51 protein-coding genes (1 of these 51 only partly in view) are annotated in these 57,188 nt (G+C 67.6%); 36 read left to right on the forward strand and 15 right to left on the reverse strand.

What is annotated here, in order from left to right; genetic code table 11:
- The first annotated feature begins 38 nt into the window (after positions 1 to 38).
- The 9 genes from DPV79_RS01740 (at position 39) to DPV79_RS01780 (ending at position 11,024) form a co-directional block, all read left to right on the forward strand.
- Positions 39 to 1,130, forward strand: a complete 1,092-nt coding sequence (locus tag DPV79_RS01740) for a triacylglycerol lipase (protein ID WP_021156595.1) — start codon at positions 39 to 41, stop codon at positions 1,128 to 1,130.
- Positions 1,131 to 1,773: 643 nt separating this feature from the next.
- A complete protein-coding gene (locus tag DPV79_RS01745; RefSeq protein ID WP_113044606.1) occupies positions 1,774 to 3,267 on the forward strand; it encodes an MFS transporter in 1,494 nt (497 codons plus the stop codon).
- Between the two features lie 9 nt (positions 3,268 to 3,276).
- Positions 3,277 to 3,864: a hydrolase gene (locus tag DPV79_RS01750; RefSeq protein ID WP_060088822.1), complete on the forward strand. Its 588-nt coding sequence runs from the start codon at positions 3,277 to 3,279 to the stop codon at positions 3,862 to 3,864.
- Positions 3,865 to 3,922: 58 nt separating this feature from the next.
- Positions 3,923 to 5,086, forward strand: a complete 1,164-nt coding sequence (locus tag DPV79_RS01755; RefSeq protein ID WP_027792762.1) for a quinone oxidoreductase family protein — start codon at positions 3,923 to 3,925, stop codon at positions 5,084 to 5,086.
- 102 nt (positions 5,087 to 5,188) lie between these two features.
- Positions 5,189 to 6,427, forward strand: coding sequence for a CaiB/BaiF CoA transferase family protein (locus DPV79_RS01760; RefSeq protein ID WP_113044607.1), 1,239 nt, complete (start codon positions 5,189 to 5,191; stop codon positions 6,425 to 6,427).
- The gene (locus DPV79_RS01765; RefSeq protein ID WP_113044608.1) at positions 6,424 to 7,296 is read left to right on the forward strand and encodes an HpcH/HpaI aldolase/citrate lyase family protein; all 873 of its coding nucleotides are present in this window, start codon (positions 6,424 to 6,426) and stop codon (positions 7,294 to 7,296) included. Before DPV79_RS01760 ends, DPV79_RS01765 begins: the two co-directional genes overlap by 4 nt.
- Positions 7,293 to 8,786, forward strand: a complete 1,494-nt coding sequence (locus DPV79_RS01770; RefSeq protein ID WP_113044609.1) for an MmgE/PrpD family protein — start codon at positions 7,293 to 7,295, stop codon at positions 8,784 to 8,786. The genes DPV79_RS01765 and DPV79_RS01770 overlap by 4 nt, the downstream gene beginning before the upstream one ends.
- On the forward strand, positions 8,783 to 9,802 hold the full coding sequence (locus DPV79_RS01775; RefSeq protein WP_059621316.1) for a cyclase family protein: 1,020 nt from the start codon (positions 8,783 to 8,785) through the stop codon (positions 9,800 to 9,802). The genes DPV79_RS01770 and DPV79_RS01775 overlap by 4 nt, the downstream gene beginning before the upstream one ends.
- A gap of 292 nt (positions 9,803 to 10,094) precedes the next feature.
- On the forward strand, positions 10,095 to 11,024 hold the full coding sequence (locus DPV79_RS01780; protein WP_048027736.1) for a LysR family transcriptional regulator: 930 nt from the start codon (positions 10,095 to 10,097) through the stop codon (positions 11,022 to 11,024).
- Positions 11,025 to 11,040: 16 nt separating this feature from the next.
- Here the strand turns inward: DPV79_RS01780 and DPV79_RS01785 are convergent, their stop codons facing one another.
- The 3 genes from DPV79_RS01785 to DPV79_RS01795 form a co-directional block, all read right to left on the reverse strand.
- Complete coding sequence (locus DPV79_RS01785) at positions 11,041 to 12,507, reverse strand: MmgE/PrpD family protein (RefSeq protein ID WP_113044610.1); 1,467 nt, start codon at positions 12,505 to 12,507, stop codon at positions 11,041 to 11,043.
- A 44-nt stretch (positions 12,508 to 12,551) separates the two neighbouring features.
- On the reverse strand, positions 12,552 to 13,634 hold the full coding sequence (locus DPV79_RS01790; protein WP_113044611.1) for a porin: 1,083 nt from the start codon (positions 13,632 to 13,634) through the stop codon (positions 12,552 to 12,554).
- Positions 13,635 to 13,818: 184 nt separating this feature from the next.
- Entirely contained in the window at positions 13,819 to 14,721 is a 903-nt protein-coding gene (locus DPV79_RS01795; RefSeq protein WP_059485604.1) for an HpcH/HpaI aldolase/citrate lyase family protein, read from the reverse strand.
- A gap of 242 nt (positions 14,722 to 14,963) precedes the next feature.
- Here DPV79_RS01795 and DPV79_RS01800 point away from each other — a divergent pair, with 242 nt between their 5' ends.
- The 8 genes from DPV79_RS01800 to DPV79_RS41910 all read left to right on the forward strand — a co-directional run bounded on the left by DPV79_RS01800 (position 14,964) and on the right by DPV79_RS41910 (position 24,536).
- Positions 14,964 to 15,728 carry an IclR family transcriptional regulator gene (locus DPV79_RS01800; RefSeq protein WP_048027293.1) on the forward strand — a complete coding sequence of 255 codons (765 nt, stop codon included), beginning with the start codon at positions 14,964 to 14,966 and terminating at the stop codon, positions 15,726 to 15,728.
- A gap of 92 nt (positions 15,729 to 15,820) precedes the next feature.
- Positions 15,821 to 17,101: a CaiB/BaiF CoA transferase family protein gene (locus DPV79_RS01805; protein ID WP_048027291.1), complete on the forward strand. Its 1,281-nt coding sequence runs from the start codon at positions 15,821 to 15,823 to the stop codon at positions 17,099 to 17,101.
- Positions 17,102 to 17,174: 73 nt separating this feature from the next.
- Positions 17,175 to 18,194, forward strand: coding sequence for a cyclase family protein (locus DPV79_RS01810; RefSeq protein WP_059648676.1), 1,020 nt, complete (start codon positions 17,175 to 17,177; stop codon positions 18,192 to 18,194).
- Positions 18,195 to 18,293: 99 nt separating this feature from the next.
- Positions 18,294 to 19,766, forward strand: coding sequence for an MFS transporter (locus DPV79_RS01815; protein WP_113044612.1), 1,473 nt, complete (start codon positions 18,294 to 18,296; stop codon positions 19,764 to 19,766).
- A gap of 362 nt (positions 19,767 to 20,128) precedes the next feature.
- A complete protein-coding gene (locus DPV79_RS01825) occupies positions 20,129 to 20,641 on the forward strand; it encodes a chloramphenicol phosphotransferase CPT family protein (protein WP_113044614.1) in 513 nt (170 codons plus the stop codon).
- A gap of 583 nt (positions 20,642 to 21,224) precedes the next feature.
- Complete coding sequence (locus DPV79_RS01830) at positions 21,225 to 22,817, forward strand: Re/Si-specific NAD(P)(+) transhydrogenase subunit alpha (RefSeq protein WP_113044615.1); 1,593 nt, start codon at positions 21,225 to 21,227, stop codon at positions 22,815 to 22,817.
- 13 nt (positions 22,818 to 22,830) lie between these two features.
- Positions 22,831 to 24,243 carry a Re/Si-specific NAD(P)(+) transhydrogenase subunit beta gene (gene pntB, locus DPV79_RS01835; protein ID WP_027792749.1) on the forward strand — a complete coding sequence of 471 codons (1,413 nt, stop codon included), beginning with the start codon at positions 22,831 to 22,833 and terminating at the stop codon, positions 24,241 to 24,243.
- Between the two features lie 86 nt (positions 24,244 to 24,329).
- Positions 24,330 to 24,536 carry a hypothetical protein gene (locus DPV79_RS41910; RefSeq protein WP_133295602.1) on the forward strand — a complete coding sequence of 69 codons (207 nt, stop codon included), beginning with the start codon at positions 24,330 to 24,332 and terminating at the stop codon, positions 24,534 to 24,536.
- A 158-nt stretch (positions 24,537 to 24,694) separates the two neighbouring features.
- On the opposite strand, the gene DPV79_RS01840 is transcribed toward DPV79_RS41910, so the two are convergent.
- A complete protein-coding gene (locus DPV79_RS01840; RefSeq protein WP_059688242.1) occupies positions 24,695 to 25,318 on the reverse strand; it encodes an ABC transporter ATP-binding protein in 624 nt (207 codons plus the stop codon).
- Between the two features lie 11 nt (positions 25,319 to 25,329).
- Positions 25,330 to 26,649, reverse strand: a complete 1,320-nt coding sequence (locus DPV79_RS01845) for a hypothetical protein (protein WP_133295603.1) — start codon at positions 26,647 to 26,649, stop codon at positions 25,330 to 25,332.
- A 197-nt stretch (positions 26,650 to 26,846) separates the two neighbouring features.
- On the opposite strand from DPV79_RS01845, the gene DPV79_RS01850 reads away from it, so the two are divergent.
- The 4 genes from DPV79_RS01850 (at position 26,847) to DPV79_RS01865 (ending at position 31,404) form a co-directional block, all read left to right on the forward strand.
- Complete coding sequence (locus DPV79_RS01850; protein WP_226233671.1) at positions 26,847 to 27,386, forward strand: tetratricopeptide repeat protein; 540 nt, start codon at positions 26,847 to 26,849, stop codon at positions 27,384 to 27,386.
- A 119-nt stretch (positions 27,387 to 27,505) separates the two neighbouring features.
- Positions 27,506 to 27,955, forward strand: a complete 450-nt coding sequence (locus tag DPV79_RS01855) for a GNAT family N-acetyltransferase (protein ID WP_059648670.1) — start codon at positions 27,506 to 27,508, stop codon at positions 27,953 to 27,955.
- 137 nt (positions 27,956 to 28,092) lie between these two features.
- A complete protein-coding gene (nosR, locus tag DPV79_RS01860) occupies positions 28,093 to 29,511 on the forward strand; it encodes a response regulator c-di-GMP phosphodiesterase, NosR family (protein ID WP_113044617.1) in 1,419 nt (472 codons plus the stop codon).
- Positions 29,512 to 29,589: 78 nt separating this feature from the next.
- Positions 29,590 to 31,404 carry a histidine kinase gene (locus tag DPV79_RS01865; protein ID WP_059492834.1) on the forward strand — a complete coding sequence of 605 codons (1,815 nt, stop codon included), beginning with the start codon at positions 29,590 to 29,592 and terminating at the stop codon, positions 31,402 to 31,404.
- On the opposite strand, the gene DPV79_RS01870 is transcribed toward DPV79_RS01865, so the two are convergent.
- Both DPV79_RS01870 and DPV79_RS01875 read right to left on the reverse strand, forming a co-directional pair.
- Positions 31,367 to 33,070, reverse strand: coding sequence for a cobaltochelatase CobT-related protein (locus tag DPV79_RS01870; RefSeq protein ID WP_113044618.1), 1,704 nt, complete (start codon positions 33,068 to 33,070; stop codon positions 31,367 to 31,369). The genes DPV79_RS01865 and DPV79_RS01870 overlap by 38 nt on opposite strands.
- Before the next feature lie 4 nt (positions 33,071 to 33,074).
- Positions 33,075 to 34,277, reverse strand: coding sequence for an ATP-binding protein (locus DPV79_RS01875; protein ID WP_059813305.1), 1,203 nt, complete (start codon positions 34,275 to 34,277; stop codon positions 33,075 to 33,077).
- A 595-nt stretch (positions 34,278 to 34,872) separates the two neighbouring features.
- Here DPV79_RS01875 and DPV79_RS01885 point away from each other — a divergent pair.
- Positions 34,873 to 35,397, forward strand: coding sequence for a GNAT family N-acetyltransferase (locus DPV79_RS01885; protein ID WP_113044717.1), 525 nt, complete (start codon positions 34,873 to 34,875; stop codon positions 35,395 to 35,397).
- A 68-nt stretch (positions 35,398 to 35,465) separates the two neighbouring features.
- Here DPV79_RS01885 and DPV79_RS01890 read toward each other — a convergent pair whose 3' ends face one another.
- Positions 35,466 to 36,410 (reverse strand): hypothetical protein, encoded by a 945-nt coding sequence (locus DPV79_RS01890; protein ID WP_113044620.1) that lies wholly within the window; start codon positions 36,408 to 36,410, stop codon positions 35,466 to 35,468.
- 166 nt (positions 36,411 to 36,576) lie between these two features.
- Here DPV79_RS01890 and DPV79_RS01895 point away from each other — a divergent pair, with 166 nt between their 5' ends.
- Positions 36,577 to 37,452 (forward strand): LysR family transcriptional regulator, encoded by an 876-nt coding sequence (locus tag DPV79_RS01895; RefSeq protein WP_113044621.1) that lies wholly within the window; start codon positions 36,577 to 36,579, stop codon positions 37,450 to 37,452.
- A 209-nt stretch (positions 37,453 to 37,661) separates the two neighbouring features.
- Here DPV79_RS01895 and DPV79_RS01900 read toward each other — a convergent pair whose 3' ends face one another.
- The 7 genes from DPV79_RS01900 to DPV79_RS01935 all read right to left on the reverse strand — a co-directional run bounded on the left by DPV79_RS01900 (position 37,662) and on the right by DPV79_RS01935 (position 45,599).
- Positions 37,662 to 39,095 carry an MFS transporter gene (locus DPV79_RS01900; RefSeq protein WP_113044622.1) on the reverse strand — a complete coding sequence of 478 codons (1,434 nt, stop codon included), beginning with the start codon at positions 39,093 to 39,095 and terminating at the stop codon, positions 37,662 to 37,664.
- Between the two features lie 663 nt (positions 39,096 to 39,758).
- The gene (locus tag DPV79_RS01910; protein ID WP_113044623.1) at positions 39,759 to 40,649 is read right to left on the reverse strand and encodes an AidA/PixA family protein; all 891 of its coding nucleotides are present in this window, start codon (positions 40,647 to 40,649) and stop codon (positions 39,759 to 39,761) included.
- A 65-nt stretch (positions 40,650 to 40,714) separates the two neighbouring features.
- Complete coding sequence (locus DPV79_RS01915; protein ID WP_027792733.1) at positions 40,715 to 41,218, reverse strand: inclusion body family protein; 504 nt, start codon at positions 41,216 to 41,218, stop codon at positions 40,715 to 40,717.
- Between the two features lie 296 nt (positions 41,219 to 41,514).
- Complete coding sequence (locus tag DPV79_RS01920; RefSeq protein WP_059648660.1) at positions 41,515 to 41,898, reverse strand: GtrA family protein; 384 nt, start codon at positions 41,896 to 41,898, stop codon at positions 41,515 to 41,517.
- A 15-nt stretch (positions 41,899 to 41,913) separates the two neighbouring features.
- Positions 41,914 to 42,957, reverse strand: a complete 1,044-nt coding sequence (locus tag DPV79_RS01925; RefSeq protein WP_021156627.1) for a glycosyltransferase family 2 protein — start codon at positions 42,955 to 42,957, stop codon at positions 41,914 to 41,916.
- 24 nt (positions 42,958 to 42,981) lie between these two features.
- A complete protein-coding gene (locus tag DPV79_RS01930) occupies positions 42,982 to 44,361 on the reverse strand; it encodes a glycosyltransferase family 87 protein (protein ID WP_021156628.1) in 1,380 nt (459 codons plus the stop codon).
- Positions 44,358 to 45,599, reverse strand: a complete 1,242-nt coding sequence (locus DPV79_RS01935) for a glycosyltransferase family 87 protein (protein WP_113044624.1) — start codon at positions 45,597 to 45,599, stop codon at positions 44,358 to 44,360. Before DPV79_RS01935 ends, DPV79_RS01930 begins: the two co-directional genes overlap by 4 nt.
- A 1,062-nt stretch (positions 45,600 to 46,661) precedes the next feature.
- Between DPV79_RS01935 and DPV79_RS01940 the strand changes: the two genes are divergently transcribed.
- The 13 genes from DPV79_RS01940 to DPV79_RS02000 all read left to right on the forward strand — a co-directional run.
- A complete protein-coding gene (locus tag DPV79_RS01940) occupies positions 46,662 to 46,853 on the forward strand; it encodes a Flp family type IVb pilin (protein ID WP_113044625.1) in 192 nt (63 codons plus the stop codon).
- A gap of 140 nt (positions 46,854 to 46,993) precedes the next feature.
- Positions 46,994 to 47,176, forward strand: a complete 183-nt coding sequence (locus DPV79_RS01945; protein ID WP_021156632.1) for a Flp family type IVb pilin — start codon at positions 46,994 to 46,996, stop codon at positions 47,174 to 47,176.
- A gap of 91 nt (positions 47,177 to 47,267) precedes the next feature.
- Positions 47,268 to 47,474, forward strand: a complete 207-nt coding sequence (locus DPV79_RS01950) for a hypothetical protein (RefSeq protein WP_048027263.1) — start codon at positions 47,268 to 47,270, stop codon at positions 47,472 to 47,474.
- A gap of 28 nt (positions 47,475 to 47,502) precedes the next feature.
- A complete protein-coding gene (locus DPV79_RS01955; RefSeq protein WP_048027262.1) occupies positions 47,503 to 48,042 on the forward strand; it encodes an A24 family peptidase in 540 nt (179 codons plus the stop codon).
- Between the two features lie 32 nt (positions 48,043 to 48,074).
- Complete coding sequence (locus tag DPV79_RS01960) at positions 48,075 to 49,475, forward strand: P-loop NTPase family protein (protein WP_021156635.1); 1,401 nt, start codon at positions 48,075 to 48,077, stop codon at positions 49,473 to 49,475.
- Positions 49,476 to 49,510: 35 nt separating this feature from the next.
- Positions 49,511 to 50,350 (forward strand): Flp pilus assembly protein CpaB, encoded by an 840-nt coding sequence (cpaB, locus tag DPV79_RS01965; RefSeq protein ID WP_042972805.1) that lies wholly within the window; start codon positions 49,511 to 49,513, stop codon positions 50,348 to 50,350.
- A 97-nt stretch (positions 50,351 to 50,447) separates the two neighbouring features.
- Positions 50,448 to 52,421 carry a type II and III secretion system protein family protein gene (locus tag DPV79_RS01970; RefSeq protein ID WP_113044626.1) on the forward strand — a complete coding sequence of 658 codons (1,974 nt, stop codon included), beginning with the start codon at positions 50,448 to 50,450 and terminating at the stop codon, positions 52,419 to 52,421.
- Between the two features lie 20 nt (positions 52,422 to 52,441).
- On the forward strand, positions 52,442 to 52,738 hold the full coding sequence (locus DPV79_RS01975; protein WP_021158151.1) for a hypothetical protein: 297 nt from the start codon (positions 52,442 to 52,444) through the stop codon (positions 52,736 to 52,738).
- Positions 52,739 to 52,764: 26 nt separating this feature from the next.
- Positions 52,765 to 54,030, forward strand: a complete 1,266-nt coding sequence (locus DPV79_RS01980) for a pilus assembly protein TadG-related protein (RefSeq protein WP_048027257.1) — start codon at positions 52,765 to 52,767, stop codon at positions 54,028 to 54,030.
- Positions 54,031 to 54,042: 12 nt separating this feature from the next.
- Positions 54,043 to 54,576: a TadE/TadG family type IV pilus assembly protein gene (locus DPV79_RS01985; protein WP_048027255.1), complete on the forward strand. Its 534-nt coding sequence runs from the start codon at positions 54,043 to 54,045 to the stop codon at positions 54,574 to 54,576.
- Positions 54,573 to 55,016 carry a TadE/TadG family type IV pilus assembly protein gene (locus tag DPV79_RS01990; RefSeq protein ID WP_059699376.1) on the forward strand — a complete coding sequence of 148 codons (444 nt, stop codon included), beginning with the start codon at positions 54,573 to 54,575 and terminating at the stop codon, positions 55,014 to 55,016. Before DPV79_RS01985 ends, DPV79_RS01990 begins: the two co-directional genes overlap by 4 nt.
- Positions 55,017 to 55,038: 22 nt before the next feature.
- On the forward strand, positions 55,039 to 56,247 hold the full coding sequence (locus DPV79_RS01995; protein ID WP_048027251.1) for a CpaE/TadZ family protein: 1,209 nt from the start codon (positions 55,039 to 55,041) through the stop codon (positions 56,245 to 56,247).
- An 18-nt stretch (positions 56,248 to 56,265) separates the two neighbouring features.
- Positions 56,266 to 57,188 carry the 5' portion of a TadA family conjugal transfer-associated ATPase gene (locus DPV79_RS02000; protein ID WP_021158146.1) on the forward strand. The gene runs 445 nt beyond the window's last position, so 923 of the gene's 1,368 nt are visible here — the first part of the coding sequence; the start codon lies at positions 56,266 to 56,268; its stop codon lies beyond the right edge, outside the window.

Genomic DNA, 57,188 nt, shown 5'->3' on the forward strand with positions numbered 1-57,188 from the left:
TCGAGCAACTGACATGTACGTAAAAAATGGAGAGCAAGATGAGCAGATCGATACGAGCGAAGGCAGTGGCGACCGTGGTGGCGATCGCCATGAACGCGGCCCCGGCCGCGAGTGTTGGAACCGTTCTGTCGCTGGCCGGCGCACAGGCCGCTTCCGCCGCGACGACCGCCGTTGACGACTACGCGGCGACCCGGTACCCGATCATTCTCGTGCACGGGCTGACCGGCACCGACAAGTACGGTGGCGTCGTCGAGTACTGGTATCGCATTCCGGAGGACCTGCGGGCGCACGGCGCGGCGGTATACGTTGCCAACCTGTCCGGCTTCCAGAGCGACGATGGCCCGAACGGGCGTGGCGAGCAATTGCTTGCATTCGTGAAGCAGGTGCTCGCGGCGACGGGCGCGCAGAAGGTGAATCTGATCGGCCATAGCCAGGGCGGCCTGACATCGCGTTATGTTGCGTCCGTTGCACCGGAACTGGTCGCATCGGTGACGACGATCAGTACGCCGCACTGGGGCTCGCAATTCGCGGACTTCGTCCAGCAACTGTTGCAGACGGACCCGACCGGCCTGTCGTCGACCGTGCTCGGCGCATTCGCGAATGCGCTCGGCACGTTGACGAGCAGCAACTTCAATACGAACCAGAATGCGATTCAGGCGTTGTCGGTGCTGACGACGGCAAAGGCCGCCGCATACAACCAGAAATTCCCGAGCGCCGGTCTCGGTGCGCCGGGCTCGTGTCAAACCGGCGCGCCAACGGAGACTGTCGGCGGCAATACGCATCTGCTTTATTCGTGGGGCGGCACGGCGATCCAGCCGACAGCGACGGTGGCCGGCGTGACAGGGGCCGTCGATACGAGCGTGAGCGGGGTCACCGATCCGGCGAACGCGCTCGATCCGTCAACGCTGGCACTCCTCGGCAGCGGCACGGTGATGATCAATCGCAGCGCCGGTCCGAACGATGGCGTCGTGTCGCAATGCAGCGCGCGGTTTGGCCAGGTGCTCGGCACGTATCACTGGAATCACACCGATGCGATCAACCAGATCCTCGGCGTGCTCGGCGCGAATGTGGAGGATCCGGTTGCGGTAATCCGCACGCACGCGAACCGGTTGAAGAATCAAGGCGTGTAATCGATGACAGGAAGCAAGCGCGGCATCGCGCGACGCCGGCATGTCCGGCGTCGCGCCTGCCGTGATCGGGCGGATCGTCGTGTATCGAGCGATTTCTTTGGCGCGTCGTCGATAACGGTCACCTGCGCATGGCTTATCCGTGCCTCAGCGCGGTCGATACGCGCATCATCGTGGAACCGTTCCAGAGGCGTCGGCGCGCTGTCGTGACGGCGATCGGCCATGCTGCCGCGTCGGTCTCGAACGCGTCAGGATCTCAACCCTGCGGGCGCAGGGCGCAACGACATCGATTACCCCGCACTCCCGGGTGTGGTGCCGGTCTAGAGCCATCGCTCTGAATTCCCGTTGCACCGCCGCATAAAACGATCATCAGTCGTTGGAAGTGCACGAAAAAAATCGCTTCGTACTCCAACGTAAAAATTCATCTCGACCCGAGAGTATGACCGTCCAGAAAGGAATACAGGGCGTTTGACGATGTCATTCCCGGCTCGCCGGAGACACGCTCGATCATCGCGGTTCGCGATCCGCATTCAAGCGACGAATGTGTGCATCGCAACAATCCATTTCATTCACGGCAATCGTAACGGTAAGGTGAACGCACGTTCGAATTTGATCGAGCGACGCGAAACCACCCTGTGACGATGCCATGACAACGAACCGCGATCGACCTGCCAAAGTGTCAGCCCCGACTTCCGGTGTCACACCGGCAGGCGGCAATGCGCGTGCGGCGGGCCCGCGCCTGCCGGCCAGGCTGGTGGGCCCGATCGTGCTTGGCACGCTGCTCAACGCGCTGAACTCGTCGATGATCGCGGTCGCGCTCGTCAGCATCCAGCAGGCGTTCAACCCGCACGGGCATGAACGCATCGACACCCTGTGGCTCGTGTCGGGCCTTTATCTCGCGACGGCCGTCGGCCAGCCGACGATGGGGCGGCTGGCCGACCGGTTCGGCGCGAAGCGGATCTTCTGCATCGGCCTCGCGATCGTATTGATCGCATCCGCGCTCGCGCCGTTCGCACCGTCGCTCGGGTGGCTGATCGCGTCGCGCGTCGCGCTCGGCATCGGCACGTCGGCCGCGTATCCGGCCGGCATGGCGATGATCCGCACGTGGTCGCAGCGGCACGCGAACGGCGCGACGCCGACGGGCGGACTCGGCGCGATCTCGGTGGCGGCACAGGTGGCCGTCGCGTTCGGGCCGCCGCTCGGCGGCGCGCTCGTGCAGTTCGCCGGCTGGCGCGCGATCTTCTGGATCAACGTGCCGATCGTGCTGCTCGCGTTCGTGCTGGCGTGGCTGTGGATTCCGGCCGACGTCGTCCCGCGCGGCGCGCAGCAACGCCGCACGCTGCGGGGCACGCTGAAGGAACTGGACCTGCCGGGCGTCGTGCTGTTCGTCCTGACGCTCGCGAGCCTGCTGCTGTTCCTGCAATCGGTCACGCACGATCCCGACTGGCTGCTGCTCGTCGCGACGCTGGTGCTGTGCCCGGTGCTGGTCGGGCACGAGCGGCGGGCCGCGACGCCGCTGATCGACATCCGCATGCTCGGCGACAACCGTGCGCTCACGAGTACGTACCTGCGTTGCGTCGGCACCTACGCGGTGTTCTACGCGATCTTCTATGCGCTGCCGATGTGGCTGCAGGAGGCCAAGCGCCTGTCCGCCGCCGACGCCGGCCTCGTGATGCTGCCGGTCGCCGGGATCGGCACCGTGGCGACGATGCTCGCGACCCGCCTCGCACACCGTCACGGCTCGCGGCCGGTGCTGATCATCGGCTCCGCGATGCTGTGCGTCGGCAGCGTCGTGATGAGCCTGCTCACCAGCGCGATGCCGATCTGGTCGATCGTAGTGCTATCGATCGTGTTCGGCGTGCCGAACGGCTTCAACAATCTCGGCAACCAGGCCGCGCTCTACCAGAGTGCGCCGCACGACCGGATCGGCACGGCCTCGGGGCTGTACCGCACTGCGCAGTATGTCGGCGGCAGCCTGTCGTTTGCGCTCGTCGGGCTGGCGCTCGGCCATCCGGCGAGCGATCGCGGCCTGCGCGAGCTGGCCATCGTCCTGGCGGTCATCAGCGTGCTGCTGCTGCTCAACGCAGCGTCGAGCCGGCACCTGGATACCGCCGCTTCTTCCATCCCCCAACAGAAGTGAGGTTTTGACATGTCCACTCCGACGCTCAATCGCACGGTCGCCCTGGTCGCCATCGATCTGCAGAACGGCATCGTGTCGCTGCCGGTCGTGCCCTACACCGGCGCGCAGGTCGTGGCGAAGACGGTCGAGCTCGCGACCGCGTTCCGCGCGTTGAAGCTCCCCGTGATCTACGTGCACACGAGCTACCAGCCGGACGGCGGTGTCGCGCTGAAGGTCAGGACGGATGCGCCGTCGGCGCCGCCGAATCTCGACCCCGAATGGAGCGCGTTTGCGCCGGCGCTCGGCGTCGGGCCGTCCGACATCGTCGTGACGAAGCACCAGTGGGGCGCGTTCACCGGCACCGACCTCGACGTGCAGCTGCGTCGTCGCGGCATCACGGACATCGTGCTGACCGGGATCGCAACCAACATCGGCGTCGAATCGACGGCGCGCCAGGCATACGAGAACAACTACAACGTCGTCGTCGTCAGCGACGCAGTCAGCACGTCGTCCGCCGACGCGCAGACCTTCGCGCTGACGCAGATCTTCCCGAAGCTCGGGCAGGTCGCCGCGACGGCCGACGTGGAGGCGGCACTGAAGCAGGCGTATTCGCGCTGAACGAAGCGGCGTGTTCGGCGTGCACCATTCAAACAGAGTCATTTACCGAGGCATGACGATGATCAAGACCGATGCATGGGTTCTCTACGCAGGACCGGAACCGAGCAGGAAGCAGGCGCCCGTGGCGGGCGAGCTGCGTCGCGAGACCTTCGAATTCTCCGATCTGGAAGCCGACGAGGTGCTGGTCGAGCCGCTGTACGGATCGTGGGAAGCGAACCTCGACCACGCGCTGTCGCGCAATCCGGTCGACATCTGCCGGCAGCGCCGCGAGGACAAGATCGTGCTCGGCAACGGTGCGCTGGTGCGCATCGTCGAGCGCGGCAGCGGCGTGAAGACGCTGAAGGAAGGCGAGATCTGCATGGTGATGCCGTTCGGCAAGCGCGACGAATACGGGTTCGCCGAGCTCGTCTACGCATACGACGCGCCGGGCACGATCGGCGTGATGGCGCAGCGGACCAAGATGCGCGCCGACAACCTCGTGGCGGTGCCGACGGACAGCCGGCATTCGCTGCTGCAATGGGCGACGTACGGCCGCTACTTCACCGCGTGGGACAACTGGAAGGTGGCGTCGACGTGCTGGCGCTCGCAGCTGCCGGACGTCGATCCGGCCGACTACCTGGTATTCGGCTGGGGCGGCGGCACGACGCTCGCCGAACTGCAGCTCGCGAAGCGCGAGGGTTTTCGCGTCGCGATGACGGCGAGCAACGACCGGCGCCTCGAGGAGCTCGCGAAGCTCGGCATCACGCCGGTCGATCGCCGCAAGTTCCCGAACCTCGCGTATGACGACGAGCGCTACAAGACCGATCCGGAGTACCAGGCGAGCTATCGCGAGTCGGAGCGCGTGTTCGCGGAGACGATCGCGGAGCTGAGCGGCGGCCGCGGCGTCGCGATCTTCCTCGACAACCTCGGCGGCGCACTGTATCGCGCGACGATGCGCGTGGTCGGCCGCACCGGTATCGTCACGACGGTCGGCTGGAAGACCGGGATGCGCCTGTGGAACCTGCGCGCGACGGAATGCATCAACCGCCGCCTGCACATCCACACGCACGCGTGGCGCTACGACGACAGCATCACGATCCGCGATTTCCAGGAAACGAGCGGCTGGATCGGCGAGGAGCCGACCGAGATCTTCGATTTCGACGAGGTGCCGAAGCTCGCGTCCGACTACCTGAACGGGAAGATCCAGACGTATTTCCCGATCTACCGGATCAACGCCGTCTGAGCGGCAGGTCGCGCGCCGCGCCCGCATCGCTGCAGGACGATTAGTCATGCAGATGATGTCGGTGTGCGGCGCGCCGTGCAATCCATCTGACTGGAGAACGGCATGGCCACTGTGGAAATGGGGGGCGTCGACACCGGTGCGGCGTCGAGCGCGTCCAAACCGGCGCCGCTCGACGGCATTCGCGTGATCGACGCCGCGACGTTGTTCGCGGGCCCGCTCGCGGCGACGATGCTGGCGGACTACGGCGCCGACGTGATCAAGGTCGAGCATCCGGACGGCGATCCGGCGCGCAAGTACGGCGCACGTCGCGACGACGTGCCGTTGTGGTGGAAGGTGCTCGCGCGCAACAAGCGGGCCGTCACGCTGAATCTCGGCACAGCCGACGGCCAGCGGATCTTCCGCGAGATGGCGGCGCAGGCGGACGTGGTCGTCGAGAATTTCCGGCCCGGCACGCTCGAACGCTGGGGGCTCGGTTACGACGTGCTGTCCGCGATCAACCCGCGGCTCGTGCTCGTGCGGGTGACGGGCTTCGGGCAGTTCGGCCCGTATGCGAGCCGCCCCGGCTTCGGCACGCTGGCCGAGGCGATGAGCGGGCTCGCGTCGGTCACCGGCGAGGCCGACGGGCCGCCGCTGCTGCCGTCGTTCCCGCTCGCCGACACCGTCGCCGGGCTGAACGCCGCGTTCGCGATCATGACGGCGCTGAAGGCGCGCGAGCACACCGGGCGCGGCCAGGTCGTCGATCTGGCGATCATCGAGACGATGCTCGCCGCGATGGGCGCGCAGGTCGCGAGCTACGACCAGACGGGCCGGGTGCCCGAGCGTACCGGCAATCGTTCGCCGAACAATTCGCCGCGCGGGGTGTACCGCACGTCGGACGGCAAGTGGGTCGCGCTGTCGACGTCGGCGCACAGCATCGCGGAGCGCGTGATGCGCCTCGTCGGCCGTGCGGACCTGATCGACGAACCCTGGTTCGCGAACGGCGCCGAGCGCGCGAAGCATGCGGACGAACTGGATGCGGCGGTCGGCGGCTGGATCGGGCAGCGCTCGCGCGACGACGTGATCGCCGAGTTCGAGCGCGCGCAGGCGGCGGTCGCACCGATCTACGACGTCGCCGACGTGCTCCGCGATCCGCAGTACGCGGCGCTCGGCTCGGTCGTGTCGGTGCCCGATGCGGAGCTCGGGGCGTTCCGCACGCACAACGTGCCGTTCCGGCTGTCCGACACGCCCGGCGCGATCCGCTGGGGCGGGCCGGCGCGCGGCACGCACAACGACGAAGTATTCGGCGCATTGGGGCTGGAGCGGCACGAGATCGCCGATTTGACCGAACGGGGCATTGTATGAAAACCAGCGCAACCTACCGCAGTTACCTCTACGTGCCCGCGCACAAGGCGCAGGTGGTGGGCAAGGCGTATGCAAGCGAGGCCGATGCCATCGTGCTCGACCTCGAGGATGCCGTGCCGGCCAGCCACAAGGCCGAAGCGCGCGAGGCGGCCGCCGCGATTCTCGCGGAAGGTCCGCCGAAGCCGACCTACGTGCGGATCAACCCGATCGGCAGCCCGTGGTGTCGCGACGACGTCGACGCGATCGCGCAGCCGGCGCTCCAGGCGCTGCGCCTGCCGAAATGCGACCTGCCGCAGCATATCCAGGAAGTGGCGGGCTGGCTCGACGCGCTCGGCAGCGAGGCGGGCATCCAGATCCTGATCGAGTCGGCGTACGGTGTCGAGACGGCTTACCAGCTCGCGACCGCGTCGCCGCGGCTCGAACGGATCGGGCTCGGCGAGAGCGACCTGCGCGCGGACCTGCAGATCGGCGTCGACAACTTCACGCTCGAGGTGTGCCGCGCGCGCTGCGTCGTGGTGTCCCGCGCGGCGGGGCTCGCCGGGCCGATCCAGACCGTCTATCACACGCTGCCCGATCTCGACGGGCTGAGGGAATCGACGTTGCGCGCCAAGTCGATGGGGTTCCTCGGCCGCTTCGCGATTCATCCGTCGCAGCTCGCGGTGATCAACGAGGTGTTCACGCCGTCGGACGACGAGATCCGCGCGGCCGAGCGAGTGCTCGAGGCGGTCGATGCGGCAGCGGGCAAGGCTTCGGCGTCGTCGGTCTTCGTGCTGCCGGACGGCCGCGTGGTCGCGCCGCCGCTGATCGCCAACGCGCGCGTGACGCTCGCGCTCGCGAACAATCTTCGACTCAGTGGAGCAATGGCATGAGCACACCCGAGACGCTTTCCGCTCCGGCGGCCGGCGCCGATCCGGTCGCACCGGCCCGGCCCGCGCCACCCGACGGCATCGTCGGCGCGCTCGGCCGCTTCGCGGCGGAGGTGCGCGCCGGAGGGCTGGAATACCGGCTGCGCGTCGAGGCCGCCGCGCGCGTGCTCGACGTGGTCGGCAACAGCCTGATCGCGCACGACGAACCGGTCGTGCAGTCGGTGCTGCAGGTCGCACGGCGCTGGGCGGGCACCGGCCCGGCGAGCGTGATCGGCGCGCCCGATCGGCTGCCGGCCGCGAGTGCCGCGCTCGTCAACGGCACGCTCGCGCATGCGATGGACTTCGACGATTCGCACATGCTGTCGGTGCTGCATCCGAGCGCGTCGGTGATTCCGGCCGCGCTCGCCGCCGCGCAGGCGAGCGGCGCGTCGGGCGCGGCGCTGCTCGATGCGATCACGGTCGGCACCGAGGTGTGCATCCGGCTGGGCATCGCCGCCTACAACGAGCGGCTCGGCAATTCGGTGTTTTTCGAGCGCGGCCAGCACGCGACGTCGATCTGCGGCACGGTCGGCGCGGCGGCGGCCGCGGCGATGCTGCTCGGGCTCGACGCCGCGCAGATCGCGGCGGCGCTCGGCATTGCCGCGAGCATGGGCGCGGGCCTGCTCGAAGCGAACCGCACCGGCGGCTCGGTGAAGCGGATCCACTGCGGCTGGGCGGCGCATGCGGGCGTGAGCGCGGCGGAACTGGCGGGCGCGGGCGTCACCGCGCCGCCGACCGCGCTCGAAGGCCGCTTCGGCTTCTTCCACGCATGGTGCGGCGACCTCGCCGACGTCGACGCGGTACTGCGCGACCTGGGCGACGAATGGGAGACGAGCCGGATCATCTTCAAGCCGTATCCGTGCAACCACTTCACGCATCCGGGCATCGACGCGGCGCTGCAACTGAAGGCCCAAGGCGTGACGGCGGACGACGTGGTGTCGGCCGAGCTGCGGGTCGCGACGTCGACACTGCGCACGATCGGCGAGCCGGCCGAGTTGAAGGCGAATCCGCCGAACGGTTATGCGGCGGCGTTCTCGGGGCCGTACACGGTCGCGGCGGCGCTGCTCGGCGGCGGCGGGCTCGGCGTCTGGTTCGACGATTTCGACGATGCGCTCGCGCGGGACCCCGCACGGCGCGCCCTGGCCGCGAAGGTGCGCTGCGTGGCCGATCCGTGGTGCGATGCGCGCTTCCCGCATTTCCTGCCGGCCGTGCTGCGCGTCGAGCTGCGCGACGGGCAAGTGCGCGAGGCGTGGATCGAGTCGAGCAAGGGCACGAATTCGCGGCCGCTGACCGAGCAGGAACTCACCGCGAAATTCGTGCTGGCGGCGAGTTCGGCGCTCGGCATGGAGCGCGCGCTCGCGCTGCGCGACGCGGTACGGTCGCTCGCCGACGATGCGCCGCTCGATGCGCTCGCGGCGCTGACGTCAGGCATTGAAGGAGGACACCGATCTTGAATGCACCCCGCTGGAAAAAGCGGCCGCCCGGCTCGAACTGGGGCGACTTCGGTCCCGACGATCAGAAGGGGCGGCTGAACTGGCTGACGCCGGACAAGGTGCGGCAGGGCGCGGCTGAAGTGCGGGAAGGGCTGTCGTTCTCCCTGAGCCTGCCGCTCGACGTGCCGCGCGGCGGCGGGCTGAACGCGCGGCGGCGGCCACCCGCGATCATGCCGGCGCTGCTCGGCGACAAGCCGTATTTCGGTTATCGCGCGGACGAACAGGTTGCGAACGCAACCGATGTGGTCTGCGACGATTCGTTCTGCATGCACTCGCAGTTCTCGACGCAATGGGACGGCCTGTCGCACGTGGGCGGCGTGTTCGACGCGGACGACGACGGCGTGCCTGAAATCGTGTTCTACAACGGCTTCCGGATGGGCGAGCATCTGCGGGTGCCGCAAGAGGGCGACGCGACGGGCGGCGCGCACGCGCTCGGCATCGAGGTGATGGCGCAAACGGGCGTGCAGGGGCGCGGCGTGCTGATCGACCTGCGGCGTCATTTCGGCGACGCGCGCACGAAGGTCGGCTTCGCGCAACTGATGCAGGTGATGGAGGCGGACCGCGTGCAGGTCGAGCGCGGCGACATCGTCTGCATTCACACCGGCTTTGCGGATCTGCTGCTGAACGACGACGGTGGATCGCCGGCGACGGTCGCGAGCGCGTGCGTGCTGGACAGCGGCGATGCGCGGCTGCTGCAATGGATCGACGAATCGGGGCTGGCCGCGCTCGTGGCCGACAACCATGCGATCGAGGAACGTCCGCAACATGCGCAGCCGCTCGCGCAACCGGGCGCGCTGATGCCGCTTCATGAACTGTGCCTGTTCAAGCTCGGCATTCACCTCGGCGAGCTGTGGCACCTGACGCCGCTCGCGAACTGGCTGCATGCACACGGCCGGAACCGGTTTCTGCTGACCGCGCCGCCGCTGCATATCCGCGGCCTGGTCGGCGCACCGGCGAATCCGGTCGCGACCGTTTGAGCTTGCGGGCGGCCGCCGGGGCGGCGCTCGCCCGCATTTTTTTGCAATGCGACCTTTTTTCAAAAATCGCGAATCAAATGGCCGATTGGCACGGTATCCGGAAGAATCGATGCGAAACGGACCAACTAATTTAAAAAATTAACCAATACCGCTCGATACCTAAAAATATAGATACGTCAAGATTGGACTATTCTTGTGCATTGCACTAAATATCAGGGGATTGCTCCGATTGCGGAATTTCGAAATCGCAATCGGAGGCGGTGTTTAACCTGTTTAGTGGATGGTCGCAAACATGAATCTACGTTCAATCGATCTGAACCTGCTGGTCATACTCGATGCGCTATTGACGGAGAAACAGGTCACCCGGGCCGGCCAGAAGGTCGGCCTCACGCAGCCGGCCGTCAGCAACGCGCTGGCGCGGCTGCGGTTCCTGTTCAAGGACGAGATCCTGGCGCGCACCGCGGTCGGCATGGAGTTGACGCCGCGCGCACAGGCACTGGCGATGCCGATTCGACAGATCATGCAACAAATCGAGGAATTATTTGAATCGGATTATCAATTCAATCCTTTTACGTCCGAGCGCCATTTCACGTTGCGCATGTCGGATCTCACCGAATTGCTTTTGCTGCCGGCTCTGCTGCGCTGCATGCGCTTGACCAGCCCGAATATCGGCATGGACGTCGTGCACATGAGTGCCGCCAAGACCGCCGACGCACTCGAATCGGGGCTGCTCGACCTGGCGATCAGCGCCGGCCTCGAACATTCGGGCGCGCTGTCGTCGCAAATCGTGTTTCATGACCGGATGGTCTGCGTGATGAGCCGCAGCCATCCGGAAGCGGGCATGCCGCTGACGCTCGAACGGTTCCTCGCGCTCGACTTCCTCAACGTGACGATCAATCCGGTCGACCACAGCCTGGTCGACAACCTGCTTGCGAACATGAACTGCACGCGGCGCATCGCGCTCAACGTGCCGCACTGGCTCGTCGTGCCGAACATGCTGGATGCGCTGCCGTATGCGGTGATCATGTCGGAGCGGCATGCGCTGAGCCTCGACGATGCGCGGCTCGTGATCCGCGACCTGCCGCTCGCGATGGAGCCCGTCGCGTGGTCGCTGTACTGGCACCGGCGCTACGACGGCAGCAACGCGCACGCGTGGTTGCGCAGCCGCATCGTCGAGGTCGCGGAAGCGCTCGAACGGCACGGCGTCGCGGCGGAAGCTTAGGGTTCGTTCACGTCGGTCAGCCGACGACGAGCAGCGGCGGCAGCGTCGCGATGTCGGGCTGCTCGTCGAGCCGCCACAGGTAATCGAGCGCCGCGCGGATCTGCGCCGGGCCCCAGTGCCGCCGGCAGTTCTTCGTGAACTTAGCATCGTAGTCGTCGCGCCGCATCGGCCGCGTCGGCGAGCCGGGCAGGTCGTCCACCTGCTTCGTGCAGGTCGACCCGTCTTCGCACACGGCCGTCACCCGGTTCGGCGCGTGTGCGGGATAGCGGGCGGTCAGCGCCGGGTCCTCGCGCACCGTGATCCGCTCGATCAATGCGCGCAGCGCCGGATCGTGCAGCGCGTCGGGCCGGTAGCTCTCGGTCGTGATGTCGCCGTCGAGCATCGCGCGCGCGACGATGTACGGCAGGCTGTGATCGGCGGTCTCGTGCGTCGACGGCGCCCATTTTTCGCGGTCGCGGCCGGCCGTCACATAACCGACTTCGGTCGTGTCGATCTCGATGCGCCGGATGCGGCGCAGGTCGCCGACCTGCGCGGCGACGTCGAGCGCGGCAGGAATCGCGGTTTGCGTGAGCCCTTGCGCGGGATAGAACTTCACGAAGCACTTGCAGATCCGGAACGCGCCGCCGCGCCCGCCGAATTCGCGCGTGTCGACGGCGAACGGCCCGGACACCTGCGGAAAGAATCCCGCCATGCCTTCGAAGATCGGCGCGGGGCCGGTCAGCCCGGCGCGCGCGAGCTGCGTCGAGAACACCGCGTTGCGCGCCGCGTCCGCATCGGCGAGCGCCTTCCAGTTCGACAATTCCTGGACGCGCGTCTGGTTCAGCGCGAGATGGCTGTTGATCGACAGGTTCACCGCCTGCACCAGCTGCGGCGCGGGCATGCGCATCAGCTTGCCCGCGGCGAGCGCGACGGCGGGGAGGCTGTAGCACGTGTGGTCCCAGCCGCGCGGGCTGATCGCGGCGGCGTCCATCAGCCGGCACGCGATCTCGTAGGCGATCGCGATCGACAGGATCAGGTCGCGGCCGTTCGCATGCTGCGCTTCGGCGACCGCGAGGCACGCGGACATGTTGTCGCTCGGATGGCCGGTCTCCTTGCCGGCGTACGCGTCGTTGAAATCGTAGTAGCGCAGTGCGGTGCCGGTCGCGAACGCGGCGAGATCGGGGCTCGTGCGCTGGTTCGTGCCGACGATCGTCGACACGCCGCCCGGCGATGCGAGCGCCGCGTCGCGCGCGATCCGCACCGGACGTTCGTCGTGCGCGGCGATCGCGCAGCCGAGCGCGTCGATCAGGTGCGCCTTGATCGTCTCGATCGTCGCGGCGTCGAGGTCGCGATACTGCAGCCCGGCCGCGTAGTCGGCGAGCTGCTGCGCGAGATCGGGGCGGCCGGGCGCGGCGGCGGCCGGCGGCACGCCCGCGCGGGCGTGGGCGAACGGCAGCGCGAGCGCCGCGCCGGTCAGCGTGGAAAGGAAGTGGCGGCGGTTCATTGTGCGAAGACTCCGAAGGTTCCTGAAACTGGGGAGAGGCGAGGTCAGAACAGCTTGCGCAGGCCGAGTGCCACGCCCGCGCTGCTGGCGCGGTCGCCGGCCAGCGTGTAGTGGAGGAAGTTGTAGTTGTAGTTGTCGAAATCGAGCGCGGCGCGGCGCGCGTAGCCGCCCGCCAGGTACAGCGTGACGGCTTTCGACAGGAAGTAGTTCAGCTGCAGCGTGACCTGCTGCGGGTTGGCCGGGTGCGGCGTGGGTGTCTGCGCGTTCGGCGCATTCTGCGCACGGATGTCCTCGTAATAAAGCGCGCCGACCGCCTGCAGGTAAGGGGTGATCGCGTAGCGCACGCCGGCCCACCAGAACGTGTAGCGCGTCACGACCGACGGCGCGGCGACGCCGCTCTGGCCGTACGTGACGCCGGCCAGCAGCTGCGCACGTCCGACGGACGCGATCGCGGCGGCGGCGTAGCGGCGGAAATGCGCGAAGCCGCCCGGCTGCGGGGTGTTGACGTTGTCGAACGCGGCGGCGAGCGAGAATGCGCCGCCGGCATAGTCGAAGCCGGCGCCATAAGCGGCGTTCGACTGGAACGCGCCGGGCGTGCCGCCGAACGAATAGTGCGTTTCGAGCGTCAGCGGGCCGATCTTCGCCAGGTACTTGGCGACGTTGTTCTCGCGGAAGTTGACGCCGACGATCGCGCCGGCCGGCTCGTACAGCGTCGAGTACGCGCCCGTCGGCGAATAGCGCTCCATCACGTCGAACAGCGTCGTGTACTGGTGGCCGAGCCGCAGTGCGCCCCAGCGCTCGTGCTGCAGCCCGACCCATGCGGAGCGGTCGAAGCCGCCCGCGCCGGTGCCGGTACCGTTGTTCAGGTTGATGCCGCTTTCGAGCCGGAACGCGGCCTGCCAGCCGCCGCCGAGGTCCTCGACGCCCTTCAGGCCCCAGCGCGAGCCGCTCTTGCCGCCCGACGCCATTCGCACGAGCGATGCCGACGACTTGTCGCCGGGCGCGGCCTGATGGGTGAGGAATTCCGTATAGATGTCGGCCACGCCATACAGCGTGATCGTGCTCTGCGCGCAGGCGCCGGCCGATACGAGGCCCAGTCCGCACAGTGCGGACATCCGCTTGCCCATGGTTTGTCTCCTTCCAGGGTTTGTTCTTTGTTTGAGTTCGGCGCCGCGCCGGTCGAGCGGTGCGGCGGTACTGCGGGGCGACGCTATCCGGGCCGGGTGGCGAACGCACGGCATCGTGACGGGACGCGTGCGCGCACCGCGCGACGCGCGCACGGACGCGCGGCGATGAAGGGCGGTGCCCGCATTACCGGGGCACGCCGTCGGCGCGCGCCTGTACCGCCGCGTGACGCGCGAGCACGCGCTTCGCGCGGGCGACGCCGGGCGCGTCGACCATCCGGCCGTCGACGCGCAGCGCGCCGCGCCCGTTCGCGCGTGCGTCGTCGTAGGCGGCCAGCACCGCGTGTGCGTCGCGCACCGCGGCGTCGTCGGGCCGGAACGCACGGTTGAGCGCGCCGACCTGCAGCGGGTGGATGCAGGTCGCGCCTGCATAACCGAGCTCCGCGGACGCGCGCGCGATGCGCTCGAACGCGTCGAGATCGCGCAGTTCGTCGAGGCCGCCGATGAGGCCGAGCGGCAGGATGCCGGCGGCGCGCGCGGCGATGATCAGCAACTGTTTCGGCACGCGCAGCACATCGGCGCTCGCGCCGCTTTCGCAGTTCAGCGCGAAGTCGCCGCCGCCCAGCATCATCGCGACGACGCGCGGCGACGCCTGCGCGATCCGGTCCATTGCCTGGAACGCGCGCGGCGTTTCGACGATCGCGACGATCCGCGTGCGGCCGGGCAGCGCGCCGGCTTCTTCTTCGAGCGCGGCCAGCAGTTCGTCGATCGCCTCGATGTGCGAGCCGCCGCGCACCTTCGGCAGCACGACGCCGTCCACGCCGGCCCGGACGGCCGCGCGCAGGTCGGGCACGAGCTGGTCGAGCGGGCCGTTGGCGCGCACCAGCAGGTCGCGGCCCGGCGCGCGCAGCGCCGGCACGGCGTCGGCCAGCCCGTCGCGGGCGGCCGCCTTGCATGCGGGCGGGACGCTGTCCTCGAGATCGAGGATCAGCGCATCGGCGTCGCTCGCGGCGGCCGATGCGACGAAACGGGGGACGTGCGCGGGGACGTACAGCAGCGAGCGCCAGACGGGTTGTGACGATGAATTCATCTACGGTCTCATAAAATGAAAGTCACTTTCATTTTTGTGGTGGATGACCGCATTCGTCAAGATTATCGTTAACGCCTAGTATCAAGGAACATTGCAGGATGATGACCGAACGAAGCTGTGCGGATTCATGTTGATGTCATCGACGATCTGCGTATAATGAAAGCGACTTTCATTTTTTGATGCCGGCCGCCGTAACGTGGCACCGACCTGACACGAACAGCCCGGCATCGCACGAGGTGGACATGAACAAGGTGGAGACAAGCAGTCCGGCAGAGGGCGGCGTGGCCGCGGTCAACCGCGCGCTGACCGCGCTGCTGGCATTCGGCAACGCGCCCGGCGGGCTGATGCTCGCGCAGGTGAGCGAGGAGACGGGGCTCAACATGAGCACGCTGTTGCGGATGTTCGAGTCGCTCGAGCAGTTCCGCTTCATCAAGCGCCTGCCGGACGGGCGCTATGTGCTGGGGCCCGCCGTGTTCCAGCTCGGGATGATGTATCGCGAGTCGTTCCAGCTGCGCGAGTACGTGATGCCGATCCTGTCGAGACTGTCGGCGGAAACCGGCGAGACGGCCGCGTTCTACGTGCGTGAAGGCGACCAGCGTGTGTGCCTGTTCCGCATCCAGGCGCAGCGCTCGGTGCGCACGCACCTGCGCGAGGGCGACCGCTTCCCGCTCGACGTCGGCGCGGCCGGGCGCGTGCTGCTTGCGTTCAGCGGCACGCGCGGCGGCGACTACGAGAAGACGGCCGAGCAGGGCTACGCGGTATCGATCGCCGAGCGCGATCCGGAAAGCGCGGCGATCGCGTGCCCGGCATTCGGCGTCGGCCGCGTGCTCAGCGGCGCGATCTCGCTCGGCGTGCCGCGTTACCGCTTCAACAAGAAGGTGCTGGCCGACTACCTGCCGCGCGTGCAGGCGGCCGCCGCCGAGCTGACGCATGCGCTCGGCGGCGATCTGCCCGCTGCCGGCGCGGCATTTCGCGCGGCCGACCAGCTCGGCGCGCTGCTCGAGTAGCGCCGCGCGCGGCTGAGCGCGCCTCGAAGGCCGCCTCGAAGTCCGCTTTGCAGTCCGCCTCGCACGACGCATACACCAACCAGGAGACAAGCATGTTCGTTACCGACCCGCAGGCCGCTCACGCGGCCGGCGCGCACCGTCGCGCGTCCACCGGCCCGATTCATCCGAAACCGTTCGACGCCGGCGCGCAGGGGCCGCTTGCGGGCGTGCGCGTCGTCGACCTGTCGCGCCTGATGGCCGGCAACATGCTGAGCGTGCAGCTCGCCGATTTCGGCGCGGACGTCGTGAAGGTCGAGAGCGAGCGCGGCGATACGCTGCGCGCGGTCGGCGCGGGCGGGATCAGCACGAACTGGAAGGTATACGGGCGCAACAAGCGCAGCGTGTGCGTCGACCTGCGCGCGCCCGAGGGCATCGACATCGTCCGCCGGCTGGTGCGCGACGCGGACGTGTTCGTCGAAAGCTTCAAGCCCGGCGTCGCCGAGAAGATGGGGCTCGGCCCGGACGACCTGCTCGCGATCCGTCCCGAGCTGGTGATCGCGCGGATCTCCGGCTGGGGGCAGACCGGGCCGTACCGCCACAAGCCGGGCTTCGGCACGCTCGCGGAAGGCTATGCGGGGTTCGCGGCGATCAACGGCTTCGCCGATCGCGAGCCGGTGCTGCCGCCGATGTTCCTCGGCGACATGACGGCCGGGCTGTCCGGCGCGATCGCCGTGCTGGTCGCGCTGCATGCGCGCGACGCGCACGGCGCGGCGGGGCAGGTGATCGACGTGTCGCTGTTCGAGCCGCTGCTGTCGATCCTCGGCCCGGCCGCCGCGAACTACGTGATGACCGGCAAGATCAAGGAACGCACCGGCAGCCGCTCGTCGAACACCGCGCCGCGCAACGCGTATCGGGCCCGCGACGGCAAATGGCTGTGCCTGTCGAGCTCGACGCAGGCGATGGCCGAGCGGCTGTTCCGCGCGATCGGCCGCGCGGAGCTGATCGACGATCCGCGCTACGCGACCAACGTGCAGCGCGTGCAGCACGCGGAAGCACTCGATGCGATCGTCGGCGAATTCATCGCCGCGCGCGATCTCGCTGACAATCTCGCGTTCTTCGAAGAAGCGGGCGTGACGGTCGGGCCGATCCAGGATATCGCGCAGATCGTTCAGGATCACTACGTGATCGAGCGCGAGGCGCTCGTCGAGCTGCCGGACGACGACGTCGGCAGCCTGCCGATGCACAACATCACGCCGCGCCTGTCGGCCACGCCCGGCACGTTTCGCCGGCCCGCGCCCGCGCTCGGCGAGAACAATCGCGAGATCCTGCTGCCGCTGCTCGGCGAACGCGAATACGAGCGGCTCGCGGGGCTGGGCGTGATCCGCACGCGGTAGGCGCGACGTGCGACGTGCGATGCGGCCGCGAAGGACGGCCGCCGCACCCTGGACATTGCATGGAGGAGACACCATGGAACCACGCTGGACCCATCGGCCGCCCGGCTCGAACTGGGGAGATTTCGGCCCGGACGATCAGAAAGGGCGCCTGAACTGGCTGACCGCCGACGCGGTGCTGCGCGGCGTCGCGGAGGTGCGCGAAGGCCGCGTGTTTTCGCTGAGCCTGCCGCTCGACGTGCCGCGCGGCGGCGGGTTGAACGCACGGCGCCGGCCGCCGGCGATCATGCCGGCGCTGCTGGGCGACAAGCCGTATTTCGGCTATCGGGCGGATGAACAGGTTGCGAACGCAACCGATGTGGTCTGCGACGATTCGTTCTGCATGCATTCGCAGTTCTCGACGCAGTGGGATGCGCTGTCGCACGTCGGCTCGCTGTTCGATCCGGCAGGTGACGGCGAGCGGGCCCGCGTGTTCTACAACGGCTACCGGATGGACGAGCACATCCAGGTGCCTGAAGCGGGTGCGCCGCGCGGCGGCGCGCGTGCGCTCGGCATCGAGGTGATGGCGCAGACGGGCGTGCAGGGGCGCGGCGTGCTCGTCGACCTGCGACGCCACTTCGGCGACGAGCGGCGCAAGATCGGCTACGCGGAGTGGATGGCGGTGCTGCGCGCGGACGACGTGATCGTCGAGCGCGGCGACATCGTGTGCGTGCATACGGGCTTCGCCGATCGCCTGCTCGATGCCGACGCGCGCGGCGAACCCACTGCGCCGGACATGTGCTGCGTGCTCGACGGCAACGACCCGCGCCTGCTCGAATGGATCGACGCGTCGGGGCTCGCCGCGCTCGCGGCGGACAACCACGCGGTCGAGGAGCGGCCGCGCGATGCGCGGGCGCGCGAGCGGCCCGGCGCGCTGATGCCGCTGCACGAGCTGTGCCTGTTCAAGCTCGGCATTCACCTCGGCGAGCTATGGCACCTGACGCCGCTCGCCGACTGGCTGCACGCGCACCGGCGCAACCGCTTCCTGCTGACCGCGCCGCCGCTGCACCTGCGCGGGCTCGTCGGGTCGCCGGTCAATCCGGTCGCCACTGTATGAACGCCGGCGCCGCGCGCATGCCGCGCCGGCGCCGGGTGTGCCGCTTCGCCGCTTCGCCGCTTCGCGCAGGCCGCGCGGGCGGATCATCGAGGAATCGCCATGTCTCATTCCCATGCGGCGTCGATCGCCGCCCGCATCGACCGCCTGCCCGCGACGGCCAGCATCTGGACGCTCGTGCTGTTCCTGAGCGTCGGCGGGTTTTTCGAGGTCTACGACCTGTTCCAGATGACCTACCTGCCGCCCGGGCTGATCCGCGACGGCATCTTTCACGCGGGCTCGCACGGCGTGCTCGGCATGTCGGACCAGGGCGCGCTCGGCGCGGCGACGTTCGCCGGGCTGTTCGTCGGCGAGATGTTCGTGTCGCGCCTCGCGGACCGCTTCGGGCGGCGCGCGCTGTTCACCGGCGCGCTGCTGCTCTACACGGCGGCGAGCCTGGCGATGTGCGTGCAGACGCATGCGCTCGGCATCCTCGTGTGTCGTTTCATCGCGGGCTGCGGCATCGGCGCGGAGCTGATCACGATCGGCGCGTTCCTGACCGAGCTGGTGCCGAAGGCGGTGCGCGGCCGCGCGTTCGCGCTGTGCTTCGCGGTCGGCTATCTCGCGATGCCCGTGCTGGCGCTGGTGTCGTGGTTATGGGTGCCGCACGATCCGCTCGGCATGTCCGGATGGCGCTGGGTCGTGCTGCTCGGCGGCAGCGGCGCGGTTTTCGTCTGGTGGCTGCAGTCGCGGTTGCCGGAGTCGCCGCGCTGGCTCGCCCACACGGGCCGCGAGGCCGAGGCCGAAGCCGTGCTGCAGCGGCTCGAGCAGGCCGTCGAGCGGGAATCCGGCCGGCCGCTGCCCGCAGTCCCGACGCCGGTCGCGGCGGCCACGGCCACTGCCACTGCCGCACAGCGCGCGCCGTCGATGTGGGATGCGCGGCATCGCGGCCGCACGACGATGCTGATCGCGTTCAATGCCTTCCTGAGCATCGGTTTCTTCGGTTTCAGCCAGTGGCTGCCGACGCTGCTCGCCGCGCAGGGCGCAAGCGTCACGAAGAGCCTCTGGTATGCGTTCGTGATCGCGTTCGCGTATCCGGTGTCGCCGTTCGTCGCCGGCCTGCTCGCCGACCGGGTCGAGCGCAAATGGCTGATCGTCGCGTCGGCGTTCGGCGTTGCGCTGTTCGGCACCGCGTTCGCGATGTCGGCGCAGGCGCCGTTCGTGATCGCGTTCGGCTTGCTCGTCACGCTGTCCAACACGGTGCTCGCGAGCAACGGCACCGCGTACCAGTCGGAAGTGTTTCCGACCGAGATCCGCGGGCGCGCGCTCGGCTTCGTGCATTCGATCGGCCGCCTGACGGGGATCGCGAGCAGTTTCATCGTCGCGCTGCTGCTCGAACGCGCCGGGGTGTCGGCCGTGTTCGTGCTGATCGGCGGCAGCATGCTGATCGTGATGGTGTCGATCGGCGTGTTCGGGCCGCGCACCAACAACCGGGCACTGGACGAGATCGCGGACGGCGCCGGGAACGCGGCGGCGTTGCGCGGGCTCGCCGAAGCGCCGGCCGGGCATGTCGATGGGCGGCGAAAATTGGGCTAGGGCCTGTTCACGCTAATAACGGGCTTGCGAACGTGCCTTTCCGCTCGCAGTGCAAGGAGTAAGGAGCGCCGTTTGGCCGTGCCAAACAAGCGACGCACGACGCCGCAATGTGGGCGGAAAGGCACGTTCCCCTGTTTAGAAAAATTCGTTCGTGGGGCTGGCCCCCAGAAGGGCCGATCGCCGCGTCATGCTCCTCGCGAATACGTCGAGTATTCGCTTCGTCCCACGGGGACTTCCGTTGGTCGTCGCAATCCTTGCGCTCGGCCCTTCTGGGGGCCAGCGCAAGCCCGTTATTAGCGTGAACAGGCCCTAGCATCCTGATTCATCGCGGCAACCGGGCACCTCGCCCATCGACCATCGCCATGAAACCCGTTGCCGTCGTATTGCACGGCCCGACCAGCGCAGGGAAGAGCAGCCTGGCCAGGGCGCTCCAGCAAGGGTCGGACGTGCCGACGTTTCACGTCTCGCTCGACGCGTTCGTCGAGATGTCGCGCCGACGTGACATGCGATCGGACGAGGAGCTGAATCAGGCGCTGAGACTCCATCAGCTCAACCTGCAGTCGACGCTCGCACGGATCGCGGCCAGCCATTTCGAGATCGTGCTGGATCTCGTGCTCCGGGATCCGGCCGCGCTCGACGCATGCCTTGCCGCGCTGTCGCCGCGTCAGACCTTTGTCGTCGGCGTGACGTGCCCGCTGGACATCCTCGAACAGCGCGAACGCGCGAGGCCCGATCGCGGCGAGGGCATGGCCCGCTCCCAGTTCGGGCATCCGGCTTATTCGCGGCCTTACGCGCTGCGCATCGACACGTCGACATGCACGCCGGAAGAGGGCGCGCGCCGCATCCGTGCCCACGTCGACGCGCAGCGCGAGTGATCGTCGTCGCGCTTGATCCTGACAGGCTGCGTTCTCCCTTAAACTCGCCGGCACCGAATGTCATCGGCCACGCGGATGATGTCGTTCGCGCGCGACAAATTGCATGGTGCGGAGAAACGGGACATTTGCGATGAAACCGATTCCGAAACATTTGTGCCGATAACCGGTTTTTCGCGTTTTGAACGGATTGAATGCGGATTTCAAGCGAATTCACGCGCTGACGGGCCGTGCGGAGCGGTTCCTGCGGGTAAACGCGACGTTGCCGGCCCGTCGTGTCCAGACAGGGGATTCATGGATTGAATGCGCGCCGATTCAAAATATAAATTTCGGAAAGACTTTGGCACGGGATATGCTTCGCAGTTCTTATCCGAATGGAACATGCGCCGGCTATTCGTCGGAAAAATCAGGCTGGAGCATGAACCGCCCGGATCTGACAAGCCGATTGTTTAGAGGATGAACAGTTTGTGAATTCGGCGCGGCAGTGCGAAGCTGCCCGCGGAACAGCGTCGTACACGGATTGAGTTGGGTGACTTGAAACGCAGGCCGTAACTCCTAGCGACGGCCACTACTGACAGTTCAGGATATGACATTACTGATTGGGGTCCCTCTGGAGACGGCCAACGAGGAACGGCGCGTAGCGACGGTTCCCGACGTGGTCGAAAAGCTGATCAAGCTCGGGTTCTCGGTGGCCGTGCAAAGCGGTGCCGGCACCGGCGCGAACTTCAGCGACGACGACTACCGCACGGCCGGGGCCGAAGTCGTGGCGACGGCCGCCGATCTGTGGGGCCGCAGCGATATCGTCCTCAAGGTGCGCCCGCCGAGCAGCGAGGAAGTCGCGCTGTTGCGTGACGGCAGCACGCTGGTCGGCTTCGTCTGGCCGGCGCAGAACCCCGAACTGATGCAGCAGCTGGCCGCGAAGCGGGCCACGGTGCTGGCGATCGATTCCCTGCCGCGCACGCTGTCGCGCGCGCAGAAGATGGATGCGCTCACGTCGATGGCCGGCGTGAGCGGCTACCGCGCCGTCATCGAGGCGGCCCATGCGTTCGGCCGTTACTTCAACGGGCAGATCACGGCCGCGGGCAAGGTGCCGCCGGCCAAGGTGTTCGTCGCCGGCGCGGGCGTCGCCGGCCTCGCGGCCATCGGCACGGCCGCCGGCCTCGGCGCGATCGTGCGCGCCAACGACACGCGCGCGGAAGTGGCCGACCAGGTCAAGTCGCTCGGCGGCGAATTCGTCAAGGTCGACTACGAGGAAGAGGGCTCGGGCGGCGGCGGTTACGCGAAGGTGATGAGCGAAGGCTTCCAGCAGGCACAGCGCGCGATGTACGCGCAGCAGGCCAAGGACGCGGACATCATCATCACCACCGCGCTGATTCCGGGCAAGCCGGCACCGAAGCTCATCACGGCCGAGATGGTGCAGTCGATGAAGCCGGGCAGCGTGATCGTCGACATGGCCGGCGAGCAGGGCGGCAACTGCGAGCTGACGGTGCCGGGCGAGGCGGTGGTCCGCCACGGCGTGACGATCGTCGGCTACACGGATCTCGCGTCGCGCCTGGCGCGACAGTCGTCGACGCTGTATGCGACCAACCTGCTGCGCGTGATCGAGGAGCTGTGCAAGGCGAAGGACGGCACGATCAACGTCGACTTCAATGACGACGCAATCCGCGGCCTCACGGTCATCAAGGAAGGCAACGTGACCTGGCCGCCGCCGCCGATCCAGCAGCCGGTCGCGGCACCGAAACCCGCCACGCCGCCGGTCGCGGCAGCTGCGTCCAAGGGGCACGGGCACGGCAGCGGCGCGCCGATGTCGGCGAAGTCGCTCGCCATCACGTTCGCCGTCGGCGCACTGGCGTTCCTGCTGGTCGGCCAGTTCGCGCCGGCCACGTTCCTGTCGCACTTCACGGTGTTCGTGCTCGCCTGTTTCGTCGGCTACATGGTGATCTGGAACGTCACGCCGTCGCTGCATACGCCGCTGATGAGCGTCACCAACGCGATCTCGTCGATCATCGCGATCGGCGCGCTGGTGCAGGTCGCGCCGCCGCTGGGCGAGGCCGCGGCGGAGGGCCGTCCTTCGGGGCTGATCCTCGGCCTGGCGGTGGGTGCGCTGACGCTCACGGCCGTCAACATGTTCGGCGGCTTCGCGGTGACGCGCCGCATGCTGGCGATGTTCCGCAAGTAAGGAGACGACAACAATGACTTCCAACCTGACTACCGTCTCCTATATCGGCGCGGCCATCCTCTTCATCCTCAGCCTGGGCGGGCTGGCGAACCCCGAGACCGCGCGCCGCGGCAACCTGCTCGGCATGATCGGCATGCTGATCGCCGTGCTCGCCACCGTGCTCGGCCCGCGCGTGTCGGCCGAAGGCATTCCTTATATCGTGGCTGCACTGGTCGTCGGCGGTGCCGTCGGCCTCGTCGCCGCGAAGAAGGTGCAGATGACGCAGATGCCCGAACTGGTTGCGCTGATGCACAGCCTGGTCGGTCTGGCGGCGTGCCTGGTGGGTTTCGCGAGCTACATCGATACGTCGGTTCAGTTCACGGGTGCCGAGCACGCGATCCACGAAGTGGAAATCTACGTAGGCATCCTGATCGGTGCGGTGACCTTCGCGGGCTCGGTCATCGCGTTCGGCAAGCTCTCCGGCAAGATCGGCGGCAAGCCGCTGCTGCTGCCGGCACGGCACTGGCTCAACCTCGCCGCGCTGCTGATCGTGATCTATTACGGTCGTGCGTTCCTGCATGCGGAGACGATCCAGGACGGCATGACGCCGCTCATCGTGATGACGGTGGTGTCGCTGCTGTTCGGCGTGCACATGGTGATGGCGATCGGCGGCGCGGACATGCCCGTCGTGGTGTCGATGCTCAACAGCTACTCGGGCTGGGCGGCGGCGGCCACCGGCTTCATGCTCGGCAACGACCTGCTGATCGTGATCGGCGCGCTGGTGGGCTCGTCGGGTGCGATCCTGTCGTACATCATGTGCCGCGCGATGAACCGCAACTTCATCAGCGTGATCGCAGGCGGCTTCGGTACCGGCAGCGGTGCGCCCGCGGCGGCCGGCGCCGGCGCGCAGCCGGCCGGCGAAGTGGTGGCGGTGAGCGCGCTGGAGACGGCCGAGCTGCTGCGCGATGCCAAGAGCGTGATCATCGTGCCCGGGTACGGGATGGCGGTGGCGCAGGCCCAGCACACGGTGCATGAGCTCACGAAGGTGCTGCGCGAGAAGGGCGTCGACGTGCGTTTCGCGATCCATCCGGTGGCCGGCCGCATGCCGGGGCACATGAACGTGCTGCTCGCCGAGGCGAAGGTGCCTTACGACATCGTGATGGAGATGGACGAGATCAACGGCGATTTCCCGGAAGCCGACGTGTCGATGGTGATCGGCGCGAACGACATCGTGAACCCGGCCGCGCAGGAAGATCCGGCCAGCCCGATCGCCGGCATGCCGGTGCTCGAGGTGTGGAAGGCGAAGACCTCGATCGTGATGAAGCGCAGCATGGCGTCAGGCTACGCGGGCGTCGACAATCCGCTGTTCTACAAGGACAACAACCGGATGCTGTTCGGCGATGCCAAGAAGATGCTGGACGAAGTCTTCGGGGCGTTGAAGGCCTGACGATCGGGGCGCACGGACGTGTGGGTGCGCAGGGTCAGCGGCCGTGGTGTCGAACGGCGGGTTGATCGGGGCCCGGCACGCCCGCCATGCGTATCGGGAAGGTCACGGAAGTGCGAGACGGAATCGGGTGTTTCGCACTTCCGGGAAAAAAGCGCGATCGATCGTCGGTGCGCGGATCGAAGAACTACGCCAATGATGCCGTTGGAGCGGGCGGCGGCTCCATCATCGGCATGACGATTGCCGGAGCCTGGCCGGCCTCCGGAATGGTGCTGGTCGACCGCAGTCCCGTGTGAAGGTGCTATCGCGCGTAACCGCACGAATCAGGCACCAGATCCTTGCCAGCCGCCGATACCGCAGCTTGCCGCGAACGGTACCGGCGCCTCTCCTCCACGTTCCTCATGTCACGCAGCCGCGCCGGTTTTTTCCACGCGACTGCGCGTGACGAGGTTGCCTATCCAGCCGCTCCCAGTTCCGCGAAACTGGTGATCCTTGCGTCGCATGCGCGCGCCAGCGCCAGGTCGTGGCTCGAAAAAAAGACGGCACGGTCCGCGGCCAACGTCCTGAACAGGTCGACGAGCACCGCGCGCGACGCGGCGTCGAGCCCGTTGCCCGGTTCGTCTGCGATCACGACGGTGGGCGCGCCGAGTGTCGTCGCCGTCAGGAACAGTTTCTTGCGCGTGCCGAGCGACATCTGCTCGAAGCGCTTGTCCATATGCGGGGCGAGCCCGAATCGATCGGCCAGCTCGAGCGTGCGGGTGTCGACGACGGTTTTCTTGGCGGCCGCCACGAGATCGAGAAACGCGCGACCGGTCTGGAACGGATACGTCAGGCAATCGTCGGGTACATACGCCAGCGCGGATTTCGCCGCGAGCGGCGCGGTGCGCAGCGAATGGCCGCCGAGCCAGACCTCGCCTTCGTCCGCGTCGATCGTGCCCGCGAGAATGCCGAGCAACGTCGATTTGCCGCTGCCGTTTTCGTCGCACAGCGCCACGCACCCGGCGCCGGATGCGAAGTTGAGCCCTTGGAAGATGACGCGCTTGTCGAAGCGCTTGCCGAGATTGTCGAAGCGGAGCATGGATCGGGTAATCAAACGAAAACTTGCCAGGCCAGCGTGACCCAGACCACGGTCAACGCGATGCCCAGCAACACGGATTGTCGGGACGCGTAGCGTTGCGGCAGATAGTGTAATGCGACGAGCGGTGCGCCCGAACACACGAGCGCCGCCGCCATCCGCGATGACAGCACGCCGTGCGTCACCAGCAACAGCGGGGCGACGGCGGCGAACGGCAGCGCCAGCGCGGCAACGGTCAGCCAGTCGGCCCGGCGCTTCGCAAAGGTCGACAGCGGCAGCGATCGCATGAAGTGCGACGCATGCAGGTGCGCCGCTCCCAAATCGCGATAGGTCGTCGCCGCGATCAGCATGATGACGGCCTGCGCGATCAGCGTCAGCGGAACGGCGCGCTGGTCGAACCCCCATAGCGCAAGCAGGAAGCATGTCGAAGCGGTGACCGCACCCATCATCAGGCAGTGCCCGGCGGTGCTCGCGGCGCGGTCCCGCAGGATGCCGATCTGCAGCCTCGCGATGGGCGGCAGCCCGTTCCGGACACGGACGCGGATCGCTTCCGCGATGCGACGCGAGAACGCCCCCGGCATTTCCGAACGGGCGGCCCGCGCAGGGGCCGTATGCGCAATCGTGAAAGCGGCGAGCAACAATGCCACGGTCAGCCACGCGGGACGTAATGCGCCCTCGGCGTGAAAGCCGCCGATCAGGAAGACGTTGGCAACGATCAACGCGATTGCATTGCGCAGGTTGCGCGACAGCGCGGTCAATTGCCATCCGAGCGTGATCAGGAACAGGTCGAGAACGAACAGATAGTTGATCGCCTTTTGCGGCAGGAAGGCGAGCGCGATGGCGGCGGCAAGCACGGGCAGCAGCAGCGGCGTACTCGCGACGATCACGACGATCGTGTCGATGGCGCGACGGCGGCCGCTGGAGACGGGCAAGGACGCGAGGAAGGTGGCGAACGGCCCCCCGGTGATGGCACGACGCTGCGCCAGCACCCACAGGATGCCCACGGCTTCGAGCAGATGCACCCACGCGAACCGCCATTCGATGCCATGCGACGGTGCCAGCGCCGCGAGTACCGGCGCGCCCAGAATTCGCGTCTGCGAAAACACCGGCATCGCCGGCAGCAACAGCATGGCCAGCAGGAGCAGCGCCTGCCAATGCCTGCGCAGCAGGTTTGACGTCGCGAGTGCGTACCACCTGAGTCGGCAAGACAACATCGCTTCCAGCTCCCTTTCACCGAGCAAATGAACCCGGCATCGTGCCACGGCGGTCGTCGCGGCACAACCATCCCTGCCTTTGGCGGCCGGGGCGGCACGCGCGAGATCGCCGTGCCGCATGAGACACCGACGCCGCGAATCGCCGTGTCGGCCGCGCAAACGGGTGGGGCACAGTGGCACGAGGCCTCCGTCGGCGTGGCATCGGGATTCACGCGCACGACGCCGCCGCGGATCGTTCGGCAGATGCCGGACAGGTGCGCGGCAAGTCGAGACACGCGCGTCATACGGCTCGGGTATGCTGGACGAATGCCGGGCGGATGAGCAGGCAGGACCGCAACACGGCACGCCACACCACACGCGATCGCATCGCAACCACCGGCCGCACCGGGCCGATTTCAACTCAGGAACAGGGATTCGACATGGCGGAACTGGACAACGAGCTGTATGAGCGGATCGGCGCGCTGAGCGACGCGGGCGATGCGTTGATGGAAGACGGCGACTACGAAGGCGCGCTGGAGAAATTCCGGGCGGGATTCGACCTGCTTCCCGAGCCGAAAACGAACTGGGAGGCCGGCACGTGGTTGATGGCCGCGATCGGCGACGCGAATTTCCTTCAAGAAGACTACGCGGCCGGGTGCGAGAATCTCGGCCAGGCGATGCACTTCCCCAACGCGATCGGCAACCCGTTCCTGCATCTGCGGCTCGGCCAGTGCCAGTTCGAACTGGGCAATCTCGACCGCGCGGCCGACGAACTGATGCGCGCATACATGGCGGGCGGGCCGGAACTGTTCGAGGACGAGGATGCCAGGTACTTGCGATTCCTTGCCACGCGTGCGGAAGGCATCGAGACGCCCTGACGCGCGCCGTGCGTGCCGGCCGGCGGCCGGCATCGCGAGCAGGCTTTGGCGGCCGCGTCGCGTCGCGCCGCGCCGCGCCGCGATGCCGGGCGTTTTCTCCACGTGTGCACGACTTGCCCATGAACCTGACCTTTCCCCTCGCCACCCGGTCAGATGCCGAAACGCTGGTCGCGATTCGCATCGCCGCGATGCGCGACAGCCTCGAGCGCATCGGCCGCTTCGATCCGCAGCGTGCGCGCGAGCGTTTTCTCGCGTCGTTCGACCCGGCGCTATGCCGCTTCATCGAAGCCGATGGCGTGAACGCGGGTTTTTTCGTGGTTCGGCCGCAGGAAGACCACTGGTTGCTCGACCATCTGTACATCGTGCCCGCGCACCAGGGAAAGGGCATCGGCGCGGCCGTGCTGCAGCGGATCTTTGCCGAGGCGGACGCGCAGCGCGTGCCCGTGCGTGTCGGCGCGCTGCGCGGCAGCGATTCGAACCGTTTCTATGCGCGGCACGGCTTCGTGCAGGCCGACGAAGCGGAGTGGGACATCTACTACGTGCGCGAACCGGGTTCGGCGGCGGCGTAGATCGCACATGCCCGCGCGCCGTGACGACGCATGCGGGCTGTGATCCGGGTGAAGGCATCAGCGTTTTCCCGGATATCGAATGCGCGGCGCATGCCGATGATGCAGAGAGAATATAACTACATGATCCGAGGCCAATCATGACGACATCTGCAACAAACGGACCGAATGCGGTATCGCCTGAAACGACCGGGGCGGCAGCGACATCCGACGACGCGGAGGGCGTGCCGTCGATCCTGCTGGTGGACGACGAGCCGAGCGTGCTGTCGGCGCTCCGGCGCGTGTTCCGGCCCGCCGGCTACGAGATCCTGACCGCGGAAAGCGGCGAGGCCGCCCTCGAGGTGCTGGCGTCGACCGAAGTCGACCTGATCGTGTCCGACATGCGGATGCCCGGCATGAGCGGCGCGGAGTTCCTGGCCCGTGCCCGGGCGCTCTACCCGGACACGATGCGCATCCTGCTGACCGGTTATGCGGAGATCGCGTCGGTCATGCAGGCCGTCAACGAAGGCGGCGTCTATCGTTACCTGAACAAGCCGTGGGACGATCACGACCTGCTGCTGACCATCGAACAGGCGCTGGAGCAGCGCCGTTTGCGGCACGAGGCGGCGCGGCTCGCCGCGCTGACGGAAGCGCAGAACGAAGCGCTGCGCCGTTTCAACACGGAACTCGAAACGCAGGTTCGCGCGCGCACCGAGGAACTCGGCCAGACCGTGATGTTCCTCGAAGCCGCACAACGCGACCTGAAAAGCAGCTTCACCGCGATGGTCCAGGTGTGCGCGAGCATGATCGAGATGCGCTGCGGGTCGGCCAGCGGTCACGCGATGCGGGTCGGCGAGATTGCGCGACGGCTCGCGCTGGCCTCCGGGATGAGCGAGCTGCATGCGCAGGACGTCTACTTCGCGGGGCTGCTGCATGGCATCGGCAAGCTGTCGCTGCCGGACGAATTGCTGCACAAGCCGCTCACGCGGATGACGGCGGAAGAGCACGGCCTGTTCCAGCAGCATCCGCTGCGCGCGCAGATGGTGCTGACGCCGGTCGCGCAATTGCACAAGGTCGCGTCGATCGTGCTGCACCAGTACGAGCGCTTCAACGGGCGCGGCACGCCGGACGGGCTGGCCGGCGACTCGATCCCGCCCGGCTCGCGGATCGTCGCGATCGCGCGCGATTTCGAGGGGCTGCGCAATGGCGACATCGGTGCGCCGCATTCGGTCGAGCAGGCGCTCGACGCAATGCGTTCGCAGGCCGGCGTGCGTTACGACCCGCGCATCGTCGAAAACCTGGTCGAACTGATGCGGGACCCGGCGAGCCTCGGCATCGCGGCGTCCGTCGCTGAGATCAAGTCCGCGCAGCTGCGCGAGGGGATGCAGCTCGCCGACGATCTGCGCACGCATCGCGGCGTGCTGCTGATGACCAAGGGCAGCGTGATGTCCGCGCACCAGATCGAGCTCGTGCGCCGCTTCGAGACGCGCGAGGGGACGGCGTTCGACATCCTCGTGCTGGCCGGCCAGGCGGCGAAGCCGGCGCAGGCCGTGCCGAATGCGGGCGCGGCGCCCGCCTGAGCCCGGACGCGCGGCCTGACGGCCGCGGTGCGCACGCGCGCCGCGGCAACGCACTCACCTCGATTCGGGCGCTCGATCATGCACGGCACCTACAATCTTCCGCTCGTCCTGCTGTCGGTCGCGATCGCGACGCTGGCCTCCTATACGACACTCGACCTCGCCGCCTTCATTTCTCTGCTCGACAACCCGAAGCTCAGGCGCATGTGGCTGGGCGGCGGCGCGGCGGCGATGGGGACGGGCATCTGGTCGATGCATTTCGTCGGCATGCTCGCGTTTTCACTGCCGATTCCGCTCGGCTACGCGTTGCCGGATACGGGCGCGTCGCTGGCGATTGCCGTGCTCGTGTCGTACTTCGCGCTGTATGTCGTCACGCGCGCGCGGCTGGGCTGGCGGCGGCTGCTCGCGGGCGGCGTGCTGATGGGCGGCGGGATCGCCGGCATGCATTACGCGGGGATGGCCGCGATGCGCATGGTGCCCGGGATTCGCTACGATGCCGTGCTGTTCGCCGCGTCGATCGGCATCGCGGTGATCGCGTCGACCGCCGCGTTGTGGATCGCGCAGGCGCTGCGCGCGCGGCAGGCGAGCCATGCGACCGCCCGGCGCGTCGGCGCGGCCGTCGTCATGGGCGTCGCGATCACCGGCATGCACTACACGGCGATGGCGGCCGCGCATTTCGCGCCGGACGCGCGATGCGGGGCCGCGAACGGAGTCGACACGCCGTGGCTCGCGACGACCGTCGCGCTGTTTACGACGGGAACCCTGGTCGTCACGCTGTTGCTCAGCCGATTCGATGCGCGCACAACCTTCCTGCGCGGGATGACCGATACGCTCGAGCGGCTCGTGCGCTTGCGCACCGCCGAACTGGAACGCGCGCTGCACCGCTACGAACAGACGACGGCGATGCTGCAGCGTACCCGCGAGAACATGGCGACCGAGATCGACGAACGCAAGGCCGCGCAGGCACGGCTCGAACAGGAGAAGGAGGAGCAGCGGCGCCTGTTGCATGCGCTCGAGGAAACCCACGTGCAGCTGCTGCAGTCGGAAAAGCTCGCGTCGATCGGTCAGCTCGCGGCCGGTGTCGCGCACGAGATCAACAATCCGATCGGGTTCGTCAGCGCGAACCTCAATACGTTGAAGACGTGGGTGCGCAGCCTGCTCGACGTGATCGCCGCGCATGAAGCCGCGCTGCCGCAGCTCGACCCGGCCGCGCGCGATGCGCTGACGGCACTGGGCCGCGCGGCGGACCTCGACTACGTGCGCGGCGAGATCGCTACGCTGATCGACGAGTCGATCGACGGCGCGCTGCGCGTGCGGCGCATCGTGCAGGACCTGCGCGATTTCTCGCGTCCGGCCAGCGACGAGTGGAGCGTGGTCGATCTTCGCGCAGGCCTGGAAAGCACGCTCAACGTCGTCCACAACGAACTCAAGTACAAGGCCGAGATCGTGCGCGACTACGGCGACGTGCCGCTGGTCGAATGCCTGCCGTCGCAGTTGAACCAGGTCTTCATGAACCTGCTGGTGAACGCGGCGCAAGCGATTCCCGAGCGCGGCGTGATCACGATCCGCACGTCGAGCGACGGCGAGCAGGTGTCGATCGCGATCAGCGACACCGGCACGGGCATGACGCCCGACGTCGTCCGGCGGATCTTCGATCCGTTCTTCACGACGAAGCCGGTCGGGCAGGGCACGGGGCTCGGCTTGTCGGTGTCGCACGGGATCGTCGAGCGCCATCGCGGCACCATCGACGTGACGAGCGAGCCCGGGCGCGGCACGACGTTCTGCGTTCGGCTGCCGATCCGGCGGGCCGGCGGAAGCGTGAACCAAAGCACGAACGGGAACGCGGCCGTGGCGGAGGTTAGCGCCGGTCCAGCAACGTATCGCTCAGGACACTGAACGCCGCGGCCGGCAGCTCGTGCAGATGCTCCACCACGCTGCTGACTGGATAGAACGCTTCGACGGAATCGTCGAGAATCCCGACGCCGATCAGTTCGACGCGCCGCTCGCGCAGCGCATCGACGCGTGCGCGCAGGTCGGTGCGCAGGATCGCCGGGTTGCCGTCGCCGGTTGCCGGATAACCGTCCGACAGCACCATCAGGATCCGCCGCCGCGCACGCTGCGCCAGCAGCCGTTCGGCGGCCCAGCTCAACGCCTCGCCGTCGGGATTCTCGTGGCCGCATTCGATGCACGCGAGGCCGCTCGGGTTGTCGGAATCGAACCGCTTGTAGACGCGCAGGTCGAGCCGTTCGACGAAGCGGTTATAGCCGAACGTGTCGCGGCCGGCGTCGATCCAGCGCTGGTAATGCGCGCGCATCGCGGCGTCTTCGACGGAGCTGTAGCCGAGCACTTCGCACGCGAAGCCGAGTTGCATCAGCGCATCGCACAGCGCCGCCGCGCACGGCCGGGCGAGCTCGATCTTCCTGCCGGCCATCGACCCGCTGCAATCGATCAGCAGGCCGACGGCCGCATCGCGCCCGGGCGCGGCGCGGCGGACACGGAACGGCGTGCGGTAGCCGGGCGACGTGACGAGGCGGGCGAGCGCCATCCGGTCGAGTTCGCCGCGCTCCTGTTCGCGCTTCCAGCGCGTCTGCTCGTCCACTTTCAACGCGCGTTCGAGTCGCAGCTTGAGCGGTTCGGTCTGCGCGCGGGCCGCGCTTCGCAGGCGGTGCCAGCGCGCCGCGTCGCCCTTGCCGGTGAAGTCCGTCACCGTGTCGAATGCGGTGGTCAGCGGGACCGACAGCAGCGGCCGATGGTCCGCGGACAGGCGGATCGCGCCGGGTGTCGCATCGCCCGGCGTCGATGATGCCGCGGACGATTCCGTGTCGGCGATCGCGCCGGCGCCCGATTCGGCCGAAACCGGCGCACGTGCATCGTCCGGCGCGCCGGGTCCGTCCGATTCGAATTCGGCGGCGATGCTGTCGCTGTCGATCGTGCTGCCCGGATCGGCCGTGAACATCATGTTGTTCGCACCGGCCGACGCCAGCGCGCGGACGCGCTCGACGATCCGGTGCGCGGCGCGGATGCTGTCGGCCGTCGAAGCCGTGGCGCGCGCTTCGTCGACGAGATCGTCCGACGCGGCGAGCGTCGCGTCGAGCGACGGGACGCGCTCGATCGTGGCTGGCGCTTCGTCCCACAGCGCACGCTCGATGCGCCATACGAGCTTGTCGCGCCACGCCATCCGTGGCCAACGTCGAAGCGTATCGGCGGCCGACGCCACCCGCATTTGCCGCAGGAACGTCATCGCGCCGGGATAGCGCGCAACGAGGCGGCCGGCCGCGCGCCGGTCGTCGATCGCCTGCGCAATCGCGCGCACCGCGGGCGACGCCAGCGCGGCAACGTCATCGATCGCGCCGAAGCGGACACGCGCCGCGTGGAGGTCGACGAGGCCGACGATCGCGTCGTCGTCGACGTCGCCCGCGAGCAGCGTGTCGGGCAGCACCAGCAGGTCGCGCTGCGCGAGCGGGCCGTGGCGCGCGAACCGTACCTCGATGCCGTGTCGTTGCGCGAGCGTGCGGGCCAGCCGGGTCAGGTGGAGCGAGCGCGCATCGTCGTCGCGGTCCATCGCGTCAGGCCCCGACGTCGATGTAGTGGCGAATGATGCTGCGGATCAGGTCGGCGTCTTCCGCGCCGACCTTCGCGTAGATCGTCGGGCCGGCGGCCGCTTCGGGGTCGCCGGTGCGCAGCATCAGGTCGGCCCAGTCGATCAGGCGCCGCGTCGAGAACGCGCTGGCCAGATCCTCGCGGACGAACGCGGCGCGGCAGTCCGCCGCGATCGCCGCGAGCGTGCCGGCCATCGCCTCGGTCATGGCCGCGCCGAACGTGCGCTGCAGCACGCGCGCCTCGTCGGACGGCGGCAGGTAGTCGAGGCGGTACACGCGCCAGCGGTCGAGAAACGCCTCGTTCATCACGTTGGCGCCCTGGTAAAGATGGCGGAACTGCCCCATCGCGCCCGCCGCATTGGCGGTCGCGAACAGCCGGAACGACGGATGCGGGACGACGATCTCGTTGCCTTTCTCCTTCAGCAACAGGCGTCCGGCCGGTTCGAGCACGGCGGTGAGCACCGCGAGGATGGCCGGTTCCGCGAAGTCGATCTCGTCGACGATGAGCCACAACCCTTCGCGCATCGCGGTCGGCAGCACGCCGTCGACCCAGCGGGTCTCGCCGCCCTTGACGGTCCAGAACCCGACGAAGTCGCCGACCGTCGTCTGCCCGTTCATGTTCGAGCGCAGCACGCCGTGGCCGGCCAGCGCGGCGGCCTGCTCGATGAGGCTCGTCTTGCCGGTGCCGGTGTGGCCGATCAACAGGATGCGCCGGTTCTCGACGATGTCTTCCAGCACGTCCGTCGCGCGTGCGGTGAACAGGTAGGCGGGATTCCGTGGCGGCACGAGCGGCCCGCCCGGGCCGCGCGGCATCGGCACGCCGCCCACCTGCACGACGTGCGCCGCATCGCCGGTGGCCGCCGGTCGCGATGCGTGCGCGTGCCGGAGGTCCTGCATGAACCGGTCGCGATGCGCGGGGGCCGCATGGTCGCCCGTTTCGCGCCGGACGAAACCTTCCTGGATCCACTTGTGCAGCTTCGCATCGAGGTTGTCCGCATCGACGACCGTATCGACCGACGTGCTGCCGTCGGGACGATGATGCTGGATGCGGTACATGTGCGCGCGTTCGGAGCGGCTGACGATCCATTGCCCGGCGGACGGGTCCGCCAGTTGCCGATAGACGCCGAGTACCGACGGGGCGGAGGGAGTAGGGTCAGCGGGTGCGTTCATGGTGGCGAGCGAGAGTGGGCGGCCGGCGCTTCATGCCTTCGATGCATCGCGACGATTGTATATTTTTGCGGTGGAGGGCGACATTCGTGCGGGGATCGTTTCGTTTCGATACGGCGCAGAGCAGGCGGCGCGTTGGTCTGCCGGGTCAGGCGATCGCCAATTGTCATGTGTCATGCGCTGCAGCATGGTCGTTCGGCACCTTCGCCATGGCACTGAATCGCTATTGCCGTTTTGCCGCGCCGACCCGCCGACCCATCGACCCATCGACCCACCGATTCACCGATTCACCGATTCACCGATTCACCGATTCACCGATTCACCGATTCACCGACAACGTTGCGGCTTGCTGGTGCCGGTCGGCAACACCCCCATGCACGTCGAGATCGATCGATACCCTGCGTGGCGCTGACCTCCGCAGCCTGTTACGAAGACGACCCGTCATGTCGAAGCGCGGGCCGTTACGCCTTGATCAATCGGGTGGAATTTCAGTACCGTAGCAGGCTTGATCGCCCGGCTTGCCTCGCGCGTCCTTGGGCAGCCGGCTTTTCCATCCAATTGTGCGCCGGTCGTCGAATCCGGCGAAGGAGTGTTGAACGTGACGGTGACAGGAACGGACGAACGGGTGATCCGTCGTGCCAGCGCGCTGGATGCCCCGGCCGTGCTGCGGATCTTCGATGAAGTGATTGCGTGGTTCGTCGACATCGGCAACGACGGGCAATGGGGCCGTGAGCCCTGGTCGACGCAACCCAAGCGGATAACGCTCGTGACCGAAGCGTGTGCGCTGCCCGACGCGTGGGTGGCGGAATCGCCCGAAGGCCGCATCCTGGGCGCATTGATCCTGGGCGAATCCATGCCCTACGTGCCGCCCGCGACCGAGCCGGAAATCTACGTGAGAGTGCTGGTTGCGTCGCGCGATGCGCAAGCGCGCGGTGTCGGCCGGCGTCTGATGGCCTTTGCGGACGAGCGCGCCCGGGCTGCCGGGGTGGGGCGCTTGCGGGTGGACTGCTATGGCGGCGGGACCGGCGCGCTGGTGCGTTTCTACGAGTCCTGCGGGTATGAGCGAATTTCAACCTTTGACGTGGACGGTTGGCCGGGGCAGTTGCTGGGGCGCGATGTGTGACCACGATGAGCCGCTTTGTGCTGAATCCCTGATCTGGAGCGGGAGCATGGCGTGGCATCGCGTGCCGGCTAACGCGCACGCCGGCGCAGGCGCTGCGCTTCGAGGCGCGGCAGCAGGTGCTGCACGACGCGCGGCAGCGTATAGATCGGCAACTGTGCGCACGTGAACACGAGCGCCATGGTGGGCGTCGCGGCGAGCCCGAGCGCAGCCCACATCAGGCCGACGTTGCGATTGGCGACGATCAGCGCGACGTTGAGCCGCGTGCGGACGTCGCCGGGCGTGAGCCCGTACGCGATGATCTGAAAGCCCGCGTTGACGCCGAACGCGAGTGCGATCGCCGTCAACGCACGGTGCGGCGCGTCGATGATCGATTGCTGCATGCCGGCCATCGTGCCGAGCGCGAACACCAGCAGCGCGGCGACGATGGTCGCATCGATCGGCGTCGCATAACGGTCGAGCCGCGAACCCGCGAACCGCCGCACGAGCAGCGCCACGCCCTCGGCGCTGCCGATCAGCAGCGCGAGCCGCAACGCGAGATTCAACGGCGAGATCGACACGGCCGCATCGTGGCTGAACCAGGCCGTCAGCAGCGGCGCGGTGAGCGGGACGAACACCATCGACGCGAGGGTCGCGACGAGCGCGACGCTGGCGTCGAGCGACAGCATCCGCGCGATCGTCGACGTGCCGCTCGACGGCGGCGCGCAGTACGCGATCACCAGCGCGACGACCCAGTCGTACGGCATGCCGGCAAGCCGCGCGGCGATGCCGAGCGCGACCGGGCACGCGATCATCGTCACGGCGGGCAGCAGCAGCGACACGGCCGGCCGTCGCGCGACCGCGCGCACGGCGCTGGGCTCGACGCGCAGCAGCGTGCCGAGCACGAACAGGAACACGGTGACGGGCATCAGCGGCCGCGCGAGATCCGCGAGCGGCGGCATCAGCAGCCCGAGGCCGACGCCGCCTGCAAGCACGGTCGGGCCGCGCCGCACCAGCGCGGCAATCAGTGCGCGCACGGGAGCGCCTCGGGCCGGTGATGATCGGTGGTGAAGGCTGGACAGACAGCGGATGGCATGCGGTTTCCTCGAAAGGGGCGGGCCGGCACGGGATATCCGACAGGCTAATCCGAACAATTAGCGAAGTAAAATGATATAAGATGAATCTGTAACAAGAGAAAGTGATATGAACATCCCTCTGCTCGAAACTTTCCGGGCCGTCGTTCAGGAAGGCAGCGCGCTGCGCGCGGCCGAACGGCTCGGCTTCACGCAGTCGAACGTCACCGCGCGCCTGCGCCAGCTCGAAGAATCGCTCGGCGCGCCGCTGTTCGATCGGCACGGCAAACGGCTGGTGCTGAACGACGCCGGGCGCCGGCTGATTCCGTATTGCGACCGCATCCTGCGCCTCGTCGACGAAGCGACGCAGGTGGTGCGCGAGACGCCGGTCGCGCGCAGCTTCCGGCTCGGTTCGATGGAAAGCACGGCGGCCACGCGGCTGCCGGCGCTCGCCGCCGCATTGAAGGAGCGCGATCCCGCGCTTGGCCTCGCGGTGCAGATTGGCAGCGAGCCGGATCTGGCCGACGCGCTGCTGCGCGGCCGGATCGACGCCGCACTCACGGCGCGCGCGGTCGTCCGGCCCGGGTTGCGTTATGAGCCGGCGTTCGCCGAAGAGATGGTGCTGGTGAGCGCGGCCACCGTCACGCGGCGGCAGGTACTGGGCGACAACCCGGTGCGGCTGCTCGCGTTTCACGACGGCTGCCCGTATCGCGCGGTAGCGGAGCACTGGCTGAAGGTGCGCGGCATCGCGATCGAGTCGGTGGCGTCGTTCGGCACGTTCGGCGCGATCCTCGGCTGCGTGGCAGCTGGCATGGGTGTCGCGATCCTGCCGAAGAGGATCACGACCGAGCACGTGGCGCGCAAGGAGCTGCGGGCACACGGCTTCGACGATCTCGACAGCGTGACGACCTATCTCGTCACGCCTGGCGAAGTGCCCGAGCTGCCTGAACTCGACGCCTTGCGTGCGGTGCTCGGCCGGCAGGCGGGTGCGCTGCTTCCGCGTTAGCGGAGCACAAGGCCGCGCTTCGCGAGGCAAGGCAGGCAAAGCAACGCGAGCGCGGTGCCATTCGCGCCAGGCGTGCTCGTCATCCGCGGATCAAGGCTGTTGTGTAACCGCGCGTTCAGCTAGGCGATCAGGACGATACCGATGAAGCGATGCGGCATGGATTCTTCGCCCGGCCGCGGATCGGTTGACGGGGGCCGATCGGCACGACCTCAGCCCCGCGAGTCAGGTTCGGGCGCATCGCCGGGCCAGCGCGCGGCGAGCACGATACAGATGGCCACAAGCACGGCCGCGACGGCGAACGCGCGCGCAGCGCCCGCCACGATCGCGACGCCCTGGCCCGCGACCAGCGCGCCGAGCGCCGCGACGCCGACGGCTGCACCCACCTGGCGCGCGGTATTGAGGATCGCCGACGCGCTGGCCGAGCGGCCGGCCTCGACGCTGCCGAGCATCGTCGACGTCAGCGCGGGAATCGCGATGCCGCCGCCGATCGCCATCGCCGCGAGCCCCGGCGCCAGCAGTGCATACGGGGTGTGTGTTCCGAGCGTTTGCCACAGCCACACGTAGCCCGCGAGCGACACGGTGAGGCCGACGATGACGGTCGCACGGAATCCGTGGCGCACGGCGAGACGCGCGCTCGCGAGATTGGCGAGCATGATGATCGTGAGCGGCGCGAGCGCGAGCCCCGACTCGGTCGCGGTGAAGCCGCGCGCGTTCTGGAAATACAGGCTCAGCGAGAAAATCAGCCCGTAGAACGCGGCATTCGTGACCGCGCCGATTGCGAGCACGCCCGGCACGCGCGTGATCCGGAAGAACGCGAGCTGCAGCATCGGCGCGGCCACGCGGCGCTCGATCGCGACAAACAGCGCGCCGAGCACGACCGACGCGGCTACCGCACCGGCCGCATGCGGGTCGCCCGGCCCCTGCGCGCCGGCCCGGATGATCCCGCCCGTCAGCAGCCCGAGCACGAGCACCGCGACGATCTGGCCGGCCGGATCGAACAGCCGCGTGCGCGCGGCGGCCGAATCCCGCACGTGGCGCAACGTGAGCCACAACCCGGCCGCACAGATCGGCAGATTGATGAAGAAGATCGCGCGCCAGCCGAGCGAATCGATCAGCAGCCCGCCGAGCGTCGGCCCGGCCGCGCTGATCGCGCCGCCCGTCGCGCTCCACCATGCGACGGCTCGTACGCGCGCGGTGGCATCGTTCGCGCACGCGTGCGTGATGAGCGCGAGCGACGTGGGCACGATCATCGCGGCGCCGACGCCCTGCGCGACACGTGCGGCGATCAGCGCGGCCAGTGACGGCGCGAGTGCGCAGCCGAGCGATGCCAGCAGGAACAGCGTGAGGCCGTACGCGAACAGCCGGCGGCTGCCGAAGCGGTCGGCCAGCGTGCCGGACGTCAGCAGCAGTGCAGCGAAGGACAGCGTGTACGCATCGACGATCCATTGCAGCTCGTGGACGTTCGAGCCGAATGAATGGCCGAGGCTCGGAATCGCGACGTTGACGACGGTCACGTCGAGCTGAACGATCGCGAAGCCGAGGCTCGCGGCCGCGACGGTCGGGAGGATCGCGCGCAGCGACGTGCGGTGCGACGGCGCGAGGGCGGACGGTGTGCGGTCGAGCACCGGAGCGCGATCGCTCATCGCGGCCTCCGTGCTGCGTAGCGGAAGGGGCGGAGCGCAGGCAAGGGCGCGTCGTTGTCGGAGGAAGTGCGGAACGAACTCCAAAGCAGGCGGAATCGGATCATCTGGCGGGTTTCGGTAGGGCGGAGCGACGGCGCCGGCTACCGATCGCCGGCCGGCCGCATCGTCGAATCCGACAGGAAACTAGCATCGACCTGCTAACAAATACAAATAATAATCATCGATGTTTTAACAAGTATTCGTGGTAAAGAGCGGCGTGACCGACGCCGCCGACGTTGCTGAACGAATATCGAAAATATTTGTTTGTAATTGACTCGATATCATTTATGAATGCAACGACGGTCTCCTGGTCTTGTCGATCGCTGTGCCTCGAGGACGGCAAAGCGCGGCTGCGGTGCCATGTCGCTCTTCGAACCTCGACCTTTATACGAGAGACCTGTCTCGCACATGAACGCATCGCCTTGACGGCAGCGAAGTCCGGCCACATCCGGAAGACGCTCGGTGCACCGGCCTACACCCGCCCGACGGGGCGGACTACATCAGCGCACTGCGCAAGCTGACCACCCACGCGGTTCCTGCCCAGATCGTCGACGTCTTCGATCGCACGAAGGCGCCGACCGCCGCCACGCACCTGAACCGCCCGGGTGCCTGTCGCCGCGACGCTCAGGTGATCGGCCACTGCAGAATCACGATCCCGTCGTTGTAGTCGGTATCGGCGCCATCCTCCGCGCCTAGCCAGCCGAGCCAGACGCTGTCGCCCGCGGACAGCGGCGCGAGACGCGCATCGGTCGTGGATTTCCTGCCGTTCGCGGATGCGTCGATCCGGATCTTGCCGCCCTTCGAGTTCAGCGTGAACAGCCTGACGCCGTCCTCGCTGTTGCCGACGAACGACGCGGCCGGTTCCGGCGCATCGTCGATGAAGAGCCTGAGGTCCTGCCGGTCGGCGGCATTCGCGTAGAAGATCGCCTTGAACGCGGTATCCGGCGGCAGCGTGAAGTTGCCGTTGCGATCCGACGACGGCTTGAAATCCGGCTGTTTCGCGGCCGGCTGGCCGGCGCCGATCTCGATCGACGTTTCCCAGCGGAAATAGCCCGACACGGTGCCGTCGCGGTCGAACACGGCGAAATCGGCCGTGCACGTGGTGGCGCCCGCGGCCAGCACGTCGCTGCGCCAGTAGTGGTCCTTCATCGGATGGCACGGCGGATGCAGTAGGTCGTCGGCATCGGGTACCGGCGCGGCCGCGTCGCGTACTTCGGCTTCGAACGGCGCGACGATGCCCGCATCCTTCAACGCGAACCGGACGAACAGCACGCTCGCCTCGGCGCGCAGTGCCAGCGCGGTCTCGCGCAGGCGCAACTGGTCGCCCGGCGACAGCCCGGCAAAAAGCCGGCTGTCGTTGTGGCCGAGCTGCGCGGCGTCGCCGGGGCTCACCACGTAGAGGTGCCGGCCGTCGATCACGGTCGGCGCGTCTGGGTCCCGGCTCGCCTCCGGGTAGGCCGACAGCAGCGTGACGGCATCGACGATCACGAGCACATCGGAACGAAGACCAGGCATGAGCGCTTCCTCCGCAACAAGGGGTTGATGCGGGCAGCCGCCGCGCGGCCGCCCGCCTGCCGCGATCAGTTATGGATCGAGATGAACGGATCCCACGAGAAGCAGCCCTGGCTCTGGCAGTTGCGATCGATGATCTGGAACTGGAAGTGGTAAGTCACGCGGCCGACCTTCAGGCATTCCGACGACCAGTAGTAGTTCGCGACCTTCTGGCAGGTCGGCACCTCGGGCTTGCTGGTGTTCGGCACCGGGATCGACGCTTCCGCGACGCGCGGCGTCGGCGTCGAGATCAGTTCGTTGCCGACGTTGCCGATGAACTTGTAGAACACCACCTGGTTCTCGAAGCCCAGCGACAGGCTCGTTTCACGCCAGCGGATCAGGTCGCCGACCTGCGCCTTCAGGTCGAGTTCGCCGCCCGCCTGGCCGGACACCACGTTGTCCTGGTTGGTGACCATGTACACGTGCTTCCAGTCGATCAGCGTCGGGCTATTCGGATTCTTGCTGGGATTCGGATATTTCTTGAGGATGGTTTCGGTATCGAAAGAGACGAGCACATCGGTAACGCGTGACATAGAAGCTCCCGTTTGAATGAATGGGAATTATTGTTGCGCGAATTACGTCGCGCAGCCGCCATTGCCTTGTCCTGCAAGGCTCGTCGCCGTTCGATGCCGGTGCTGGCGAGATGGCGAAGGCAGGTTATCCCGTTCGGTTGCTTATGGAAGCTGTAAAAGTAAACAGGGTATTTAATTTGTTTTGGTCGGTAATTTTAAAATCGGAATCAATCGGATTCATGCGTGACATAAATATGCCGACATTGAATCTGTTAATTGAATGGCCGATTATTTTCGGGGGCGGCGGGGAGGGGCGTTCAACGATAGGTCCAGAGCCGGTGCAGCAGGAACGTCGTCGGCGGAATCAGCAACGCGATCGCGACGATGCTCATTGCGCGGGACACGTCGAGCGCTTCGGCCGCGCGCGCGAGCAGCAGGGTTTCGACGAAGCCGGCGAGCGTGACGGCGAGAAAGCGCACCGCGTTGCGCGTGCGCACCGTCGACGAAAAGCTCCACAGCGTGTTCGCGAGATACGAGAACGCCGTCGCGCAGAGGAACGCGATCGTGTTCGCCGTCACCAGCGTCGCGTCGAACCGCGCGAACAGCGTCGCCGCGACCAGCGTGTGGATCGCGGTCGAGCAGAGGCCGGACACGCCGAAGCGCACGAGGCGCGTGCGCTCGGCATCGAGCAGGCCGATCATGGCCGTCGCCGCGCGTCAGCGTTCGCCGATCCGCGCACGGGTCGGCTGCACGCGCCGGCGAGCGCTCTGGCGGCGGGCATCGCGCGCGACCCGCAGTTCGACCACCTTGCCGTGCGTCTGGTAGCGGCGGCGGATCAGGTAGACGGGCCGTTGCTTCGACTCGTCGTAGATCCGCCCGATGTATTCGCCGACGACACCGATCCCGATGAGCTCGATGCCGCCGATGAACAGCGTGACCGAGATCAGCGACGCGTAGCCGAGCACCGGATTGCCGAACAGCAGCGTGCGGAGGATGATGAACGCGCCGTACAGGAACGCGAGCGCGGCGATGCCGACGCCGATGTAGGTCCAGCTGCGCAGCGGCACGGTGCTGAAACTGGTGATGCCTTCCAGCGCGAAATTCCACAGCTTCCAGCCGGAAAATTTCGAGTGCCCGGCACTACGCGCGTCACGCTGGTATTCGACGATGACCGTCCGGTAGCCGACCCACGCGAACAGTCCCTTCATGAACCGATGCCGCTCGGGCAGGCTGCGCAGCGCGTTCACGACCTTGCGGTCCATCAGCCGGAAATCGCCGACGTTCTCCGGCAGTTTCACGTCCGACAGCAGGTTGTGCACGCGATAGTAGATCGCGGCCGCGGTGCGCTTCGCGAACGAATCGCACGCGCGGTTGCTGCGCTTCGCGGCGACGACTTCCGCACCGTCGCGCCAGTGTTCGATCATCACCGGAATCAGGCTCGGCGGGTCCTGCAGGTCGGCGTCGAGCGGGATCACCGCGTCGCCGAGGGCTTCGTCGAGACCGGCCGTGAGCGCCGCTTCCTTGCCGAAGTTGCGGGTCAGGTCGATCACCCGCACGCGCCGTTCGCCGGTGCCGATCCGGATCAGCCGCTCGAGCGTGTCGTCGCGGCTGCCGTCGTTCACGCAGACGATCTCGAAACGGATGCCGTCGATGGACGTCATCAACGGCATCACGACGTCGAAGAAGCGCTCGACGGCCTCGCCTTCGTTATAGAACGGCACGACCAGCGATACGAGCGGTATATAGAGTGGTTCCCGCATGATGATTTCCCCTGTGATGTCGCTTCACCGATGCGCGCCGATGGTCGGTCGGCCGGTGCGGCGCAATCCGTACGCCGGGCGGTGGTGCGTTCTGGCCGAATGGGTGAACGCTGTGTCGGTCGAGTGGTCGCGCGCGTCCGGCATCGACGGCACGTCGCGCCGGTCCCGGGCGATCCGGCTGACGAGCAGCCCGAGCGATGCCAGCGTGACGAGCGGCATGAACTGGAACGACAGATGCGGCACGACCGCGAGGCCCGCGAGCGGCGTCAGCCACAGCAGCGTCAGCCATTCCCGGTCGAAGCGCCGCCAGCCGTGCGTCCACGCATAACGCGCGTACCACGCGATCACGAGGCCGTACCAGGTCAGGTCGTAGTCGTACAGATAGGGGCTGACGAGCAGGCACGCGCACGCGAGCGTCGCGGCGCGCAGCGCGTACGCGCAGTCGCCGCGCCACGCATAGACGACGGCGATCGCGGCGACCGCGGCCGACAGCAGTTGAAGGGCGTTGGCGACGGAAGCGGGCAGGCCTGCCATCGCGGCCAGCGCGAACAGGGTCGGCATCCGCGCGAGCTTCGCATGGCCGGTGCTGATGACCTGGTAGACGTCGTGCATCCCGTGTGCGAACGCGATCCACGAGTCGGTGCCGAACGCGAGCGTGGCGAGCGCGACGCAGGCGGCGATCGTCGCGGCCCACGCGGCCAGCGTACGCCACTGGCCGGCGCACAGCAGCGCGAGCGGGAACAGGATGGCGATCTGCGGCTTCATCATCAGCATGCCGAAACAGATCCCGGCCCAGACGGGCCGGCGCTTCAGCAGCAACAGGCCGAGGCCGCCGAGCGTCGCGGTAAACAGGCTCGTTTGCCCGATGACGACGGTGATGAATGCGGCGGGGAAGGCCAGCGCGCACAGCCACGCGGTGCCGCGCTGCACGGTCGCCTGCATGACGACGGCGAACAGGACATACGTGACGCCAAGCCAGAGCACGACGGCCGGCGTGTACGGAAGCCAGCCGAGCGGCAGGACCAGCAACAGCATGCTGGGCGGATAGAGCCACAGGAGCATGCCGTCCTCGAGATTCATTCCCGGGACGGCGAGTTGCTGGATCGTGAACAACGCGCTGAAATGCCAGACGTCGGCGGCACGACCGTGCGCGGCGAGCCATGCGGCGCTCCAGATCGCGGAGAAATCCTCCGACAACGGGACCAGCGCGGCGCCATGCTGCAAGTACATTCGGGCGATGTAGATGCCGATGAACAGCAGTTCACCCAGCAACGCGGCGCCGGCATAAACGCGCACGCGATCGCGATTGAGCCAGTGAGGGTAACGGCGCGGGCCGGCGATCGGGAGTTCCGGGTGCGCATCCGTCTCGGGACGGGCGTGGAAAACGGAATGGGGCGTTTTCATCGCGAGCTCCGGGGCGAGTACTGCGCGGTGCGGCGAACGACGACGAACAGCACGGCAAGCAGCACGATCGGGCCGATCTGCGGCAGCTTCATCAGGCGGTTCAGCATTTCGAAGATCGGCAGCAGCCAGGCGAGCACGATCACGGCCTGGTCGCCGGGCAGCCAGCCTTCATCGAGGCCATGGGCGATCAGGCAGAAGATCGCGATACCGAGCCAGGTCAGCTCGTAGTGCCACAGATACGGTGTAGTCAGCAAGGTGGCGACGGCCAGTACCGCGCCGCGCAGGCGCATGTCGGGCGTGCGCCGCCAGACATCGACGGTTGCCGCGATCGCGAGCAGCGCGATCGCGGCCTGCGCGGCCAGGGCAGCCGGCACCGGGAAACCCGAGAGCCGCAGCGCGGCGAACGGCGTCGGCGAAGCGAGCCAGTAGGACGGCAGCATGAAGTGCTGGCCGCGCACCGTCGCCACGGCGTCGCCCAGCCCATGCAGTGCGCCCGTGCCGGTCAGCGCGATCCCGGCCGCCGCGAACAGCGTCGCGCTGATTGCCGCCGCCGCGAACGTGCGCCACGCGCGCGCCGCGATCAACGCGAACGGGAACACCACGGCCAGCTGCGGCTTGATCGCGAGCAGCCCGATCAGCACGCCGGCCGCGACCGGGTGCTTGCCGAGCAGATGCAGCGCGAGTGCGGCGAGGCCGGCGGTCAGGATGCTGTTCTGGCCGAACAGCGCGGACATGCACACCGCCGAATACGCGACCACGACGATCGCCGCGGCGTGCGGCACCGGAAGATGCGCGCGCAATCCCGACAACCGCGAGACGGCGAGCGCGTAGCATAAAAGACTGCCCGCGAAAAAGAGGAAATATGCGGGCAGGAAAGGCACAAGGGCAACCGGAGCGATGAACAGCAACATCGTCGGCGGATAGAGCCAGGGAAGCGACCGGTGCTGCAAATACGTGTCGAATTGTGCGAGCTCGGCCTGCAGGAACAAGGAAGGGTCGTAGGCCGAAGCGGCATGGCCTTGCAACACCAGGTGCGATGCGGTCCAGAAGACGGAGAAGTCGACGCCCGGGCGCACGGCGGCGTTCGACGTGAAGCCGTTCGTCACGAAGCCCCAGACAATCAGCAACGCGGCGAAGAGCATCAGCATGATGCAGCTGTACGGAACGATCCGGTCGGCTGTGAGCCATTGAGCACAGCGTATAGCGCGAACGCGCGACCCACGATTGGCTGTGTACATGATTCCCCGTATGTGTGTAGAGGCTGCATGGTTTGTCGCAGCCGTTTCATGTTCTGTCGTGCCCGCGGATCGAATCGCATTGAAATCGCGTCGTCCGGTGAATTCATTGTTGAAGAAAAAATCGCGTGATGCAAATCGCCCGCTGAAAGCCGGAATCCGGATTGACCGGTGACGCACGTGAAAACGGTGTTTTCAGGTATGAGAAATCGACGTTTCCGGATTTCATGTTTCTGCTTTGAAACATTCGGCCAATTTGACCGGCTCGGCATCCGGCCGGCCACATGAGGCAAAGGTCGTATCGCGTGTGCGGGAAAGTCCCGAGAAAATTTTTTGGGTCCTTTGCGGAGCGCGGCGGCAGGCATTCAGGCTTGCAACGCTTGCGCGGAAACATATATCAATTTTGAAACATTTCACGCGCCGGGCCCCGGGCCGGGGAACGCGAGCATCGCCGGAACCCTTGATGTGCCTCGATTCCGCTCGAGGTGGCCTGCTCTTTGCGTAAGCGTTGGCACGGCAGTCGACGAGGTGACGACCGGGCGGTTCCGGCAAAAGACAGACGGAACCCGCATCGGAATCACCGGCGGAAAGAAGGGCCGGAGCGCGTCGGGGAACATGCAGCTCCAGGTCGATCAACCGCGCAAGCCTTCGTCGAGTGACCAATGAGCCCCGGTATCGTCAGGGCAATAAAAAGTCGGCATGGCCGAATATGGGGAATAAAAATGAAAGACCACAGCACATCACGGTTCGCGAACCGGATTAAAAACATATTGCAGCTTATCCGGGAGATTGTTTCCCGTTCATCTGGATTCCATGCGTCGAACGGCCGTCGTGCCGTTCCGGTCGACCGGATTGCCCGGCTTGTCCGGCTTGTCCGACCTGTCGCACCGTACACGCCTCTCTCGCATTCTGCCTCACTGATACCCGTTCGCGCGGACAGGGATGTGCATCCCCGTTCCCGCAGCTGAGCGTCGTGTTCCGATTTTTCGCGTAGTGCCGGTGGTGCCCGTCCCGACGTCGCACAAGACGAAGGGTATTCAATAGCAGTCCGAAAGGAGAGTACTTATGACAAGAGTCATCGAAAAGATCGCCTGGTTCGTCGAGGATCGGGAAGGCGTGACGGCCATCGAGTACGGCCTGATCGCCGCGCTGATCGCACTCGGCATCGTCGCCGCGTTGACGACGATCGGTACGGACCTGTCGACCGTGTTCAGCACGATCGCCTCGAGTCTGGACTCGGCGGTAACAGCACTCTGATGGACGGTACGACGAACGGAACATTCGAATCGCTCGTCGACACCACACGGCAGCAACACCCTGCCTCGACGTATCGATGCACGGTCAACCGACCAGCCGGCACGCGAGGATTTTGAAAGTCACCACGCAAGGAGATCATCATGACCAAGTTCATTCAACAAGCCGCCCGTTTCGTTCGCGACGAAGACGGCGTGACCGCCATCGAATACGGCCTGATCGCAGCACTGATCGCGGTCGGCATCATCGTGGCCGTCACGGCGGTCGGCACGCAGCTGAAGACCGTGTTCACCACGATCGCTGCCGACCTGACCGCGGCCGTGTGAGGCCGTTGAAAAGCAGAGCGTGCGGACGGCTCGGCCGGTGCAGCGATCGAGCCGCTCCCACGCATCGGATGACCGGGAACCGGAGACCATCATGCAAACCAGGGTGCGTGTCGCAGGCCCCAGGATCGGCGCGGAGCAGCGCGCGACGTCGATCGGGTATGCATCCGTCGCGGCGACGTTCGCCGTCGCGGTGCTGGGCAGCGTCGTCACGCCGAAAGGCTCGCTGGCCAATACGTACGCGGTGATCGCAACGGCCGTCACGGCCGCCGTGGCCACTGCGTTGGCAATGGTTTCCTGATCCTTCGATTCGCTCAGCGAGGTTCGCCATGTTGCTCGTTGCGCCGTCTTACCCGATTCCGTTGTGCGTGACGCTGCTCGCGGTATCCGCGGCCGGCACGGACATCGCGGCCCGCCGCATCCCGAACGGCCTCGTCGCGCTCGGACTGGCGGGCGCGCTGGTCGCCCAATGCGTGCTGCACGGCGTCCTGGCAGGCGCACTCGCCTGGCTTGCCGGCGCGGCGACCGGCTTCGCGCTGCTGCTGCCGTTCTACCTGCTGCGCGGGATGGCGGCCGGCGACGTGAAGCTGATGGTCGCGATCGGCGCATGGGTCGGCGCGGAAATGACCTGTTACATCGTGCTGGCCACGTTCCTGGCCGGCGGGATCGGTGCGCTCGCGGTCGTGCTGTTGCGCGGCCGGATGCGCCAGATGTGGACGAACGTCCGCGCGCTGATCGCGCGGCATTCGCGAGGAACGCGCGGGGAGGCCGCCGACGGCCCCGCGGAAATCGTATCGGTCGGCTCGCTGCCGTATGGCGTAGCGATCGCGGCCGGCACGCTGGCCATGCTGTTCGCGTCGCACACCTAGCGCGACGCACCCGCAACGAGGATCGAACGACCATGAACACGAACCATACCGAACCGAGACGCGACGCGCAGGTGGCCCATCTGCCCGATCCGTTGCCGTCGCGGGAGGCCCGCACGAAGCTGGGCGCGCAATTGCCGGCGGCGCCGCGCTCGCTCGACGAAACGGGACTGAGCAAGACGTTCGTTGCCGGCCTCGTGCTGAAGTCGACGCTGATGCTCGGCCGCCCGTCGTACGGCGACCTGGTCGAGCGGCACTGCCTGCCGCTCGCCGTGCTCGACGACGTCTTTGCGTTCCTGGTGCGCGAGCACCTCGTCGAACTCACCCATCGCGGCGCGACCGATCTCGACGTGACGTTCCGCCTGACCGACGCGGGCCGCGTGCTGGCGCTCGAGGAACGGGCGCGCAGCGGCTACAGCGGGCCCGCGCCGGTGACGCTCGACGCGTATCTCGAATGCGTGGCGGCTCATTCGGTGCGCAAGCTGCACATCGGCCAGAGCGACGTGTGGGCCGCCTTCGAAGACATCGTGATCGACACGTCGGTGCTCGACGCGGCGGCCGCGGCGCTCAATGCGGGCCGCCCGCTGCTGATCCACGGCCCGGCCGGCAGCGGCAAGACCTTTCTCGCCGAGCGGCTCGGCTCGCTGATGCGCGGTTACGTGCCGGTGCCGCACGCGATCTGCGCGGCCGGCGAGGTGATCCAGGTCTACGACCCGCTCGTGCATGTCGACGCGGCGTCGCAGCCCGGCGGCCAGTCGGTCGATCGCCGTTGGCGCCTGTGCGAGCGGCCGGTCGTGATGTCCGGCGGCGAACTGACGCTCGACGAGCTCGACCTGCGCCGCGACGAAGCCGCGGGCTTCTACCAGGCACCGCCGCACATGAAGGCGAACATGGGCATGTACGTCGTCGACGATCTCGGCCGCCAGCGCGTCGAGCCGCGCGACCTGCTCAACCGCTGGCTGCGCCCGCTCGATCGTGGCGTCGATTTCATGACGCTCGAATCCGGCAACCGCTTCGTGATGCCGTTCGACGTCTGGCCCGTGTTCTCGAGCAACCTGGCGCCCGAACAGTTCTGCGACGACGCATTCATGCGTCGCCTCGGCTCGAAGATCCACGTCGGCGCGCTGTCGATCGACAACTACCGCGCGGTGTTCGACGCGGCGTGTGCATCGCTGGGCCTCGTCGCGGCGAGCGATGCCTTCGACTACCTGCTGCACCACCTGCATCTGCCGACCGGCAAGGCGTTTCTCGCGTGCTTCCCGGCAGACCTGCTGCGACTCGTCGCCGCCGGCGCGCGCTATCGCGGCGATCCGGCCGAGGTGACGCACGACGCACTGTACGACGCGTGGGCGAGCTATTTCGGCGCGGGACCTGAACGGGAAGGCGTCCATCCGCCGCCCGTCGAGCGCGGCGGACGCACCTTCATCACCGGTTGAGCCGTTTCTTTCACGATTCGTCGAGGAGCATTGCCATGAAAAACAGTCGAGCGATCCTGATGCTGGTCGTCGCGATGGTCGCGGGTCTTGCCGCGGTCGTGTTCGCGTCCCGCTGGCTGATGCAGACATCCACGAGTTCGGTCACGTCGGTTGCGGTGGCGGCCACCGACCTGAACCTGGGCGAACCGCTCGGGCCGAACCAGATCCGCATGGTGAACTGGCCGTCGGGCAGCGTGCCGGCCGGCGCGTTCACCGATACCAAGGCGCTCGAAGGGCGCGTGGTACGCACCAGCCTGTCGCGCGACGAGCCGGTGATCGAATCGAAGCTCGCGCCGGTCGGCACGAAGGGCGGGCTGTCCGCGGTGATCTCGGACGGCAGCCGCGCGATCACGGTGCGCGTGAACGACGTGGTCGGCGTCGCGGGCTTCGCGCTGCCGGGCAACTACGTCGACGTGATCGTCAACACGCAGGAACAGCAGGGCAAGACCGACGGGCAGAGCATCTCGAAGATCGTGCTCGAGCACATCCTCGTGCTCGCCGTCGCGCAGCAGGTGAGCCGCGACGACACGGCGCCGAAGGTCGTCAACGCGGTGACGCTGGAAGTCACGCCCGACCAGGCCGAACGGCTCGACCTCGCGCGCAGCGTCGGCACGCTGTCGCTCGTGCTGCGCAACCAGATCGACCAGAAGACGCTGAACACCGACGGGGCGACCAAGATGACGCTGCTCGGCAAGGAGCCCGCACCCGAAGCACCCGCGGCGCCCGCTCGCGTCCGGACGGTACGCGTGCACGTCGCATCGCATGCGGCGCCGGAAGCGCGGCGCGACTGCGTCGGCGTGCTGACGGGCGTAAGGGGCAGCGTCGAGTGTTTCTGAAGCAGATCAACACAGTCACATAAACGGCCGCCGGCAACGCGGCGGCCCTGGAAGTCGATAACCGGCACGGAGCCGGTCTCTCGGGGGATCAGACGAAATGAAGATCAAACCGCAATGCACGGATACCGGCCCGCTGCGCACACGCGTCGCACGGGGCACGATGATGGCCGCGATCCTTTGTTCGGGATGGCTGACGGTTTATGGCGCACTCGCGCAGGAAGGCGTCGAGTCGGCGGCGCTGACGAAGGGCGGCGCCAGCGCGCCGGCCGCGGTCGGCAAGGGGCCGATGCAGATGACGATCAGCATGGCGCCGATGGCGGCCGCCGCGCCCGCCGCGTCGGCAGGGCCGCTGCGCGGGCCGAACTGCGTCGGCGCCGTGCGCGAATCGACCAGCGTCAGCGTGCCGCTCGGCAAGTCGCTGCTGGTGCCGATGCCGGAGCCGGTCCGTAACCGGACGATCGGCAATCCGGCCGTCGCGCAGGCCACGATGGTGTCGCCGCAGACGCTGTACATCCTCGGGCTCGCGGTCGGCACGACGAACATGATCGTGCAGGGCAAGAGCGGTGCGTGCCGCGTGATCGATGTGGCAGTCGGCGCGGATGCCGGCGGCCTGCAGGCGTCGTTGCAGCAGCTGATGCCGACCGAGCGCGACATCCGCGTGACGACGGCGGCCGGCACGATCGTGCTGTCGGGCACCGTGTCGAGCTCGCAGGCCGCACAGCAGGCCGTGCAGATCGCGCGCGCCTACGGCGACAGCGCCGGCGACCCGGCCGCGGGCGGCAAGCAAAGCGGCGGCGGCGTGCTGAACATGCTGGCCGTCACGTCGCCGCAGCAGGTGATGCTCGAGGTGAAGGTGGCCGAGGTGTCGAAGACGCTGATGAACCAGATGGGCAGCGCGCTCAACATCCAGGGCGGGTTCGGTTCGTGGAGCGGGGCGCTGGTCACCAACCTGCTCGCGGGCGTCGCGAGCGGCGTCGCGTTCAGCAAGGCGAACAACAAGCCGTTCAACCTCGCGGCCGACGCGCAGAACACCGACAACCTGGTCAAGATCCTCGCGGAGCCGAATCTCGTGACGATCAGCGGCCAGGAAGCGACGTTCCTCGCCGGCGGCAAGATCTTCATCCCGATCCCGCAGAGCAGCGGCAACGGCACGTCGTCGATCACGCTGCAGGAAGAGGAATTCGGCGTCGCGCTGAAGTTCACGCCGACCGTGCTCGCCAACGGCCGGATCAGCCTGAAGGTGGCGCCGGAAGTGTCGGAACTGTCGCAGACGGGTGTCACGCTGAGCGCGACCAACATCGGCGGCACGTCGATCCTGCCGCTGATCACGACGCGGCGCGCATCGACGACGGTGCAGATGAGCGACGGCGAATCGTTCGCGATCGGCGGGCTGATCAAGGACAACGTGACGGGCGCGCTGAAGGCGCTCCCGGGCGTGGGTGAGGTGCCGGTGCTCGGCGCGCTGTTCCGCAGCACGTCGTTCCAGCAGGATCGCACCGAGCTGATCTTCCTGATCACGCCGCACCTGGTGAAGCCGCTGCAGACCGCTGACGTGCCGCTGCCGACCGACAGCTTCTCGAAGCCGAACGAAGTCGACGTGTACGCGACGGGCAACATGGAAGGCCGCGGTGGCGTCCGCAAGCCTGGCGCACAGCCGGCGAACGGCGCGGCAGCTGCCCCGCAGGCACCGGCTCAGGCACCGGCCCAGGCACCCGCACCGGCGCCGCAACCGGAAGCCCCGGCCGCCGCGGCCGCCGCGCTGCCCGCACCGCGTGTGCCGCAAGGCGCGGACGCGCAGCCGCCGGTACCGGCCGAACCGCAGAAGACGCCTGTGCCGGTGGCGGTTGTCGTGCCGCGGCCCGACGGGGCTGACGCGGCGAACGCGGCCAACGCGGCGAACGCGGCCCGCGTCGCGCGCATCGAAGCCGCCGCCGCGCGCCTTGCGGCGGCCGGCCCCGACGCACCGGGCCGGCCGGCCCAGCCGGCGACACCGGCGCGGTCGACGCACCGGCTCCCGGCGGCTGCCCACGCGCAGGTCGCCCGCTCGGAATCCGAGTCCACCGATCGTTGATGCCATCCAAGGGGACACTCATGAAATCCGCCTACCTCGTATTCGTGCGCCGTGCGGCGCTCGCCGCACCGCTCGCCTTCGCGCTTGCCGGCTGCATGTCGTCGACCCCGGTGTGGGACACCCGCTTCGGCGAATCGGTCCGCGCCGTGACGCAGGCCCAGATCATCGATCCGCATGCCGCCGAACACGCGGCGGCGACGACGGTGGTCGACGGCGGCGCGGCGGCATCGGCGCTCGACAACTACGAAAAGTCGTTCAAGCAGGTCGATCCGCCCGCCAATGCATTCGTGATCGGCATCGGGAAGGCCACCCAGTAACGACGGCACGCTCAGGGAGAAAAGCCATGAACAGCGCAGCCCGCTATCCGAAAGTCATGCGTCGCAGCCTGCATCGCCAGCGCGGTGCCGTCGCGATCATCGTCGGTCTCGCACTGGCGGTGATGATCGGGTTCGTCGGCCTCGCGCTGGATCTCGGCAAGCTGTACGTCACGCGCAGCGAACTGCAGAACAGCGCCGATGCGTGCGCGCTGTCGGCTGCGCGTGACCTGACCGGGGCCATCAGCCTGACCGTGGCCGAGGCCGACGGCATCGCCGCCGGCCACCTGAATTTCGCGTTCTTCCAGAACCAGTCGGTGAAGATGCTGACCGACACGAACGTGACGTTCAGCGATTCGCTGACCAATGCGTTCCTGACGAAGAACTCGGTCACGACGCCGGCGAACGTGAAGTACGTGCAGTGCACCGCGTCGCTGAGCAACATCTCGCACTGGTTCATGGAAGTGCTGAACGTGCTGCCGGGCACCAAGATCGCGAACGCGGCGACCGTGTCGGCCAGCGCGATCGCGACGGTGGGCGGCGGCCAGACGGCATGCGCGATCCCGGTGTTCGTATGCCGGGCAACGGGCGCGCCGTCCTACAACGTCGGCGACTGGATCACGTCGCCGTCCGGTTCGTCTTACGGGCCCGGCAACTTCGGCTGGGCGGCACTCGACGGCTCGACGAACGAGCCGACCATCGCGAGCGAGCTGTCGGGCAATACCTGCAATATCACGAGCCCGCCCGACCTCGGCACCACCGGCCTGAAGTCGGCGTCGTTCCGCGCCTGGAATACGCGCTTCGGCATCTATACGAACGGCGCGAACGGCTCGAGCGGCCAACCCGACTTCACCGGCTACGCGTATGTCGGCCCGAACTACGGGCCGCCCGGAACGGCGGGCATCAAGGGTGATGCGTACACGCAGTTCGTGACCGACCGCTCGAACTTCAAGCCTTACCAGGGCGACGGCGCGCCGCCGTCGGGCAGCGGGATCTCCACCAACGGCACCGTCACGGCGAGCAACTACCAGACCTATGGCGGCGACCGCCGTGTCGCGCTCGCGCCGGAAGGCGACTGCTCGTCGCTGAAGGGGAACAGCGGCAAGGTGCACGTGACGCAATGGGATTGCGTGCTGATGCTCGATCCGCTGCCGTTCAGCTCGGGCAGTGGCCCTGTCATAGCGCACCTCGAATACCTCGGCTCGTCCGTCTCCGGCAACAATCCGTGCGCGACGCACGGCTTGCCCGGCGACGGCAGCGCGTCCGGGGTCCAGGTGCCGATGCTCGTTCAATAGGGAGAGACGATCATGAAAAGGCCCCCGTTTCGCCGTTCGCGCACCCGTGGCGTGGCCGCCGTCGAGTTCGCGATCGTGCTGATTCCGATGATCCTGCTCGCGACCGGCGTGGCCGAGTTCGGCCGCGCGATCTACCAGTACGAGACGCTGACCAAGGCGACCCGCGACGCGGCGCGCTACCTGTCGATCTGGCTGCCGACCGACAGCGCGTATCCGGTGTCGGCGGCGCAGTGCCTCGTCGTCTACGGCAGCACGACGTGCGGCTCGGCCGGCACCGAACTGGTTCCGGGGCTCACGACGTCGATGGTGACCATCTGCGACGCGCAGCATACGACCGGTTGCAGCGACGCGTCCGACCCGGCGCAATTCTCGAACCTGCCGACCTACGACTCGAACAACAATGCGGCGAGCGGCTCGGCGACAGGTGCGATCAATGTCGTCGAGGTGAAGATCAAGGGCTACACGTACCAGCCGATCCCCGCGTATCCGGGGCTGACGTCGATCCCGTTCGGCAACATCGTCACCGTGATGAGGCAAGTGTCATGAGCGCGCGCCCGGTCCCCCTGTCACGCCGGCGTGCCCAACGCGGCTCGACGATCGTCGAGTTCGCGCTCATCTCGTCGGTGCTGATCATGCTGCTGCTCGGCATCTTCGAATTCGGCCGCGTGCTGTTCTACTGGAACACCGCAAGCGAGGCCGTGCGCCTCGGCGCACGCACGGCGGTGGTCTGCGACGTCAATGCCGCCGGTGTCGCGAAACGCGTGACGGCGCTGCTGCCGCTGCTGTCGAACGCGAACGTGTCGGTGAACTACTCGCCGGCGAGCTGTACCGTGAACACCTGCGCGTTCGTGACGGTGAGCGTCACGAACGTCACGGTCAAGACGATGATCCCGTTCATGAACGTGTCGGTGAAGATGCCGCCGTTCACGACGACGCTGCCGCGCGAAAGCCTGACTTCCGCGACCGGCGGTGCAAACTGCAATTGATCGAACAGGCGAGGCACACGACATGATCAACATCCTCGTAGCTTCCGACGATACCGCGCGGCTCACGCAGATCGCGCGCCTCGTGACCGACTGCGGACGCTATCGCGCCACACGCGCGACCGGCCGGCCGTCGCAGATCGAGCATCGCACCGACGGGCTCGACGCGTTCGACATCCTGCTGGTCGATGGCACGTCGCTCGACGCGCCCGAGCTGGCGGCCATCGAGCGGATCTGCCGGGTTCACACCGGGCTGACCTGCATCCTCGTGACGGCGGATGCGTCGCCGCACGTGCTGCTCGACGCGATGCGCGCGGGCGCGCGCGACGTGCTGCAATGGCCGCTCGACCTGCAGGCGCTCGGCAATGCGCTCGAACGCGCGGCCGCGCAAAGCACGCGGCGCGACACCGACGATACGCGGATCGTGTCGTTCATGTCGTGCAAGGGCGGGGCCGGCACGAGCTTCGCGGCCAGCAACATCGCTTTCGAGATCGCGGAAGGCTTCAAGCGCCGCGTGCTGCTGATCGACCTGAACCAGCAGTTCGCCGACGCGGCGTTCCTCGTCAGCGACGAAACCCCGCCGTCGACGCTGCCGCAGCTGTGTGCGCAGATCGAGCGGCTCGACAGCGCGTTCCTCGATGCGAGCGTCGCGCGCGTGACGGAGAACTTCCACGTGCTCGCGGGTGCCGGCGACCCGGTCAAGGCCGCCGAGATGCGCGAGGACGCGCTCGAATGGATCCTCGGCGTCGCCGCGCCGCGCTACGACTTCGTGCTCTTCGACCTGGGCGTCTGCATCAATCCGCTGTCGATGGTCGCGCTCGATCGCAGCGACCAGATCCAGCTCGTGATGCAACCCGCGATGCCGCACGTGCGTGCGGGCCGCCGGCTGCTGGAGATCCTCGTGTCGCTCGGTTATTCGACCGACCAGATGCGGCTCGTCCTGAACCGCGCGACGCGCGCGAGCGACCGGACGCGCACCGCGCTCGAGGAAGTGCTCGGCCTGCAGGCGGCCTGCACGATTCCGGACGATGTCGACACCGTGCTCGAAGCGATCAACCAGGGCCACCCGGTGTCGCGTCTCGCGCGCGGCACGACGGTCGCGCGTGCGCTGCAGGGATACGCGAAGCAGCTCGTCGAAGGGGAGGTGCGCGTGGGGCGCGGCACCAAGCACAGCGAACCGCTGATGTCCCGGCTGTTCGGCCGCAAGGCCACGCCGAAGCTCAAGTCCATGTAAATCTTTCGGGGAACCATCATGTCATTGCGCGAACAGATGTCCTTGCACCGGGCCCAGCCGCTGGCGGCGGGCAACGAACCGGCCGGCCCGGCGCATTCGTCGGTACGCGACGCGTACCAGAAGCTGCGCCGCGAAATTCACCTGGCGGTGCTCGAGCGCGTCGAGCTGGAGCGCCTGTCGCGGTTGCAGCAGGATCAGGTCCGGCAGGAAATCGCCGGGCTGATCTCGCGCATCCTCGACGACGAACGGATGCCCGCGAACGACATCGAGCGGCGGCAGCTCGCGATCGACGTGTACGACGAGATGTTCGGCTTCGGTCCGCTCGAAGCGCTGCTGCGCGACCCCGGCATTTCCGACATCCTCGTGAACACGTACCGGCAGGTCTATGTCGAGCGCGCCGGCCAGCTCGAACTGACCGACGTGACGTTCTACGACGATGCGCACCTGATGAAGGTGATCGAGAAGATCGTGTCGCGCGTCGGGCGCCGCATCGACGAATCGAGCCCGATGGTCGACGCACGCCTGCCGGACGGCTCGCGCGTGAACGCGATCATCCCGCCGTCCGCGATCGACGGGCCGCTGATGTCGATCCGGCGCTTCGCGGTCAACCCGCTGAAGATGGACGACCTCGTGCGCTACCACAGCCTGACGCCGCCGATGGCCGAACTGCTCGATGCGCTGTCGCGCGCGAAGGTGAACGTGCTGGTGTCGGGCGGCACCGGCAGCGGCAAGACGACGCTGCTCAACATCCTGTCCGGCTACATTCCGCGCAACGAGCGGATCGTGACGATCGAGGACGCCGCCGAGCTGCAACTGCAGCAGCCGCACGTGCTGCGGCTCGAAACGCGCCCGCCGAACATCGAGGGCAAGGGCGAGATCACGCAGCGCACGCTGGTGCGCAACGCGCTGCGGATGCGCCCCGACCGGATCATCCTCGGCGA

This window comes from Burkholderia reimsis (assembly GCF_003294055.1).
Lineage (GTDB): Bacteria > Pseudomonadota > Gammaproteobacteria > Burkholderiales > Burkholderiaceae > Burkholderia > Burkholderia cepacia.

Coding starts and splice junctions, on each gene's coding strand:
- DPV79_RS01740 (WP_021156595.1), top strand. CDS start 39: ATGAGCAGATCGATACGAGCGAAGGCAGTGGCGACCGTGGTGGCGATC.
- DPV79_RS01745 (WP_113044606.1), top strand. CDS start 1,774: ATGACAACGAACCGCGATCGACCTGCCAAAGTGTCAGCCCCGACTTCC.
- DPV79_RS01750 (WP_060088822.1), top strand. CDS start 3,277: ATGTCCACTCCGACGCTCAATCGCACGGTCGCCCTGGTCGCCATCGAT.
- DPV79_RS01755 (WP_027792762.1), top strand. CDS start 3,923: ATGATCAAGACCGATGCATGGGTTCTCTACGCAGGACCGGAACCGAGC.
- DPV79_RS01760 (WP_113044607.1), top strand. CDS start 5,189: ATGGCCACTGTGGAAATGGGGGGCGTCGACACCGGTGCGGCGTCGAGC.
- DPV79_RS01765 (WP_113044608.1), top strand. CDS start 6,424: ATGAAAACCAGCGCAACCTACCGCAGTTACCTCTACGTGCCCGCGCAC.
- DPV79_RS01770 (WP_113044609.1), top strand. CDS start 7,293: ATGAGCACACCCGAGACGCTTTCCGCTCCGGCGGCCGGCGCCGATCCG.
- DPV79_RS01780 (WP_048027736.1), top strand. CDS start 10,095: ATGAATCTACGTTCAATCGATCTGAACCTGCTGGTCATACTCGATGCG.
- DPV79_RS01785 (WP_113044610.1), bottom strand. CDS start 12,507: ATGAACCGCCGCCACTTCCTTTCCACGCTGACCGGCGCGGCGCTCGCG.
- DPV79_RS01790 (WP_113044611.1), bottom strand. CDS start 13,634: ATGGGCAAGCGGATGTCCGCACTGTGCGGACTGGGCCTCGTATCGGCC.
- DPV79_RS01795 (WP_059485604.1), bottom strand. CDS start 14,721: ATGAATTCATCGTCACAACCCGTCTGGCGCTCGCTGCTGTACGTCCCC.
- DPV79_RS01800 (WP_048027293.1), top strand. CDS start 14,964: ATGAACAAGGTGGAGACAAGCAGTCCGGCAGAGGGCGGCGTGGCCGCG.
- DPV79_RS01805 (WP_048027291.1), top strand. CDS start 15,821: ATGTTCGTTACCGACCCGCAGGCCGCTCACGCGGCCGGCGCGCACCGT.
- DPV79_RS01810 (WP_059648676.1), top strand. CDS start 17,175: ATGGAACCACGCTGGACCCATCGGCCGCCCGGCTCGAACTGGGGAGAT.
- DPV79_RS01815 (WP_113044612.1), top strand. CDS start 18,294: ATGTCTCATTCCCATGCGGCGTCGATCGCCGCCCGCATCGACCGCCTG.
- DPV79_RS01825 (WP_113044614.1), top strand. CDS start 20,129: ATGAAACCCGTTGCCGTCGTATTGCACGGCCCGACCAGCGCAGGGAAG.
- DPV79_RS01830 (WP_113044615.1), top strand. CDS start 21,225: ATGACATTACTGATTGGGGTCCCTCTGGAGACGGCCAACGAGGAACGG.
- pntB (WP_027792749.1), top strand. CDS start 22,831: ATGACTTCCAACCTGACTACCGTCTCCTATATCGGCGCGGCCATCCTC.
- DPV79_RS41910 (WP_133295602.1), top strand. CDS start 24,330: ATGCGTATCGGGAAGGTCACGGAAGTGCGAGACGGAATCGGGTGTTTC.
- DPV79_RS01840 (WP_059688242.1), bottom strand. CDS start 25,318: ATGCTCCGCTTCGACAATCTCGGCAAGCGCTTCGACAAGCGCGTCATC.
- DPV79_RS01845 (WP_133295603.1), bottom strand. CDS start 26,649: ATGCGGCACGGCGATCTCGCGCGTGCCGCCCCGGCCGCCAAAGGCAGG.
- DPV79_RS01850 (WP_226233671.1), top strand. CDS start 26,847: ATGAGCAGGCAGGACCGCAACACGGCACGCCACACCACACGCGATCGC.
- DPV79_RS01855 (WP_059648670.1), top strand. CDS start 27,506: ATGAACCTGACCTTTCCCCTCGCCACCCGGTCAGATGCCGAAACGCTG.
- nosR (WP_113044617.1), top strand. CDS start 28,093: ATGACGACATCTGCAACAAACGGACCGAATGCGGTATCGCCTGAAACG.
- DPV79_RS01865 (WP_059492834.1), top strand. CDS start 29,590: ATGCACGGCACCTACAATCTTCCGCTCGTCCTGCTGTCGGTCGCGATC.
- DPV79_RS01870 (WP_113044618.1), bottom strand. CDS start 33,070: ATGGACCGCGACGACGATGCGCGCTCGCTCCACCTGACCCGGCTGGCC.
- DPV79_RS01875 (WP_059813305.1), bottom strand. CDS start 34,277: ATGAACGCACCCGCTGACCCTACTCCCTCCGCCCCGTCGGTACTCGGC.
- DPV79_RS01895 (WP_113044621.1), top strand. CDS start 36,577: ATGAACATCCCTCTGCTCGAAACTTTCCGGGCCGTCGTTCAGGAAGGC.
- DPV79_RS01900 (WP_113044622.1), bottom strand. CDS start 39,095: ATGAGCGATCGCGCTCCGGTGCTCGACCGCACACCGTCCGCCCTCGCG.
- DPV79_RS01910 (WP_113044623.1), bottom strand. CDS start 40,649: ATGCCTGGTCTTCGTTCCGATGTGCTCGTGATCGTCGATGCCGTCACG.
- DPV79_RS01915 (WP_027792733.1), bottom strand. CDS start 41,218: ATGTCACGCGTTACCGATGTGCTCGTCTCTTTCGATACCGAAACCATC.
- DPV79_RS01920 (WP_059648660.1), bottom strand. CDS start 41,898: ATGATCGGCCTGCTCGATGCCGAGCGCACGCGCCTCGTGCGCTTCGGC.
- DPV79_RS01925 (WP_021156627.1), bottom strand. CDS start 42,957: ATGCGGGAACCACTCTATATACCGCTCGTATCGCTGGTCGTGCCGTTC.
- DPV79_RS01930 (WP_021156628.1), bottom strand. CDS start 44,361: ATGAAAACGCCCCATTCCGTTTTCCACGCCCGTCCCGAGACGGATGCG.
- DPV79_RS01935 (WP_113044624.1), bottom strand. CDS start 45,599: ATGTACACAGCCAATCGTGGGTCGCGCGTTCGCGCTATACGCTGTGCT.
- DPV79_RS01940 (WP_113044625.1), top strand. CDS start 46,662: ATGACAAGAGTCATCGAAAAGATCGCCTGGTTCGTCGAGGATCGGGAA.
- DPV79_RS01945 (WP_021156632.1), top strand. CDS start 46,994: ATGACCAAGTTCATTCAACAAGCCGCCCGTTTCGTTCGCGACGAAGAC.
- DPV79_RS01950 (WP_048027263.1), top strand. CDS start 47,268: ATGCAAACCAGGGTGCGTGTCGCAGGCCCCAGGATCGGCGCGGAGCAG.
- DPV79_RS01955 (WP_048027262.1), top strand. CDS start 47,503: ATGTTGCTCGTTGCGCCGTCTTACCCGATTCCGTTGTGCGTGACGCTG.
- DPV79_RS01960 (WP_021156635.1), top strand. CDS start 48,075: ATGAACACGAACCATACCGAACCGAGACGCGACGCGCAGGTGGCCCAT.
- cpaB (WP_042972805.1), top strand. CDS start 49,511: ATGAAAAACAGTCGAGCGATCCTGATGCTGGTCGTCGCGATGGTCGCG.
- DPV79_RS01970 (WP_113044626.1), top strand. CDS start 50,448: ATGAAGATCAAACCGCAATGCACGGATACCGGCCCGCTGCGCACACGC.
- DPV79_RS01975 (WP_021158151.1), top strand. CDS start 52,442: ATGAAATCCGCCTACCTCGTATTCGTGCGCCGTGCGGCGCTCGCCGCA.
- DPV79_RS01980 (WP_048027257.1), top strand. CDS start 52,765: ATGAACAGCGCAGCCCGCTATCCGAAAGTCATGCGTCGCAGCCTGCAT.
- DPV79_RS01985 (WP_048027255.1), top strand. CDS start 54,043: ATGAAAAGGCCCCCGTTTCGCCGTTCGCGCACCCGTGGCGTGGCCGCC.
- DPV79_RS01990 (WP_059699376.1), top strand. CDS start 54,573: ATGAGCGCGCGCCCGGTCCCCCTGTCACGCCGGCGTGCCCAACGCGGC.
- DPV79_RS01995 (WP_048027251.1), top strand. CDS start 55,039: ATGATCAACATCCTCGTAGCTTCCGACGATACCGCGCGGCTCACGCAG.